At 60.5% G+C, this 42,362-nt stretch carries 40 protein-coding genes and 2 tRNA genes; 20 read left to right on the top strand and 22 right to left on the bottom strand.

The window, feature by feature from the left end; genetic code table 11:
• The coding region (locus SYN63AY4M2_RS07960; protein WP_143597433.1) for a helix-turn-helix domain-containing protein at window positions 1-186 on the bottom strand (186 nt) is incomplete at its 3' end.
• Between the two features lie 69 nt (window positions 187-255).
• On the opposite strand from SYN63AY4M2_RS07960, the gene SYN63AY4M2_RS07955 reads away from it, so the two are divergent.
• From SYN63AY4M2_RS07955 to SYN63AY4M2_RS07935, 5 genes are all read left to right on the top strand, one after another.
• Complete coding sequence (locus SYN63AY4M2_RS07955) at window positions 256-705, top strand: DUF305 domain-containing protein (protein ID WP_240530512.1); 450 nt, start codon at window positions 256-258, stop codon at window positions 703-705.
• Window positions 706-817: 112 nt separating this feature from the next.
• Window positions 818-2,434 (top strand): apolipoprotein N-acyltransferase, encoded by a 1,617-nt coding sequence (locus SYN63AY4M2_RS07950; RefSeq protein ID WP_011431519.1) that lies wholly within the window; start codon window positions 818-820, stop codon window positions 2,432-2,434.
• Between the two features lie 82 nt (window positions 2,435-2,516).
• Window positions 2,517-2,589 (top strand) — tRNA-Thr (locus SYN63AY4M2_RS07945).
• 158 nt (window positions 2,590-2,747) lie between these two features.
• On the top strand, window positions 2,748-3,353 hold the full coding sequence (gene cbiT / locus SYN63AY4M2_RS07940) for a precorrin-6Y C5,15-methyltransferase subunit CbiT (protein ID WP_011431520.1): 606 nt from the start codon (window positions 2,748-2,750) through the stop codon (window positions 3,351-3,353).
• A 189-nt stretch (window positions 3,354-3,542) separates the two neighbouring features.
• Window positions 3,543-3,755: a hypothetical protein gene (locus SYN63AY4M2_RS07935; RefSeq protein WP_049749797.1), complete on the top strand. Its 213-nt coding sequence runs from the start codon at window positions 3,543-3,545 to the stop codon at window positions 3,753-3,755.
• 59 nt (window positions 3,756-3,814) lie between these two features.
• On the opposite strand, the gene SYN63AY4M2_RS13610 is transcribed toward SYN63AY4M2_RS07935, so the two are convergent.
• Window positions 3,815-4,018: a hypothetical protein gene (locus tag SYN63AY4M2_RS13610; RefSeq protein ID WP_143597410.1), complete on the bottom strand. Its 204-nt coding sequence runs from the start codon at window positions 4,016-4,018 to the stop codon at window positions 3,815-3,817.
• A 778-nt stretch (window positions 4,019-4,796) separates the two neighbouring features.
• Here SYN63AY4M2_RS13610 and SYN63AY4M2_RS07925 point away from each other — a divergent pair.
• On the top strand, window positions 4,797-5,048 hold the full coding sequence (locus SYN63AY4M2_RS07925; protein WP_011431523.1) for a ferredoxin-thioredoxin reductase variable chain: 252 nt from the start codon (window positions 4,797-4,799) through the stop codon (window positions 5,046-5,048).
• On the opposite strand, the gene SYN63AY4M2_RS07920 is transcribed toward SYN63AY4M2_RS07925, so the two are convergent.
• Window positions 5,045-5,518 (bottom strand): hypothetical protein, encoded by a 474-nt coding sequence (locus tag SYN63AY4M2_RS07920; protein WP_011431524.1) that lies wholly within the window; start codon window positions 5,516-5,518, stop codon window positions 5,045-5,047. The genes SYN63AY4M2_RS07925 and SYN63AY4M2_RS07920 overlap by 4 nt on opposite strands.
• 229 nt (window positions 5,519-5,747) lie before the next feature.
• Between SYN63AY4M2_RS07920 and ftsH the strand changes: the two genes are divergently transcribed.
• Window positions 5,748-7,664 carry an ATP-dependent zinc metalloprotease FtsH gene (gene ftsH, locus SYN63AY4M2_RS07915; RefSeq protein WP_011431525.1) on the top strand — a complete coding sequence of 639 codons (1,917 nt, stop codon included), beginning with the start codon at window positions 5,748-5,750 and terminating at the stop codon, window positions 7,662-7,664.
• Between the two features lie 172 nt (window positions 7,665-7,836).
• On the opposite strand, the gene glgP is transcribed toward ftsH, so the two are convergent.
• From glgP to SYN63AY4M2_RS07900, 3 genes are all read right to left on the bottom strand, one after another.
• Complete coding sequence (glgP, locus tag SYN63AY4M2_RS07910) at window positions 7,837-10,038, bottom strand: alpha-glucan family phosphorylase (RefSeq protein WP_041438652.1); 2,202 nt, start codon at window positions 10,036-10,038, stop codon at window positions 7,837-7,839.
• 410 nt (window positions 10,039-10,448) lie between these two features.
• Window positions 10,449-11,645, bottom strand: a complete 1,197-nt coding sequence (locus SYN63AY4M2_RS07905) for a SpoIID/LytB domain-containing protein (protein WP_041438653.1) — start codon at window positions 11,643-11,645, stop codon at window positions 10,449-10,451.
• A gap of 300 nt (window positions 11,646-11,945) precedes the next feature.
• Window positions 11,946-12,470, bottom strand: a complete 525-nt coding sequence (locus tag SYN63AY4M2_RS07900; RefSeq protein WP_011431528.1) for a nucleoside deaminase — start codon at window positions 12,468-12,470, stop codon at window positions 11,946-11,948.
• A gap of 187 nt (window positions 12,471-12,657) precedes the next feature.
• Between SYN63AY4M2_RS07900 and SYN63AY4M2_RS07895 the strand changes: the two genes are divergently transcribed.
• The gene (locus SYN63AY4M2_RS07895) at window positions 12,658-13,890 is read left to right on the top strand and encodes an HhoA/HhoB/HtrA family serine endopeptidase (protein WP_099812713.1); all 1,233 of its coding nucleotides are present in this window, start codon (window positions 12,658-12,660) and stop codon (window positions 13,888-13,890) included.
• A gap of 318 nt (window positions 13,891-14,208) precedes the next feature.
• Window positions 14,209-15,792 (top strand): serine/threonine-protein kinase, encoded by a 1,584-nt coding sequence (locus SYN63AY4M2_RS07890; protein WP_099812712.1) that lies wholly within the window; start codon window positions 14,209-14,211, stop codon window positions 15,790-15,792.
• 67 nt (window positions 15,793-15,859) lie between these two features.
• Here the strand turns inward: SYN63AY4M2_RS07890 and SYN63AY4M2_RS07885 are convergent, their stop codons facing one another.
• From SYN63AY4M2_RS07885 to SYN63AY4M2_RS07875, 3 genes are all read right to left on the bottom strand, one after another.
• Complete coding sequence (locus SYN63AY4M2_RS07885) at window positions 15,860-16,222, bottom strand: hypothetical protein (protein ID WP_011431531.1); 363 nt, start codon at window positions 16,220-16,222, stop codon at window positions 15,860-15,862.
• On the bottom strand, window positions 16,200-17,006 hold the full coding sequence (locus SYN63AY4M2_RS07880; RefSeq protein WP_099812710.1) for a hypothetical protein: 807 nt from the start codon (window positions 17,004-17,006) through the stop codon (window positions 16,200-16,202). The genes SYN63AY4M2_RS07885 and SYN63AY4M2_RS07880 overlap by 23 nt, the downstream gene beginning before the upstream one ends.
• Window positions 17,007-17,238: 232 nt before the next feature.
• A complete protein-coding gene (locus SYN63AY4M2_RS07875; RefSeq protein ID WP_346426053.1) occupies window positions 17,239-18,588 on the bottom strand; it encodes an FAD/NAD(P)-binding oxidoreductase in 1,350 nt (449 codons plus the stop codon).
• A gap of 387 nt (window positions 18,589-18,975) precedes the next feature.
• Here SYN63AY4M2_RS07875 and SYN63AY4M2_RS07870 point away from each other — a divergent pair, with 387 nt between their 5' ends.
• Window positions 18,976-21,765, top strand: a complete 2,790-nt coding sequence (locus tag SYN63AY4M2_RS07870) for a cation-transporting P-type ATPase (RefSeq protein WP_099812709.1) — start codon at window positions 18,976-18,978, stop codon at window positions 21,763-21,765.
• 204 nt (window positions 21,766-21,969) lie between these two features.
• On the opposite strand, the gene SYN63AY4M2_RS07865 is transcribed toward SYN63AY4M2_RS07870, so the two are convergent.
• Window positions 21,970-22,899, bottom strand: a complete 930-nt coding sequence (locus SYN63AY4M2_RS07865) for a TIGR01777 family oxidoreductase (protein WP_099812708.1) — start codon at window positions 22,897-22,899, stop codon at window positions 21,970-21,972.
• A gap of 96 nt (window positions 22,900-22,995) precedes the next feature.
• Window positions 22,996-23,175, bottom strand: coding sequence for a hypothetical protein (locus tag SYN63AY4M2_RS13605; protein WP_143596988.1), 180 nt, complete (start codon window positions 23,173-23,175; stop codon window positions 22,996-22,998).
• A gap of 105 nt (window positions 23,176-23,280) precedes the next feature.
• Here SYN63AY4M2_RS13605 and SYN63AY4M2_RS07860 point away from each other — a divergent pair, with 105 nt between their 5' ends.
• On the top strand, window positions 23,281-23,841 hold the full coding sequence (locus tag SYN63AY4M2_RS07860) for a hypothetical protein (protein ID WP_228375367.1): 561 nt from the start codon (window positions 23,281-23,283) through the stop codon (window positions 23,839-23,841).
• Here the strand turns inward: SYN63AY4M2_RS07860 and hemB are convergent, their stop codons facing one another.
• Both hemB and SYN63AY4M2_RS07850 read right to left on the bottom strand, forming a co-directional pair.
• Window positions 23,842-24,828, bottom strand: a complete 987-nt coding sequence (gene hemB, locus SYN63AY4M2_RS07855; RefSeq protein ID WP_099887307.1) for a porphobilinogen synthase — start codon at window positions 24,826-24,828, stop codon at window positions 23,842-23,844. It lies immediately after the preceding gene.
• Between the two features lie 55 nt (window positions 24,829-24,883).
• A complete protein-coding gene (locus SYN63AY4M2_RS07850; RefSeq protein WP_168173327.1) occupies window positions 24,884-25,510 on the bottom strand; it encodes an alpha/beta hydrolase in 627 nt (208 codons plus the stop codon).
• A gap of 661 nt (window positions 25,511-26,171) precedes the next feature.
• Between SYN63AY4M2_RS07850 and SYN63AY4M2_RS07840 the strand changes: the two genes are divergently transcribed.
• Window positions 26,172-26,288 (top strand): photosystem II reaction center protein I, encoded by a 117-nt coding sequence (locus SYN63AY4M2_RS07840; protein ID WP_011431538.1) that lies wholly within the window; start codon window positions 26,172-26,174, stop codon window positions 26,286-26,288.
• 111 nt (window positions 26,289-26,399) lie between these two features.
• Here the strand turns inward: SYN63AY4M2_RS07840 and SYN63AY4M2_RS07835 are convergent, their stop codons facing one another.
• On the bottom strand, window positions 26,400-26,840 hold the full coding sequence (locus SYN63AY4M2_RS07835) for a hypothetical protein (protein WP_011431539.1): 441 nt from the start codon (window positions 26,838-26,840) through the stop codon (window positions 26,400-26,402).
• A 152-nt stretch (window positions 26,841-26,992) separates the two neighbouring features.
• Window positions 26,993-27,625: a biotin transporter BioY gene (locus SYN63AY4M2_RS07830; protein WP_011431541.1), complete on the bottom strand. Its 633-nt coding sequence runs from the start codon at window positions 27,623-27,625 to the stop codon at window positions 26,993-26,995.
• A 56-nt stretch (window positions 27,626-27,681) separates the two neighbouring features.
• On the opposite strand from SYN63AY4M2_RS07830, the gene hisN reads away from it, so the two are divergent.
• A complete protein-coding gene (gene hisN / locus SYN63AY4M2_RS07825) occupies window positions 27,682-28,476 on the top strand; it encodes a histidinol-phosphatase (RefSeq protein WP_011431542.1) in 795 nt (264 codons plus the stop codon).
• A gap of 261 nt (window positions 28,477-28,737) precedes the next feature.
• Here the strand turns inward: hisN and SYN63AY4M2_RS07820 are convergent.
• Together SYN63AY4M2_RS07820 and SYN63AY4M2_RS07815 are read right to left on the bottom strand one after the other, a co-directional pair.
• Window positions 28,738-28,808, bottom strand: a tRNA-Gly gene (locus SYN63AY4M2_RS07820).
• Between the two features lie 94 nt (window positions 28,809-28,902).
• Window positions 28,903-29,346 carry a 2TM domain-containing protein gene (locus SYN63AY4M2_RS07815; protein WP_041438662.1) on the bottom strand — a complete coding sequence of 148 codons (444 nt, stop codon included), beginning with the start codon at window positions 29,344-29,346 and terminating at the stop codon, window positions 28,903-28,905.
• Window positions 29,347-29,515: 169 nt separating this feature from the next.
• Between SYN63AY4M2_RS07815 and SYN63AY4M2_RS07810 the strand changes: the two genes are divergently transcribed.
• On the top strand, window positions 29,516-31,480 hold the full coding sequence (locus tag SYN63AY4M2_RS07810) for a DICT sensory domain-containing protein (RefSeq protein WP_011431544.1): 1,965 nt from the start codon (window positions 29,516-29,518) through the stop codon (window positions 31,478-31,480).
• A gap of 140 nt (window positions 31,481-31,620) precedes the next feature.
• Here SYN63AY4M2_RS07810 and SYN63AY4M2_RS07805 read toward each other — a convergent pair whose 3' ends face one another.
• Window positions 31,621-32,178, bottom strand: a complete 558-nt coding sequence (locus SYN63AY4M2_RS07805; RefSeq protein ID WP_041439263.1) for an SRPBCC family protein — start codon at window positions 32,176-32,178, stop codon at window positions 31,621-31,623.
• Window positions 32,179-32,283: 105 nt separating this feature from the next.
• Window positions 32,284-32,529: a hypothetical protein gene (locus SYN63AY4M2_RS07800; RefSeq protein ID WP_011431547.1), complete on the bottom strand. Its 246-nt coding sequence runs from the start codon at window positions 32,527-32,529 to the stop codon at window positions 32,284-32,286.
• Between the two features lie 106 nt (window positions 32,530-32,635).
• Between SYN63AY4M2_RS07800 and SYN63AY4M2_RS07795 the strand changes: the two genes are divergently transcribed.
• Both SYN63AY4M2_RS07795 and SYN63AY4M2_RS13600 read left to right on the top strand, forming a co-directional pair.
• Entirely contained in the window at window positions 32,636-32,752 is a 117-nt protein-coding gene (locus SYN63AY4M2_RS07795) for a cytochrome b6-f complex subunit PetN (protein WP_240527309.1), read from the top strand.
• A gap of 15 nt (window positions 32,753-32,767) precedes the next feature.
• On the top strand, window positions 32,768-32,956 hold the full coding sequence (locus tag SYN63AY4M2_RS13600) for a hypothetical protein (protein ID WP_011431549.1): 189 nt from the start codon (window positions 32,768-32,770) through the stop codon (window positions 32,954-32,956).
• 40 nt (window positions 32,957-32,996) lie between these two features.
• On the opposite strand, the gene SYN63AY4M2_RS07790 is transcribed toward SYN63AY4M2_RS13600, so the two are convergent.
• From SYN63AY4M2_RS07790 to SYN63AY4M2_RS07780, 3 genes are all read right to left on the bottom strand, one after another.
• The gene (locus SYN63AY4M2_RS07790; protein WP_041438668.1) at window positions 32,997-33,377 is read right to left on the bottom strand and encodes a DUF309 domain-containing protein; all 381 of its coding nucleotides are present in this window, start codon (window positions 33,375-33,377) and stop codon (window positions 32,997-32,999) included.
• Window positions 33,377-35,884 (bottom strand): GAF domain-containing protein, encoded by a 2,508-nt coding sequence (locus tag SYN63AY4M2_RS07785; protein ID WP_099887306.1) that lies wholly within the window; start codon window positions 35,882-35,884, stop codon window positions 33,377-33,379. Before SYN63AY4M2_RS07785 ends, SYN63AY4M2_RS07790 begins: the two co-directional genes overlap by 1 nt.
• A 124-nt stretch (window positions 35,885-36,008) precedes the next feature.
• A complete protein-coding gene (locus tag SYN63AY4M2_RS07780) occupies window positions 36,009-36,827 on the bottom strand; it encodes a TatD family hydrolase (RefSeq protein ID WP_228375368.1) in 819 nt (272 codons plus the stop codon).
• A gap of 137 nt (window positions 36,828-36,964) precedes the next feature.
• On the opposite strand from SYN63AY4M2_RS07780, the gene SYN63AY4M2_RS07775 reads away from it, so the two are divergent.
• The 4 genes from SYN63AY4M2_RS07775 (at window position 36,965) to SYN63AY4M2_RS07760 (ending at window position 42,292) form a co-directional block, all read left to right on the top strand.
• Complete coding sequence (locus tag SYN63AY4M2_RS07775; protein WP_011431553.1) at window positions 36,965-37,555, top strand: thioredoxin family protein; 591 nt, start codon at window positions 36,965-36,967, stop codon at window positions 37,553-37,555.
• A 517-nt stretch (window positions 37,556-38,072) separates the two neighbouring features.
• Window positions 38,073-39,077: an ABC transporter substrate-binding protein gene (locus tag SYN63AY4M2_RS07770; protein WP_011431554.1), complete on the top strand. Its 1,005-nt coding sequence runs from the start codon at window positions 38,073-38,075 to the stop codon at window positions 39,075-39,077.
• A gap of 54 nt (window positions 39,078-39,131) precedes the next feature.
• Entirely contained in the window at window positions 39,132-40,784 is a 1,653-nt protein-coding gene (locus SYN63AY4M2_RS07765) for an iron ABC transporter permease (protein ID WP_240527786.1), read from the top strand.
• Between the two features lie 155 nt (window positions 40,785-40,939).
• The gene (locus SYN63AY4M2_RS07760) at window positions 40,940-42,292 is read left to right on the top strand and encodes an ABC transporter substrate-binding protein (protein WP_011431557.1); all 1,353 of its coding nucleotides are present in this window, start codon (window positions 40,940-40,942) and stop codon (window positions 42,290-42,292) included.
• The last annotated feature ends 70 nt before the right edge of the window (window positions 42,293-42,362 follow it).

Here is a 42,362-nt window from a genome sequence, read left to right as displayed (position 1 = left end):
GGCGTACAAAACGACTCGTTTATCCTTCTTGGGTGCTCTGATGTAACTGTCGAGGTCGTACCTTCTTGCCCTACCGGATGGTGTACGTACTGCATGGATCCAGCCCTTCTGTTCCCATCGCCTCAAGGTGTGGAGGCACACCCCAAAATAATCCGCCGCTTCTCTCGGTTTTACATACCTAGCCATACCAAGCAGCCATACTGAACATACTGGGCATTATTTTCAGTATAGTCCAGCATATCATTGACTAGAGTCATGCTCCACCACGAGGGAGCGGTGAGCATGGCCGCGGAGGCCCTGCAAAAATCCCGGCGGCGGGAAATTCGTCAGTTGGCCAGGGCCATTGGGGTCGCCCAAAGCCAAGAAATCAAGCAGATGCAAGGCTGGCGGCTGAGCTGGTACCCGCTAGCTCCCCAGGAGCCCGTCATGTGGCATGAAGAGATGGGCCACCAGATGGCCATGACTCCAGAAATGATCTCGGCTATGCGCATGGATACCGACCTGGGAGCCGCTGACCCTGAGTTCGATCTGCGCTTCCTGCAAGCAATGATCCAGCACCACGAAGGAGCCCTGGTCATGGCTAGAGAGGCTCTGGAAAAATCCAAGTGCCCCGAGATTCGGCAACTGGCAACAGCCATTGTCACTACCCAGCAAGCGGAGATTGAGCAAATGCGGGCCTGGCAAAAGCGGTGGTATCTGCGCTAGGGCCGCTGGGATCGTTTGCAGGCCTCAGCAGGCTCTGTAAAGATGATGGGATGCGAGCAAGGCCGGCTCTTGCGGCTGCCCGCAGCACTCAGAGGATTCCCCTGCATTGCCAATGGCCCTAGAGCTGCCCTCCTTCCCTCAACACCCGGCTTTGCTCCCACCGCTTCGCCCAGAGTGGAGATCCCGCTGGCTGGCGGGGCTGGCCGTTTTGCTGCTGTGTTTGGGATCCCCCAACCGCTGGCTGCACTGGTTTCCGGGAGCGCTGCTGGGCCTAGCGCCTCTGTTTTACCTTTGCGAACAGCAACAGGGTTGGAGGCAGTGGCGTTTGGCCTATGGCCTCTGGTTTTGCGTGTGCCTGTACGCCTTCTGGGTGGATCCCTTCTCGCTTCAAGTGCTCAGCGCCTGGGAGATCCTGGGAGGAGCAGTGGTGGCTCCCCTGATCCCTCTGTTTTTCACAACAGCCACGGTCTTGAGCTTGGCGCTGAGCCGGCCCCTCCCCCCCTGGGCACGTCCCCTGGGCCTGGCCACGGTCTGGACAGGCCTGGATGGGCTGCTGGGCCTGCTCTGGTGGCCGATCCCCTTTCATTGGGGATCCCTGCTCTTTGACTGGCCCCTGGGGATCCAAATTGCCGATCTCACCGGGATCTGGGGAGTGACCTTTTTTGCCGTGTTCGTCAATGGCGTGGTTTGGCAGTTGGCCGAGCAGCTCCGCTGCCAATGGAGGGCAGAGGGATCCTGCTCGGGGGCCGAGAACCCGGATATCCGGCGCACGCTGGCCTGCGGCTTAGGTCTGGGGGGGCTGGTCTTGGCCTATGGCAGCCTGCGGCTGGCCTACTTTGATGTTTTAGCGGCGGCGGAAGGGGATCCCAGCTTTCGCGTGGGGACGGTGCAGCAGGTGGCCTGGTTGGAAGCCGATCGCAGTTGGGAGTACCGCAGCCAGCGCTACCGGGAGTTGCACCAGCTTTCGGCCCAAGCGGTGGCCGAGGGGGCGCAGTTGGTGATCTGGCCGGAAGGAGCCTTGCGGGCCCGGTTGCTGAACACCCCCCTGCAACCCCATGTGATCGAGCCAATGCGAGCCATCCTCCCCCCAGAAGGGGCTTTGATTACGGGGGCCACGGAGCCGGATCCCCGCACAGCCCACCTGCCGGAGGAGGAGCAGCGATTTTTCAACACCGCCCTCTTCTTCAACGCCCAAGGCCAAGTGCTGGATTGGTTTGGCAAGCAGTGGATCTTCCCCTATTTTGAGTCGGGGCGCTACGCGCCCTCCCCAGATGGCTATCGGCCGCTGGCGGGAGGGGAGCTGTTTGGGCCTTTGGGGGTGATGATCTGCTTGGAGAGTGTATTGCCCGCCCCCAGCCGAACTCTGACCCGCAATGGAGCAGAGTCGTTGATCGTGATCTCCGACGATAGCTGGTTTGGCAACAGCCACTGGCCCATGCTCCACGGCCGGCTTTCGGTTTTCCGGGCGGTCGAAAACCGGCGCAGCGTGGTCTTTGTCAACAACACCGGCGGCAACCTGGTGGTGGATCCCTCAGGTCGACTCCAGCAGGTGGGCCCGATTTTTCAGCGCGGAGTGGTGACCGGAGAGGTCAGGCGGCAATCCCAGGTAACCTTCTACACGCGCACAGGCGACTGGCTGGCCTGGTTAACCTTAGGTCTTTCTCTAGGATTGACGGCCTGGGGATCCCGAGCAGGGCAAGGATGCGCTAAGATTGGTGAGCATCAATAGTCTAAGTCAGCTTTCCCGTCCCGCGTTCCCAGTTTGCGCTGCTGAACTGGCTGAACAAAGGGATGCGGAATTGCTTACCCTTGCTGATGTAGCTCAGTCGGTAGAGCAGCTCACTCGTAATGAGCAGGTCATCGGTTCGAGTCCGATCATCAGCTTTGGAGCCTTGTCCGGCCCTCACGGGGCTACTGACCTAGGCTGGCCTAGCGCGGGGATCCCCTCTCCCAGGAGGGGGACATGAAGAGCGTAGCCAGTTGGTCGGGGCTTCGCCTTATGCTGAGAAGTATGGCCATTTCCCCGGCAGCGGTCTTTGGCAATGGCAACCCCCTTCTCTTGGCCCTATCGCACCCCAGGGATCCCGGACTCCGCCTTTGAGCGGATCCCGGGGATCCCGATGAGCCCCCGCGAGGTACGCGTGCTGGTGCTGAGCCAGTTGCGCCTGGGAGAAGACCACTGCCTATGGGATATCGGCGCCGGGACAGGCACCATCGCCATCGAAGCGGCCATTCTCTGCCCCCGCGCTCGCGTGATTGCCATCGAGCGCGATGCCGAGGTGGTCAGCTTGATCGAGAGCAACTGCGAGAAATTCGGCCTCAACAACGTGCAAGTAATCCAGGGCACCGCCCCCGATTGCTTGCATCAGCTCTCTCCGCCCCCCGATCGCATCTGTATCGAAGGTGGCCATCCCCTACGGGAGATCCTGGAGGCCTCCTGGAACCATCTCAAACCCAACGGCAGGATTGTGGCGACCACCAACTCTCTGGAGGGGCTCTACGGCCTCTCTGCCGGGCTGGCTGCCGTGCGAGCTCATCATGTGGAGGTGATCCAATCAGCCGTGAACCGCCTGGAACACCGCGGTCGCAGCCAACTGTTGCTGCCTCTGGATCCCACCTTTGTGTTAAGCGGGGAAAAATCCAGCTAAATCTTGTAAGAAATCCGTTTATATTTTTTGCAAATCCCTTCGCAAAGTAATGGGCTCAAGAAAATTGGGCTAGCCCAAGCCCTCTTTGGAGATCGGCAAAGCACAAACCTTAAGCTATGCCGATATTTCTAGATTGCAGACTTTCATTTGCCCTTATACCAGAGACAGAGAGCTGCGGATCCCAGGGCCATGGATGAATTGCAACACCCCTTTCCCGAATCACGAGAAGTGAGGCTGCGACAACTGCTAATTCGAGAGCGCTGGCCGGAAATGCTGAAGGGCTGCCGGGCCTGCATCCATTGGGACGACTTCAAGCGACCCGAATGCTGCGGCGACTGCGGCATTGGCGATCGCCGCAGACAAGAAGCAGAAAACCAGCCCAGCAAATCTTCAGGCATTTAGCCTGGGCAGATTCTCCCCATCGGGAGCCGATTCTAGTAGTTATTTTTGCCCAGCAATTTCTACCTTAGGCTCATCAAAACGCCGGAGAGAGGAACTTCTTGGGGAGGCAGCAGAGGCACCTCTACTTTCGCCACTTCCTGCTCGTAAATGCCCAGCTGGCGAGCGGCAGCCGTCGCAATATCCAGATCTCGACCGCGAACAAAAGGGCCCCGAGCCAGAACACCCACCACCACTCTAGGCCTGGGATCCTCAGAATTGGTCAAAGTCTCCCAAAAACGTGTCCGGGAATACACTGATGAGCCCCACGGATCCCAGGTTCCGCAGAGGGATCTTTCGGCTGAAGTCAGTGGGCTTGGGTTGGGGCAATGCTCCCAGAAGCCGGCGCGGCTCCTCAAGGGCGAGGGGATCCCGGAGAAATGCAAACCACTGTATCAATTTCTACATAGTTCTCTACATTCCGCAGTCTTCGTTAGGGGCTGAGCTAGAGTGTTTCCAGCAGGCTCCTGGGGTGGGCTGCCTTTTCAGGAGGCCAAGTGCCGCGACTGATCGCATCAGCGGGCTGGAGGCACTTGGTTAGCAATTGGCAGGAGTAGCGATGCCAGCATCGCAACGGCAAGCTAGGCGCGAGAACAGCCTGGCCAAGCTTCGCAAGGAACGCCGGAGGGCAAGCAGAGGATCTAGGCCCAGCGGCCCAAAACATGTTACAGGTTCTCCCCCAGCCTGAAACCTCCGTAGGGGCGAGGGGGCGTACACAGAAGAGCTTACAGCCGTGTTGGTACCTATGTTTGCCGTGGATGGGAAAACCCCCCTGATGTTAATCAAACCCAGCCCCGCCAGACGGTGGGTAGCAAGCGGCGAAGCCACACTCCCCTGGCAGCGAGGTGAGCGGGGCGTGCGGCTGAAAGCAACCAATCGAGTGAGTTTGCAGGAGGTCGCTCCTGGCAAGCAGCTATGGCAAAATGCCAACCTAGGGTATTGCAAGTTTTTAACGTTCAACGGTTGGAGGGCACGGCTCCTAACAGCGCCGTGTAATGGTGTGTGATGAAAGTCGGAGATCGAGTGCGGGTGCGTACCAGCGTGATCGTCTATCACCACCCGGAACATCGCAATCAACCTTTTGACCTCAAAGGTATGGAGGGAGAAGTGACGGCTGTGATCCAAGACTGGAACGGCCGCCCGATCAGCGCTAATTTTCCCTTTCAGGTGCAGTTTGGGAATAAGTTCCGCGCCCACCTCCAGGCCGACGAGCTGGAGGTGATCGAGGCGAGCCCTTCCTCCGAGCCTGCGGCCTAGGTGAGACCCAGCAGGGTACGGTTGGTTTCCAGAATCGGCTGGATCAAAGCAAACTCCGCGGGGGTGAGGTACTTGGCTATCACCTCTTGCAAGAAGCGGTAGGTAGCCTCACAACTGCGCTGGGTGCGGAAGGCCCGCATCAAGGTCTGAAACCAGTAGAGAAATCGCTCCTTGTAGCGCTGCTCATCGTCTAGGAGCATGGCCAAAGCCGAGAGGCGCAAAACCCGCACGGTGTCGGCTCTCCATTTGTTGCGGAAATCCTCCACCCCTCGCATGAGCAAGTAGGGATCCAGAGCGCGCAGCTTCGCCTCCACCTCGCCGACAATCTGGGCTTCCGCCGCTTGGATTTTGCGATAGGCGCCCAGGCGCAGCTCAAAGGAGGCCAGGTAGCTCTCCATGAACTGCATCTCCTCATCTCTGAGGTAGCGTCCGTCGGCAGCCAGGCTCAGTTGGCGCAGTTGAGTCAGCATGGAGATTCCCTAGAAAACCAAGGAGAGAGGGGGAGTGCGGCCCTTTCGCCCCCGATCCTAGCCGCAAGCCCGTTGACAAAAGTGCGCGATCCTGCGGATCTTCGGCTATTCTCCCCGGCCTCTCAGCCGGGTTAATATTAATTAATAGTCTATCGTTGCAAGAATCCACTCGACCCCAGATGCCATCTGTGAGTTCGATAAAAAGCACCCTTTGGGAGGAAACGCTTCCGTGAGTCAGAAAGGTAAAAACAAAAAATGGAGAAGCGCCGGATTGTACGCGTTGCTGGCCATTGTCTTGATCTCGCTGGCCACAACCTTCTTCGGCACCCGTCCGGCTGAGCGTCTGGAGATCAGCTACTCCGACCTGATGAGCCGCATAGAACGGGGCGAGGTCAGCAAAGTCTTGGTCGAGATCGCCCCCGATGGTCGCCAAATTGCCATTGCCGAGGCGGAAATCAACAACCGCGCCACCCAAGTGCTGGTCAACCTGCCTCCCCTCACCCCCGAGTTTGAGAACACCTTGCTTGCGCAAGGGGTGGAGCTGGCGGTGCGCCCGGTTCAGGAGGAGGGTCTGCTGGGGCGCATCCTCAGCACCTTCTTCCTGCCCGTCTTGCTGCTGCTTGGCCTGTTTTTCCTGTTGCGCCGAGCCCAAAACGGCCCTGGCAGCCAGGCGCTCAACTTTGGCAAGTCGAGGGCAAGGGTGCAGATGGAGCCGAAAACTCAGGTTACCTTCAACGATGTGGCTGGTGTTGACCAGGCCAAGTTGGAGCTGGCCGAGGTGGTGGACTTTTTGAAAAACCCCGAGCGGTACAACGCTCTGGGCGCCAGGATCCCGCGCGGGGTGTTGCTGGTCGGCCCCCCAGGTACAGGTAAAACCCTGTTGGCCCGCGCTGTGGCCGGAGAGGCGGGTGTGCCCTTCTTCTCCATTTCTGGCTCTGAGTTTGTGGAGATGTTTGTTGGAGTGGGGGCCTCGCGGGTGCGGGATCTGTTCGAGCAGGCCAAGCAAAATGCCCCCTGTATTGTCTTCATCGACGAAATCGATGCCGTGGGTCGGCAGCGGGGAGCCGGCCTAGGAGGTGGCAACGACGAGCGGGAGCAAACCCTGAACCAGTTGCTGACCGAGATGGACGGCTTTGAGGGCAACTCCGGCATCATCGTTATCGCCGCCACCAACCGCCCCGATGTGTTGGATGCAGCGCTGCTGCGGCCCGGTCGCTTTGACCGCCAAGTGACGGTGGATCGCCCCGACTTCCAGGGCCGCCTGGAGATCCTCAAGGTGCATGCCCGCGGCAAAACCTTGGCCGCCGATGTGGATCTGGAGAAATTGGCCCGCCGCACCCCTGGGTTTACCGGCGCAGACCTGGCCAACCTACTCAACGAAGCGGCCATCTTGGCGGCCCGCCGCAACCTCACCGAGATCTCGATGGACGAGATCAACGACGCCGTGGATCGGGTGTTGGCTGGCCCAGAGAAGAAGGATCGCCTCATGAGCGAGCGGCGCAAGGAGCTGGTGGCCTACCACGAGGCAGGACACGCCCTGGTGGGATCCCTCTTGCCCAACTACGATCCCATTCAAAAGGTCAGCATCATTCCCCGCGGCCAGGCGGGCGGCCTCACCTGGTTCATGCCCAGCGATGATGACATGGGCCTGACCACCCGTGCCCACTTGAAAAACATGATGACCGTCGCCCTGGGGGGTCGGGTGGCAGAGGAGGTGGTCTATGGCGAGGCGGAGGTGACCACGGGGGCAGCCAGCGACCTACAGCAGGTGGCCCGCATTGCCCGCAACATGGTCACCCGCTTTGGCATGAGCGACCGCCTGGGCAACGTGGCCCTGGGACGCCAGTATGCCAATATCTTCCTAGGCCGTGAGATCGCTGCAGAGCGGGATTTCTCCGAGGAGACGGCGGCCCTCATCGACGAAGAGGTGCGACGTCTGGTGAATGAGGCCTACCAACGGGCCACTTACCTGATCCGGGAAAACCGCGCCCTCTTGGATCGCATCGCCCGCCGCTTGGTGGAGGCCGAAACCATTGATGGGGAAGAGCTGCAAGCGATCATCGACAGCTCGGAGGTGGTGATGCTACCGCCTGAGGAGGAGCCGGAGCCGCTGACCTTCCCGATAACCCTCAACGCTAGTGCCTAGTCTCCATGGACACAGGCCAGGGATCCCTGCCTTTTCGCCTGAGGAGGGCGGGGATCCCGATTTTTGCATGATGATTCCCCTCTCCCAGAGAGAGGTTGGGGGTGGTCGCGTCGGCGGCGCGGCGCGCTTGGGCCATCCCTCAGGGAGAAGGGCTGGGTTGAGGGAGGCTAACTTAGCTAACGACGGCCGAGCCCGACAAGATGCGACTCACCTCCGTTTCGATAGGCTGGGGCTCATACATTTTCAGGACGTACTCAGCCACCATGCGGTCGGTGTTGAAGACCGGGTTGAGGGTGCGGATTGCTTCTTTCATGCGAGCAATCCAGCGGCGCGGGATCCCTTTTTCATCCCGGTCGTAGAACATAGGGATAATCTCGTATTCCAACACATCGTAGAGGGAGCTGGCGTCCAGATCGTCTTGGGCGGCTGGATCCAGACCTTCGATTTCTTGGCCGATGGCCCAGCCATTGCGACCGTTGTAGCCTTCGGGCCACCAGCCGTCCAAAACGGAGAGGTTGAGCCCCCCGTTGAAGCCCACTTTTTGGCCGGAGGTGCCTGAGGCCTCCAGAGGACGCCGCGGGTTGTTCAGCCAAAGATCCACCCCTTGGACCAAATTGCGGCTGACGTAGGCATCGTAATTCTCAATAAAGGCGACCCGGTGAGCCACCTCAGGCCGATTCGACCATTCCACCACCCGTTGGATCAGGCGCTTGCCTTCTTCATCTCGCGGGTGAGCCTTGCCGGCAAAGATAATCTGCACAGGGTACTCTTTGTTGGTGAAGATGCGGGTCACTCGCTCGAGATCGCGCAAGATTAGATCTCCTCGCTTGTAGGTGCTGAAGCGGCGGGCAAACCCAATCGTCAGGATCTTGGGATCCAACAACTGGTTGACGGCCTGGAGACGTTCGTTGCTTTCGCCGCGGTTGCGCCGCGCCCGCAACACCCGGTGGCGGGTAAAAGACACCAACCGCTCCCGCAGGGCTTCCTTGCGCCGCCACAGCTCCTCATCGGGAATTTCTTCCACCTTGGCCCACAGCTCCGGATCCGACACCCGCTCCGGCCAGTCGGGACCCAGGTATTGGTCGTAGAGGTTCCAGAAGAGGGGGGCAACCCAGGTGCGGGCGTGAACCCCGTTGGTAATGGAGCCGATGGGCACCTCCTCCACCGACCGCTCTGGGTAGAGCACATGCCACATTTGGCGAGAGACGCGCCCATGTAACTTGCTCACCCCGTTGGCTGCACGTGCGTAGCGCAAAGCCAGCACCGTCATATTGAAGCGCTCCCAGGGATCCCCGCCGCGCCGCGCCCCCAGAGCCAAAAATTGCTCCCGCGTCAAGCCCAGTTGCGGCCAGAAAGAGGCAAAGAACGCATCCATCTCGTTGGGGCTGAAAGCATCGTGCCCAGCCGGCACCGGCGTGTGAGTGGTGAAGACACACTTTTCCCGCACCTTGGCCTCTGCCGCCTCAAAGGGCGTACCCCGTGCCACCTCCTCCCGCAGCAGCTCCAAAGTCAAGAAGGCAGCATGCCCCTCGTTCATGTGATAGACCATGGGATCCAGGCCCAACTGGCGCAGCAGGCGCACCCCCCCAATGCCGAGGATACACTCCTGGGCAATGCGCGTATCGGTGCTGCCGCCGTAGAGATGGGCAGTAATCCAGCGGTCGATGGGATCATTCTCCGGCAGGTTGGTATCCAGCAGGAAGAGGGGCACCCGCCCCACGTCCACCCGCCAGGCGCGTGCCTTCACCAGCCGCTGCCGCATTGCCACTTCCACCAACAGAGGGCTGCCATCTGGCTGCCGCACCAACGTCAGAGGCAGCGCGTCAAACTCGCAATCTTCGTACAGCTCCCCTTGCCAGCCGCTGAGATCCAGGCGCTGCTGGAAATAGCCTTGGCGGTAGAGCAATCCCACGCCCACCAGCGGCACCCCCAGATCGGAGGCGGATTTGAGGTGATCGGCAGCCAGCATGCCCAGGCCCCCGGAGTAGATGGGCAAAGACTCGTGCAGGCCGTACTCAGCGCAGAAATAGGCAATAGGACGCTGCCAGTCGTAGGTCTTCATGGTGCGCTTGGCCCAGGTATCCTCAGCCGCCATGTACTGCCGATAGGCCTGCACCATGCGATTGAGGGTGTTGAGGTAGTTGACGTCAGTAGCCAAGGCCGCCAAGCGCAAGTAAGAAACCTCCTCCAGCATGCGCACCGGGTTGTGAGAGGTTTTTTCCCACAGGGCGGGATCCATTTCCCGGAAAATGGTGAGGTGATCGGGGTTCCACGTCCACCAATAGTTACGGGCGATCTCGCACAGGGGCGTGAGCGCCTCCGGCAGCACCGGGCAACGTTCGGGAAAAGCGGGGGCTAAAGTGGCAAGGGACATAGGACAGATACCTGGGGTTGAAGCTATAGGCCGGAAAAAGAAGCGGCAGAGGTTAATCGTGCCTGGTAAACGTTTCTAATTTTTTATTATTGAGCCAACTTTGAGAATTCTGGCAGGAGGATTCAGGATCTCTACAAAATCTGCAGCAGCTCCAAGCCAGATTTCCTCAGTCTTTTCCCAGATCTTGCAACAACAATGGCCACCGGCAGTTCGGTTTTCAATCTCAGAGAAGGCTGCTGATCGATCTGCGGCCTGTCTGAAGAGACGGTGCTGCATCGGAGTTAACAGAGTTTCCAGAATTGCCACTGACTCCTGATCCCGGCAGGGCAATCTAAACTGCCACAAGCTCGGCAAAGCTTTAGCTGCCTTCGCTACCAAATGGCCTTTTTCGATAGGAGCTCCGACTGAGCCTAGCGTCCCTCCACCACGGCCAAGCTGGTGTTGCGGTAGTAGTGGCTGAGGATCTGTTGGTAGGAATAGTTTTGGCTGGCCAGGGCGGCAGCTCCCCATTGGCTCATGCCCACCCCGTGCCCGTAGCCGCGCCCTTGGATTTGGAAGAAAGCGGGAAAGTTTGCCCCAGCAGGGGTCAGGCTGGCGGTGGTGGCCGCCTCCCCTCGTGGGCTGATGGCGATCATCGTGCTGCGCAACCCCAGAGCCCGCCGGAATTCGCTGCCGCTGACGTCTTTGCTGCCTTGGGATCCCACTAGGCGCAGGGTGATGGCCCGTCCCCAGGGAGAGCTGCGCAGGATCTCAATGGAGCGGATGGCCCCGATCCCGCCGGCCAACTGCTGGAGCTGTTGGGCAGGAATGGTAGCCGTCCAGCTAAACACCGGCGAGTGGTGATCGAAATCGGGCACCCCCTGCAAGTAGGGCCGCGACTCCAGCCAAACATTGCCGGCATCGTCTGTGTGGCCGCCGCCGGAGGAGTGGAAAACGGCGTTGATCAACTGCCCCTGGTGGACGAGAACCTGGCCGGCAGTCTCGCGGGCTGCTGCCTGGGTGCGGTTGGATTCGGCAGCCACCCCTTTGTAAACCTGCCAATCAATCCCACTCCCCAAGTCAAAAGGCTGCTGGGAGCGACGACTGCGATGGTAGAGGGCATAGGTGCGGGAGGCCACGGCTTGGGCTTTGAGGGCCTCCATCGGGAAGCGGTGCCCCATCTCGCTGCCCACCACGCTGGAAACGTAGTCCTCCAAACCAACTTGATTGATGGCGATCACTCCACTTTCGCCGGGGATCAGCTCCACCCAGCCGCGGTACCAGTTCTGGTCGATGAACACCAACCCATCGGGGGTGGTGGGCTGTAGGTAAAGGCGTTCTCCCTGCTGGCCGGCCAAACTGACCGCCGAGCCTATCCGGCTGGCCTGCAGCGGCTGCATGGCCGGAACTTCGGCCAGCGGTTGTCCCTGGGCATCCAGCAGGCGGGCCGGGGCAGAGCTGCCGAGCCTGACCTGCGGCTTGTTGACGGCAATCCCCACCCGCAGCAGCACCCGCGCCTGCACCGGAAAGGCCAAGCAGAGCCAAGCCCAAACCAGAAGGCCGATCCCCCTAAGCCAAGCCGAGGGCAGCGGGGACACAACCGGAGAAGAAAAGAGAGCTACACTCACACGTCACTCCTCTGGGAAAGACCACCCAAGAGCAACGGATCCCTGTCCGCCGATAAACCACTTCGGAGGAGGGATCCAGAAGGAAACTGCGATCCTGCGGTGAGGATTGCCCAACCAACCCCTCAAGCGACCGACCAACCAAAGCGCTCCCGCCTTCAAAGAGCTTTGCCTTCGAGGCCGCGGCCGGATCCCAGCCAGCTGCTCGCGCTGGCAGGCCGGGGGCCTTCCGATATGACAGTATCAAAAACCGCTTGCCGATGCACGACCTCAACCCGGCCTTTTTGTCGCCCAAGTTCCCCGTCAGGTTGCCAGAGGGATCCCCCGCCGGCGGCTAAACCACTGCTGCAACAGGCGACGACACTCGGCCTCGCAAACTCCGCCGATGACCTCTGGGCAATGGAAGCTGGCGGCAGAAGCGGGCAGGTTGAGCACGCTGCGCAGCGCGCCGGCCTTGGGATCGTCGGCGCCGTAGATCACCTGGGCCAGCCGCGATTGGCTGATCGCCCCCGCGCACATGGGGCAGGGCTCCAGGGTCACGTACAGCCGACAGCCCTGCAACTGCCAGTCGCCCAGGCGCTGCCCCGCCTGCCGTAGGGCCAAAATCTCCGCGTGGGCCGTAGGATCCCGATCCCGTTCCCGCCGGTTGCTGCTTAGGGCCAACAGCTCTTCCCCCGGCCCCACCACCAGAGCCGCCACCGGCACCTCGCCCGCTTCTCCCGCCCGCTCGGCTTCTTGCAGGGCCAACTGCATCCAGGCGCGGTGGCGTTGCCATGGATCCCGCTCCGGCGGTGCTGAGGAAGGGAGGTGAGCTAGATTCCCGGTCATCGCTAGGCTCTTGAGCCCTGTCTTTGCCCGCAAGATTTGCTAAGTTAAGCACATATCCCCTAAACAGCTAAAAGAAGAATAGGCCAAAGTAAACCGGGTCTGCTTGCGCAGGTGGGTAGCGCCGGTCTGCCTGAGCTTCCTCAGTGCAGTGTTTTTGGGGCAATACGGCTGAGCTCTGGGAGGGATCATGACACGGCTTCTACGGCAAACATTTCTGGCGATGGCTTTGTTTGGCGGAGGCATTGCCTATGGGGTCTGGTTGTCCTCGCCAAGGGGGCAAGCATGGCTGCAGCAAACTCCCCTTGCCACTTGGTCGCAGCGGGCTGGAGAGGGGGTGGGATCCCTTCTGCCTTGGTCTGAGTCCCCTCCTGAGTCTGCCTCTCCTGCCGATGCCGTGCGGCCTTCCAATTTCATTGCCGCCGTTGCCCAAAAGGTGGGACCGGCGGTGGTGCGCATCGACGCCACCCGCACCGTGGCCAGCCCTATTGATCCCGAGCTGTTCAACCAGCCCCTGTTCCGCCGCTTCTTTGGGGGCCAAATCCCCCAACTGCCGCAAGAGTTTCAGCAGGAGGGCACCGGATCCGGATTCATCATCGATCCCAATGGCCTCATTCTCACCAATGCCCACGTGGTGGAAGGCAGCGAGCGGGTGAGGGTGCATCTGCTGGATGGGCGCACCTTCGAAGGCAAAGTCAAAGGCTCAGACCCGGTAACCGACATCGCCGTGATCCAGATCGAGGGCGAAAATCTGCCCACGGTTACCTTGGGCAACTCCGACCAGGTGCGGCCAGGAGATTGGGCCATCGCCATCGGCAACCCGCTGGGCCTGGACAACACGGTAACGGCGGGGATCATCAGCGCCGTCGGGCGTTCCTCCGGGCAGATTGGGGCCACCAACAAGCGGGTGACGTTCCTGCAAACGGATGCGGCCATCAATCCCGGCAACTCGGGCGGCCCGCTGCTGGACGCAGAAGGTCGCGTCATTGGGGTGAATACGGCCATTTTCCAGCGAGCCCAGAGCGTCGGCTTTTCCATCCCCATCAACCGCGCCATGGAAATTGCCGAGCAACTGATCCGCAATGGCCGGGTGGAGCATGCCTTCTTGGGCATCCGCATGATTACCCTCAACCCCGATTTGGTGGAGCGCCTCAACCGGGACCCGGGCCGATCCACCACGCTGACAGTGCAAGAGGGGGTGTTGATCGGGCAGGTAATTCCGGGATCGCCGGCTGAGCAAGCTGGCCTGCGGGAAGGGGACGTCATTGTTGAGATTGACGGCCAACCTATTCGCGATGCCGAGCAGGTGCAGCAGTTGGTGGATGCCGCCGGTGTGGGCAAGACGCTGACGCTGCGGGTCATCCGCGACGGCCAGGCGCGCACCTTCCAGGTGAAGACGGGGGTGCTGCCGGTGGGCTCTTGAGCAGGCAGGCTGGGATCCCGATCCCTACCTTATTCTCAGCAAGCTCCCCTCCAAAGACTTGGAGTCGTTTTAAACTAGGTGAAAACACTCTGCCGCCATCCAAGCGCTCCGCGCCGCTGGCGCGTTTGCGACAGCCCTGCCTACCAATAACGACGTAGAGAAACGTTTCGTTGCTATTTGAAATGACCACAATCCCTGGGGCGATAGAGCCACCGCTGTGCCCGCCAGGGGGTCTGCCCGGCAACGAGTAGTTTTACGTGCCGTCCGTTGTTGATCCCCGTGACAGAATAGCCCTAGAGGCGGGGAGCGAGATCGCGTATGGCTTGGGCAGTTGGCGAAGAATTGCAGGGGGGGCGCTACCGCATCGAGGCCGTTTTGGGGGAAGGGGGCTTCGGCATTACCTACCGCGCCTGGGACAGCGTCCGTGCTGAGGATGTGGTTATCAAGGTCTTAAAGGACAGCATCCGCGAGGATCCCGACTATCCTCGCTTCCAGCAAAACTTCATGAACGAGGCGCTGCAACTGGCCCGCTGCCGCCACCCCCACGTGGTGAAGGTGGAAGAGGTGATCTGGGAGCAGGAGCGTTGGTGCATTGTGATGGAGTACATCCGTGGCCAGACGCTGCACCAGCTTTTGCGGCAAAAGGGGCCGCTGCCCCTGCCGGAGGCCCTGCGCCTGACGCGAGAGGTGGGATCCGCCCTCATGGCCCTGCACGAACAGGGGATCCTGCACCGCGATGTGAAGCCGGCCAACATCCTGGTGCGGGAGGGATCCGGGCAAGCGGTGTTGATCGACTTTGGCCTGGCGCGGGCCTACGCCCAAGGTTTGATCCAGCGCCATACCTCCTACGGCACCGATGGCTACGCCCCCCTGGAGCAGTACGACAGCCTGCGCCGCCGCGGCGCCTTCACCGATGTCTATGCCTTGGCCGCCACCCTCTACACCCTGCTGACGGGGATAGTGCCCTTGTGCGCGCCGGTGCGGGCCACAGGCCGGCAGTTGGATCCCCCCCGCAGCCTTAACCCCAGCATTCCTGAAGAGGTGGAGGCCGCCATCCTCAAAGGGATGGCTCTCCACCCCGAAGAGCGCCCACAAACCATGGCCGAGTGGCTGGCCCTGCTGCCGGGAGCGGCCTCTCAAGAAGAGAAGAAGCCGCTGACCTTTGAGCCCGCCATCCGCACTCAAGATCTGCGGCAACTGGAGCGGCTTCTGGCCCCGCAACCCCAAGATGAGCTGGAACAGCTCCTGGCCCAGCACTCGGCAGAAGAGCTGGAGCAAATGGTGGCGCCCCCTACCCCTGCCACGACAAAGAAAAAAGAGGGGGCATCCGGATCCCTGGTTTCTCCCGAAGTTTGTCTAGAGGGACAGGGATCCCTGCCCGCTACTCTCCCCTGGCCAGACTGGGTGGGAGAAGCGGCTCCTGCCCTACAAGGGCTGTGGGATCGGCTGCGGGCTGGCCAGTGGGGGGAAGCCGATCGCTGGACGACGGCTCTAATGTTAAAGCTGGGCGGGCGATCCCAGGTGGGCTTTTTCGATCCCAAGGATGTTGAAGCTTTCCCCTGCCCGATGCTGCGGCTAATCGACCAACTTTGGACGCAGGCCAGCCATGGACGCTTTGGCTTTACCGTCCAGAAGCAGCTCTGGCAGGAGTGTGACTCGGAGAAAAGGGGAGGGCTCAGCTCGAGATCCTTCTCGGCCTTACCCCGCGAAGAGTGTATGGGAGAGAAAGTGGGCTGGCAGATCCAGGGCCGCTGGCTGGAGTACGGGGAGCTCAAAACCAACTTGGAAGCGCCCAAGGGCCATCTGCCGGTGGGCTTTTTCTGGGGATACTCGGGGGGGTTACGCGCAGCCCTGCTGATGCTGGATCGGGCGGTATTGAAAAAGTTCAAAGCCTGCCTGTAAAAAACTTCCCCCTCCTGGGGATACAAAGCCAGAACGGCGAAAAAAGGGAGAGTGGACGCCTATCCCCTCAAGAAATCGAGGAGGATTGCCGGGCACTCTTCTCCAAAAGGGAGGTTGCCTGAGGGCTTTCGCGAACGGCCAGTCCCAAGTGAATCAGCGCTGTCTCAACAGTATTGACCTGCTCTGCCAAAGCTTTCCACCCTCTTGCTTTTATGCCGTAGCGCTTACTAAAGTAAGCTCGAGCGGCTGCAAAGGAAGCAAAAGCTTTTTTTAGGGTCGCTGCTGTCCAGGGCTTGGCATTCAGCCGTAGCCAATTCCTTTGACCTTGCTGCTGTCGCTCGGCAACAAGCTGTCCTGTCAACTGAAGGAGCTCAATATAGTTGCGACGCGAGGCCGCGATTGCCGTTTCAAGGCTCTCGATGAGACCCATGGTTATCCTCCAAATTCGCTTGATAAATATCCTGCTCGTTCTTCTGAAGCAACTTTCTAGAACCCGTAGAAGGCAGGTTAGCCTTAAAAATAGCCATGATCCTGTTCAGGTAACTTTGCAGTGAGCTCCTAATCTCTGGAATGGGAATGTAGTTTACCGCGTTCTGAAGCTGGTCAAAGATATGTTTAAGTTCCTTCAGAGCTAAAATGGCACGGCTGACGATCTCCTGGACTTGCAGCTGCTCTTCTGCAAGCTCTCTTATTCTATTGGCCAGCTTCTGATTTTCGTGTTCTTTCTCGACGAGCAAATCTAAAGCTACTTCCTCGCTCTCTTCTATTCTACGCTTAAGTTTTAGGTTTTGCTCTTCCAGAAATTCAATCTGCTCGATTAATAAACCTAACTCGCGCAAAGAACTAAATTCAATACCTCTGCCCACGAGAAAGTTAACAATTTGGTCGCTGCACTCTTGTCTTTGAAGCTGTAGTTCTGTGAGTTTAGGCTCTGCCAATTCCTTTAAGACTCTATGAGCTATTCCTACCCCCAGGAAATCGCCGTCGCCATGTCCAGGAATACTAACCCTCAAATGCCCGCGAACAGCTTGCGTGGGATGTCTGGCACGACGACGGACAATCTCCCAGCCCCACTTTCTTGCCTGAGACAAAATGTCTCGTTTCCGCCAATTTCTTGAAGACTGAATAGTGGTTTGAATCTCTCTCTGCTCCTCTATAACTTCTTCCCGCCTCTTAAGGAGATAGCCAAGCTCGTCTTCTCTGAGACAATCCATAGAACAGAACCTTAAGTGAAACTTCCTTACCTAGTCTACTCGGTTTTCACGGAGACCTGGGCTGATTGTACGGCAAAACCTCACCTCTCAGAAGCTATTGACGTTAAGAAATACTTAGTAGTTTTTCTAACAAGGTTTCTAAGTAACAACACAGCGGCAGAGCGAGCCAGCTCTGTAAAAAAACTCCCCTCTCCCCTTGGGAGAGGGGCTGGGGGTGAGAGGGTGGAGAGCCTTAGTAGCGATGCACCAGCTTATTGATGGGCTTGAAGATGTCGGCCTCAAACCTCTTGCCCTTGAGCATGCGGTTCCAGTACAGCCAGGGCAACAGGTGCACCTTGGCCAAGTACATGGAGTAGCGCTCCCGCGTTGGATCCAGGGGGAAAGAGGGAGCTAGCTTCCCGTCGTAGGCAAACTCTGCCATGATCAGGGAGTTGTAGCCGGTGATCAGGGGGCAGCAGGTGTAGCCGTCGTAGCGGGCCGGCAGCGGCTTGGACTGCATGGCCGCCAAGAGGTTTTCCGCCAGCACCGGCGCCTGCTTGCGGGCCGCGGCTGCCGTCTTGGAAGTTGGCAGGGAAGAGGCATCCCCCAAAGCAAACACGTTGGGGTAGCGGGGATGCTGCAGCGTCCATTTGTCCACCTCCACCCAGCCGCCGGGCCCTGCCAGAGGGCTGCGCTTGACAAAGTCCGGGGCGCTCATGGGCGGAGCCACGTGGATCATGTCGTAGTGCAGGCTCACCTCCTCTTTGCCGCCGTCGGTGGTGACTTCAAAGATGGCCTCCCGGGTCTCGGGCCGGATGGCCTTGAGGTTGTGCCTGAACTTCACCTGGATCCCGCGGCGCTCCACCACCTTCTCCAGGGCGGCGCTGTATTCGGGCACCGCGAAGAGGGTAGGGGTGGCGGTGCAGAAGATAACTTTGGTGTTGACGCCAACGCCGCTTTTGCTCTTGAAAACGTCGTCGGCCATGTACATGATTTTTTGGGGCGCGCCGCCGCACTTGATGGGAGTGGCAGGGTAGGTGAAGATGGCCGTGCCCCCCTGGAAGTTGCGGATGGTCTCCCAGGTGTAGGGGGCGTAGTCTTTGGAGTAGTTGCTGGTCACGCCGCCCTTGCCCAGCGCCTCCGGCAAGCCCTCGATCAGGTGCCAGTCAATTTGGATGCCGGGGGCCATGATGAGGTAGTCGTATTCGATAACTTGGCCATCCTCGGTGATGACGCGGTTGTGATCCGGATCCAGCTCGGTTACTCGCGCCTGGATCCACTTGGCTCCCCTGGGGATCACGGTTTTTTCATCGCGCACAAACTTGGCCAGCGGCGCAATACCCCCACCCACCAACGTCCAGCCGGGCTGGTAGTAATGCTTGTCGGATGGCTCGATGATGGCAATGTCAAGGTTGCGCTGGCGCTCCAGCAACTGGGCTGCTGCGCTGATGCCGGCTGCCCCTCCCCCGACGACGACAATCTGATGGCGGAGAACCGCCGCGGACCCCTTCGATCCGATCCCTTGCACCTCAGAGCGCGCGCCGTTTTGCGGCACTGCTGCTGACTGCGCCTGGAATTCCCTTGGCTTTGTAGTCGGTACCACGATAACTCCCTCTAAAACTCAAAACGGAAACAAAAAAAAAAGAGACCGATAGACCCGTCGGCCATATTAAAAACAGCAAGAGAGCCAACCAACCCATCCAAGAGCCCGGACAGATCAGCTAGCATGGAAGGCCGAAGCACTTCGGCTCCCCACAAGCTCTAGCTAATCATACTACCTAATAAGAATATATTCATCCTTTCTATCTATCTGTCGAGAATTTTCAGCAAATCTTAGCCGCCTCCTTAAACGTTGTTGACGCTTGCCTTAGCAAGAGCTGCTCGGGGAGCGTTTTACTGGGAAGGGCAGGCGGCATCCGCTAGGCTGTCAGATGGAGGAAGGTCGGCAGCTCGTCCTGCCGTTGTGTTGTTGTAACTCAAGATTCCGAACATGGCCAAACCTTCATCCCCTGAGCTGCTCCCGGCCCTTGCCTGGCATGCCCTGCCGGAGGAGCAAGCCATCCAGCAGCTCCTCGGAGAGGAGCTCTCTTTGCCGACGCTGTTGGAAAAAGGCCTCTCCCAGGCGGAAGTGGAGCGGCGGCAGAAGCAGTATGGCCCCAATGAGCTGAAGGCCAAGGCAGCTACCCCCGCATGGGTCAAGTTTCTGCAGCAGTTTAACCAGTCGCTGCTCTACATCCTGATGGTGGCCGGGGCGATCAAGGCGTTCCTAGGCTCCTGGCGCAACGCCATCGTAATCTGGGCGGTGGTGGTGATCAACGCTCTCATCAGCTACATCCAAGAGTCCAAGGCGGAGGAGGCGATTGCCGCCCTGGCCAAGTCGGTGGTGACGGAAGTAACGGTGATGCGGGAGGGGCAGAAAGTGCGGGTGCCCTCGCGGGAGCTGGTGCCGGGGGATGTGGTGCTCTTGAGCTCGGGAGACAGGGTGCCTGCCGACCTGCGCCTGGTAAGCGTGCGCAACTTGCAGGTGGACGAATCGGCCCTCACGGGAGAGTCGGTGCCGGTGGAAAAACGGCTGGGATCCCTCCCCGAAGACACGCCGTTGGCCGAGCGCCAGAACATGGCCTACGCCGGCAGCTTCGTGACCTTTGGCCAAGGGGCGGGGGTGGTGGTGGCCATCGGTAACCAGACCCAAACAGGCCGCATCTCCAAGCTGATCGAGGAAGGGGGATCCCTGCAAACTCCCCTGACACGTAAGTTTGAGGCGTTCAGCCTGACTTTGCTGAAAATTATCCTCACCTTGGCTGCGCTTACTTTCCTGGTGGGGCTGGTGCAGGGCCAGGCGGCAGCGAGTGTCTTTGAGGCGGCGGTGGCGCTGGCGGTGAGTGCTATCCCCGAAGGGTTGCCGGCAGTAGTTACCGTAACCCTGGCCATTGGGGTTTCCCGTATGGCCCGACGCCATGCGATTATCCGCAAGTTGCCGGCGGTAGAAACCCTGGGCAGCGCCACGGTGATTTGCTCGGACAAAACCGGCACCCTCACGGAAAACCAGATGACGGTGCAGGCCATCTACGCCGGATCCCGGCTCTACCGGGTTAGCGGCAGCGGCTACAGCCCCCAGGGCCAGATCCTACCTCAGGAAGACGATTCCCCCGTCGAAATCCGCCAATCGCCTGCCCTAGAGGCTTGCCTGGTGGCCGGCTGCCTCTGCAACGACACCCGCCTCCAAGCCAAGGACAACGGCCAGTGGGAAGTGGTAGGGGATCCGACTGAGGCGGCTCTGCTTGTGGCGGCTCAGAAAGGGGGCTTGGATCGAGAAGATCTGCAGCGCCGCCGCCCTCGCCTGGACAGCATCCCCTTTGAATCCGAGTTTCAGTACATGGCCACCCTGCACCGGTTGGGGCCGGAGGAGCACTGCATCTACGTCAAGGGATCTGTAGAAGCTCTCTTGCCCCGCTGCGGCAGCCAGATGGGATCCCAGGGGGAGATCCAGCCCTTGGAAGCGGAGCGGATTCGGCAGCAGGTGGAGGCCTTGGCGCGGCAGGGGCTGCGGGTTCTGGCCTTTGCCCAAAAAACCGTCCCCAGCAGCCAAACGCAAGTGGATCACCCAGATTTGCAAGAGGGTTTGATCTTCCTCGGTTTGCAGGGAATGATCGACCCGCCGCGCCCAGAGGCCATTGCCGCCGTGCGCTCCTGCCAAACCGCCGGGATCCAAGTCAAGATGATTACCGGCGACCATGTGCTCACCGCCCAAGCCATTGCCGAGCAGATGGGCCTGGGCGGCGGCAAACCGGTAAAAGCCTACAGCGGCCGGGATCTGGAGCAGCTCGGCCCAGAGGAGTTTGTCACTGCCGCCAACGAGGGATCCGTCTTTGCGCGGGTGGTGCCGGAGCAAAAGCTGCGCCTGGTGAAGGCCTTGCAGTCGCAGGGTCAGGTCGTGGCCATGACCGGCGATGGGGTCAACGACGCCCCGGCCTTGAAGCAGGCAGATGTGGGCATTGCCATGGGGAGGGGCGGCACGGAAGTGGCCAAAGCCGCCGCCGACATGATCTTGACCGACGACAACTTCGCCTCCATCAAGGCCGCCGTCGAGGAGGGGCGCACTGTCTACAACAACTTGCTCAAGGCCATCGCCTTCATCCTGCCGGTGAACGGGGGGGAGTCGATGACCATTCTCCTCAGCGTCCTCCTCAACCGCGAGCTGCCCATTTTGGCCATTCAAGTGCTGTGGCTGAACATGATCAACTCCATCACCATGACGGTGCCCCTCTCCTTCGAGCCCAGCACGGGGCGGGAGATGGCCCAGCCGCCGCGGGATCCCGATGCCAACTTGCTCTCTCCTCGGCTGCTGCAGCGCATCCTGCTGGTGTCGGTGTTCAACTGGATCTTGATTTTCGGGGTTTTCGAGTACATCGAGCAAACCACCGGCAACCTCAGCCTGGCCCGCAGCATGGCCATTCAGGCGCTGGTGATTGGGCGTATTTTCTATTTGCTCAGCCTCAGCCAGGCTATTCCTACCCTGTTGGGCCGCGGGCGGGCCAGCCAGTTGGATCGCCGCGAACGCCTGATGGATACGGCGGCTATCGCCATCGGCGTTGGGGCGGCCATCCTGCTGCAGATCCTCTTCAGCCAGTGGGGCGTGATGAACATCATTTTCGACACGGCACCTTTGTCTTGGGATCAGTGGGGCTTTTGTCTGTTGGTGAGCCTGCCCATGATTGGGGTTGCGGTTCTGGCCAACCGGCTGGATCCGGGAGGGGTCTCGCTGGCTCGCTCCCGCTAGCTGCCTAGGCCAAGGGGGCGTCTTCGGCGGGCTTGACCGGACCCGGGTGGAGAAGAGCCGAGCGCCACTGCTGTGCCGAAGAGGCCTTTTGGAGGGTGCAGCGGCGCCTGAATTCTTGTCCACAGGGATCATCCAGCCTCCTCCAGTCTCTGGGAGGGGCGGCAAGGGCTTGCCGCCAGTTGCGTTTTGGCTGAATGGCTGCCCTCAGCGGTTGACCTGAGGGATGAGCAGTTGCCGCAGGGCTTCTTTGAGGTGGGGATATTGGAAGGGGAAACCTAGCTGCAGCGCGGCCTGAGGGATCACTTTCTGCCCTGTTAGAACCACCTGAGCTGCTTCGCCCAGCAGCAGTTCTAGGGCTGGGGCTGGTACCGGCAGCCACGAGGGGCGGGCCAAAACTTGTCCCAAAGTGCGGCAGAACTCTTCCATCTGCACCGGGTTGGGGGCAGTGGCGTTGAAGACGCCGGATCCCTGCTGCAGCAGGAAGCAGGCTAGGCTCACCCAGTCGTCGCGGTGGATCCAGGAGACCCACTGCTTGCCAGAGCCAATGGGGCCGCCGAGGAAGAACTGAAAGGGGGCAAGCATTTGGGCCAGCGCTCCCCCATCGGGCCCCAACACGATCCCGGTGCGCAGGATGGCCAGGCGGATCCCCAGCTCCTCTGCCGGGCGGGCGGCAGCTTCCCAAGCTTGACAGACTTCTGCCAAAAAGCCTTGGCCCGGGGGATCCGCCTCCGTCAGGGGATCCCCTTCGGGATGGGATCCGTAGTAGCCCACCGCCGAGCTGCTGAGGAGCACCCGGGGCTTTTGCTGCAGGGAAGCAAGAGCCTGGACAAGAGCCTGGGTAGTTTCCACGCGGCTGCGGCGGATCTCTCTTTTCTTAGCTTCTGTCCAGCGGGAAGAGGCCAGGGGCTCTCCGGCCAAGTTGACAATGGCCTCGTAGCCTTCCAGAGCTGAGGCCCAGGCTTGCGGTTGGTAGGGATCGTACTCCAGCAGCTTGAGGTTGGGGGATGCTCCCAGAACGCGGCGGGCCTGCTCAGGGCGGCGGCTCAAAACCAACACCTCATCTCCTCGCTCCAGCAGGCGGGCCACCAAGCGGCGCCCGATAAAACCACTCCCACCCGTGATGGCAATGCGCATAGGCGGATCCCGATAAGCACCCTACAAGCCCCTGGGCTCTCTGTTGCCTTCGTCCTTTGGACGGCGTAGAGCTTGCCCAAGGTAGGAACCTCTAGCCTAGCGCGTTTCCGGGTTTGGCCATAGCCGGTTTTTCTCTGGGCTGTCCGGCAGTTCCTGCTTGGCGTTGACCGAAGACCCGGAAAAAGAGCCGAAATCCGCCTCCGCCGTACCGGAGTAGAGCTGAAAAGAAAAATGTTTTGGACCACCGCCTGACACGTTCGGAAAAATCGGCTTCAATAAGCCCTAGCTGCGCTTCCCAGTAGCAGAGGTGGTCTTTCATCCCCCGATTGCTTCCCTTCACCCGTGACACCCAAGTCTACTTCGCGTACCTCGGCTCGCCCCATGTCTGTCAATGAGGGGCAGGTTCCTCGGCCTGAGCTGGGCGTCTCTATTGCTCCGCGGCTGCGTCGTTTGCAGGGGCAGGGATCCCTGGTTCGGGCCGGAGCGCCCCCTTCTCTCCCGGTTCCCGGCCCGCGGACGATCCCCGTCCGGCCTTCCTGTTCAAGAAATCTGTCTCGCCTGCGGGAACGACGAGCCCCAGAGCCGGAGCCCCAAGCTTGGGAACTGCTCTGTCGCATCGGGGTGAACCTCGTGTTTACGGCGGCTGCCCTCGGCGGCCTGTATCGCCTTTTACCGGTGCAGTTGGCCCAGCACCACCGCCTGCAGGTTTTGGAGCAGAACCTCGAAGTCCTCTCAGCCCGAGTCTCACGGTTGCGGGAGGGAGTGGATCGCGGCATGGATCCCTTGCAGCAGCAAGCCCTCATCAAGGAACGCCTCAACCGCGTGCCGCCCGATCAAATCCAGGTGCGCCTGGTGGATCCCAGCGACCTAGTAGCCGACGCGGAGAAAAAGGCACCCCCCACCTGGATTGGACAATCTCCCCAGTTGTCCAGAAGGCCCTAGCTAGGACTGTTGCAGCAGCAGGGCCGCCTCTTTGGCAAAGTAGGTGAGGATCATGTCAGCGCCGGCCCGCTTCATGGCCAAGAGGGATTCCATCATCACCTTCTTGCCGTCGATCCAGCCCTTTTGCTCGGCAGCCTTGATCATGGCGTATTCGCCGCTCACGTTGTAGGCGGCCACGGGCAGATCTGTCACTTCCTTGACCCGATAGATAATGTCCAGGTAGGCCAAGGCCGGCTTCACCATCACAATGTCCGCCCCTTCCGCCTCGTCCAGCTCCACTTCTCTAAGGGCCTCGCGGGCGTTGGCGGGATCCATCTGATAGGTTTTTTTATCCCCCCACTTGGGCGCGGATCCCAGGGCATCGCGAAAAGGGCCATAGAAAGCGGAGGCATACTTGGCGGAGTAGGCCAGAATCGCCACGTCGGTATAGCCTTGCTCATCCAGGGCCTCGCGAATGGCGCCGACGCGACCGTCCATCATGTCGGAGGGGGCCACGATGTCGGTTCCCGCTTCCGCCTGGGAGAGGGCCTGCTTAACCAACACCTCCACTGTCTCGTCGTTGAGGATCACCCCGTCCCGCACAATGCCGTCGTGGCCGTCGCTGTTGTAAGGATCCAAGGCCACATCCGTGATCACCAGGATCTCGGGGATCTCCTGCTTGATCCGACGCACCGCCCGCTGGATGAGGCCCTCCGGGTTGAAGGATTCTCGCCCCGTGGGGTCTTTCTTTTCTTCGGGCACCACCGGGAAGAGGGCCACCGCCGGGATCCCCAAGTTGGCCGCCTCCTCCACCTCCTTGAGGAGCAGATCCAGGGTGTAGCGGTAGCAGCCGGGCATCGACTCCACCTCTTGCCGCTGGTTCTCCCCTTCCATGACAAACAGGGGGTAGATGAGATCCTGCACCCGCAGGTGGGTCTCCTGAACCAGCTGGCGAAGGGCCTCGGTGCGCCGCAGCCGGCGGGGACGGTAGATCAGGTCTTGGCTCATAGGAGCAGGAGAAAGAGGGCCTCTCTATTTTGCCATGAGGGCCCCAGGAGCTCAGTCAAAGCGGAGGGGGAAAATGCCGCTCCAACCAGCAGCCAATTGCTTGCTGAACAGCTGCAGCCTCGCAGTCGTGCAAAAGGTCGTGGCGCGACTGGGGAAAATCGTAGACTTCACCCTTGGGAAGCCGACAGGCAAACTCCACAGCGCCAGCAGGATTGACAACAATATCGGCAGAGGTGTAGAGCACCAAAACTGGCAGCTCCAGCCGGTGGGCTTGTTCAAGGCAGCGCCGGCCGCTGCGCACCAGCTCCGCCGTAAACCGGGCCCGGGTAACACCACACACGTAAGGATCTGCAGCCAAGGCTGCCTGCTGCTCCGCTAGGGAGGTCACCCGCCCGGGTTCGTAGAGGCCGGTCAGGGCCAACTGGGGCAAAACCTTGTCCAAGACCTGTAAAAGACCCCAGGTAAAGTGGTTGAAATAGTGGTCGATACGAAAGGCCGGGGAGATAAGGATCAAACCTTGCACCTGGTCGGGGTGAGCAAGCGCACATTCCGTAACCCAATTGGCCCCTGCACTGTACCCACACCAGATCTGCGGGAGCTCTCGCTGGGGCCAAACTTGCTTGACGATTGCCTCTAGATCCGCTTGGTACTGGCCGAAGCGGTCGATCCAGCAGCGAACCAAATCCCCGCATGTCGGGCGCCAAAGCTTCCCACCCCTGAGCCGCCAACTCCGCCGCCAAGGGGCCAAACCCGCCGCCGTGATCCCCTTTGCCGTGCAACAGCAACACCCGGCCCCGCGGGGATCCCTGTAGCCAGTGGCGCAGAAAAACCGCGGTGCCGTCTGAAAGCTGTAGTTCCCGGGAGCAATAGATCTCTTGAGACGACGGAGGTCTTGCCTGACTGGGCAACCGCTCCTCTGAAGCATCCCAGTGGTTTAACTGATGAACTGGATTACCGGACAAGTCAAAAGGCATAGATAGGTACCCAGCCAGCAAAGCCGCAGATCCCATCCTCCCATTCCCCAGCCTTCTCCAACACTGCTGCCGCTGAGCGAGCGCAATGTTGCTTTTCGCTTTAAAACATTTCTTAACAATTTTGCCCCTTGCCAGGGATCCCTATCTGGCCGAGCTTTGCGGCTCTTTTCCGGCAAGTGTCCGAGGCGTTTTGGGGACAAATTGGGGCCAACGGCGGGAATGAGGAGCTGTTGGGAGGTATGATCTTGTGAAGAACTTTTGCCGAGCCTCAGGTCTGACGGGATCCCGTCTCCGTGGCTCTCGGTCTTTGCTCTACCATTGCTTTGTTGCTTGTTCGCTTCATCCACTTGGAAACGGGTCGCTGAAACTATGCTGTTACTGAAAATCTCTGTTTACGCGGTGGTAATCTTTTTTGTGGGGCTGTTTGTTTTTGGTTTCTTGAGCAATGACCCTGCCCGCAACCCCAACCGTCGGGACATGGAATGAGGGATCCCGCATTTGGGCGTTCCTGGTGAGAAGGGCTTACGCCTTAAGGGGGTGCTTGACGCATCCCCTGCTTTCGCTTAGCTCTCAATCCAAAGCAACGGCTCGGCTTGCCTACTGAAAGACTGTAATCAGAAGAGTCTGGGATCCAGAGCGGTTTTGCTGGTCAAAGGCAGTGATTCGAAACTGCCAAACGCCGGCAGGATCGCCAGGAGCAACCCGGAAGTCGGTGTTGAAGCTACAGAAAGTGGCACCTGGGCTGCAGCCAACCTGCTGGGGGCTAAAGACTTCCCTTTGCACGCGCGTGCCAAGCGGGTTGAAGGTTTCCAGTTCCACAAACTGGGTTGAGCGGGCGCCGCCCGGCACACTGACCTGCACCGTGAAAGCCGGTGTGGAGGTGCCTACGCGCCCAGAGGTAGGCGGATTGATAAAGGAAACGGTTGGGCTTTGGGGTGGAATGACAATCGATCCGCCAGAGTTGCCGCTGTTGCCGCAGGCGGTCAGAGTGGTGGCTAGAAAGCCCGTTGCCAAGAGAGTTAGCGCAGCGCGTCGCATTCTTGCCTTTTCTCACGAAACTTTGCAGAAACCTGGTGAAACCTTGGAAACCCCTTGTCCCTTCTCTGGGGCAAGTTTGCCTCTAGGCTAATCTTTGCTGCTCCAGCCCAAGAGCAAATGCGCAATCGCGCAAAGATAGAAGGTCTTTTGCGCTAAAGCAGCAGCAAGCGCCGCAGGATCAGGGCTAGGAGGGCAGCGAAGCTGACCACGATGAGCTGTCCTGGCAGGGTATAGCCAGAGTAGAGCCGAAGCAACTGCAGCAACTCTCCATTCCAGGGCTGAGTAGCTAAGAGATAGGTGATCCCGGTCAGGTGAACCAGGGTCAGGGCCACCAAACCGGCGGCGGCCAAGTCTTGCAGACGCACCGGCGCAGAGAGGCTGGGCTGCACGTAGGGGTTGCGGCGAGGGGGAAAGGAGGCGCGCGGTAAATGAGGATCCGTTTGTCGAAAGGCCATTGTCCCGCAGGCCCAGGCTGCAGGCAGAAACCCGAGCAAATAGCCGAAGGCGGGCTGGTACAGGTATTGCCATCCGCCTCCTTGGGCAAACACCTGCAGCCCCGCCAACCCCAATCCCAGATAGACGATCTGAGCGCACACTGCCGCCACCGGCCCCGCCAGACAGGCCGTCAGCAGCACGCCGCCGATTTGCAGGGAAAAGCTATATCCGCCCACCCCTGGCCACTGAGGCGGCAAGCTCACCTGGGTTAGGGTGCCCAAAATGGTCAAGATCACCCCAATCGCGATCCAGAGCCATTCCAGAGGGGTTAACAGTCGGCCAGAGCGCATAGCCGAGGGGAAGTCTTTTTCTATGCTAGAAGAGGACAAAGTACAGAGAGAGTAAGGTGGTCAAGCCAGAATGGATTGAATTGGCGCAGGCCCTGGCCGAGGCTGCCGGAGCGGTGATCCGACCTTTGTTTCGCGGGGAGCTGAAAGCCGAATACAAGGAGGCCCGCTCGCCAATTGTAACGATAGCCGACCGGGAGGCGGAACGGGCGATGCGGGCGCTGCTGGCCGCCCACGTGCCGGAGCACAACATCCTCGGCGAGGAGTTTGGCTTCCACCAGACCGGATCCCCCTACACCTGGGTTTTGGATCCCTTGGATGGCACCATCGCCTTTTCCACCGGCAAGCCCACCTTTGCCACTTTGATCGCCCTGTTGGCGGAGGATCGCCCCATCTTGGGCCTCATCGATCAGCCGGTGCTGCGCGAGCGCTGGCTGGGGGTGCAGGGACAACCAACCCGCTGGATAACCCCCTCCACCCAACAGCTCACGCGCACCAAAGCCACCACTGAACTCAGCCGCGCCTACCTAAGCTGCACCACCCCCGATTTGTTCGCCCAGCCTGACCAGCGGCAGCGCTTTCAGCAGCTCAGCCGCTCGGTTCACATCACCTCTTACGGCGGCGACGGCTACCAGTACGGCTTGTTGGCCAGCGGCTACATCGATCTGGTGATGGAGTGTGGGCTTGCCCTCTACGACTTTGCTGCTCTCGTGCCTGTTATCGAGGGATCCGGCGGCCTGATTACCGATTGGTCGGGGGATCCCTTGACCCGCACGTCTAGGGGGGAAGTGCTGGCGGCGGCCAACCCCGACTTGCATCGCCAGGCCTTGGCTGCAATAAGCTCCGAGAGGTAGTCCCTAGCCCGAAGGTAAGCGCTGGGGAGCGATTGTTAGAAATTGTTGCTGACAAGATAAGGCTCTAGCCAAGTTCTTCGTCCGGCGCCCCCGTCGACAACCGGTACCGCCACCCCCGGCAGTGCCAGTTCAGACCAAAAGCGTACCAAGCTTTCCCTTTTCTCCATAGCCGTTTCCTGACACTTTCTGACCCCAAACTCAACTGCAGTTTAAGGCTGGAAGTGCTTATCTGGAGCGGGTTTATGGCTTTGGGTGGCTGGAAGCGGGCGAACGGAATCGAACCGTCAACAGCAGTTTGGAAGACTGCGGTTTTACCATTAAACTACGCCCGCACAGGCATTTGCCTCTGCAGCTACCTATACTAGCATCTGCCGGCAGTCTCCTTCTAAGACCATCGCCGCTCAAAGCAGAGAGACGAGATGCTACTCATCGACGCTGAAGCTTCTTCTGGCGTTTCTTTTGCCACTGCTGAAACTCCTTTTCGTAGCGTTCACCCTCCGTTTGATAGGCGTTCCAGCCTTTGAGGGAAACTGTCAAGCCCCAGCCCATGAGTATAAACAGCGACCAGGATAGCCCTCCGCCGGAAAGCCAGTCCAAGCCCAGCAGAAAGCTGTTGACAATTGCATATCGCCCCAGCAACTGGTAAAACTGCCGGCGGCGGTAGCGCTGGAATTCGCGATGTTGGCTGTTCAGCTCTTGCCAAGCCTTCCATTCCTGTTCGGCCAGATCCAGCTCTTGGGAGGAGATCCCCAGTTCGGCGGCCATCTCCTGCAGTTGGGCGCGGGTAAACTCGCCCAGACGCGGCTGGCGGGCCATGGCCCGCTGGAGAATTTGTTGCACGTCCTCTTGGCTGTACCGGGATCCCGACATTGGGTCTACACACAACCTTACAATTCTTAGCCCAAGTTAGCCAGATCTTGCAGCTCGTTAAGTTCGCCTTGCTGCAGAACCCAACCGCTAGACTAAACCTAGGCCAGCCCGCCAGGCGCTTTCTCCACGGCTAAGTTACTCCTTGCCAACCGAACTTGCCAATAGGGCTATGACTTCTACCCGCCCTAGATCCCGCCAGAGCCGTCAGAGTCGGACTTCCCTATTGAGCGATCTGCTGGAGGCTTTGCCCCATCTGCGCCCGCAACTTTATTTCAAGTCTTCTCTGGTTGCCCTTAGCCACGCCATCGAGGATCAGGTGTTGCAAGGTCAGGGATCCCCGTGGGTGTTCGCCAATTTTCAAAAGGAGCGCTACTACCGCCAGGAGGCGCGGCGCTACCGTCGCATCGGCGCGGTTGCCCAAGATGTGTTTGTGTTGGCTGCTCCCGATGGGGCTCAGGCCGACCTGCCCCCTGACTTTATCCCCCTGGATCCGGAGGATCCGCTGGCGCAGGAGTGGCATTTGATCGTTATCGACGCCCACTATGCCACCTGCTTGGTGTGTCGGGAGCGGCCCTGGCAGGGCAGCGACATGGATGCGGCCCGCCAATTCGATGGCATCTGGTCATTTGATCGCTCCGTCACTGCCCAGGCGGCTTTGGCTCTGTTGCCGAAGATCCTTGGCTACCGTCCGGATCTGGCCCCTCGCCTGGAGCCGGTTCGCCAGTACCTCGAAGGAGCTCCCCAGGATGCTGACAGCCAACTGAACCCCGGCCCTTTTACGGAGCGGCTGATCACCTATCTCCAGGTAGGGCAATACAAGCTGCAGCGGGCCTATCGCACCATTCAAGCTCAAGAGCGCAAAGAACACCTGATCAACCGCATCAGCAGCGCCATTCGCCAGTCTTTGCATCCCGGCGATATCCTGACCATTGCCGTTCAGGAATTGGGTCAGGCAGCGAAGGTGGGGCGCTGTTTGATCTACCGCTACGACGGTCAGGTTCCTGCTGTCCAGATCGATCACGAGTATCACACCCTGACGATGGGCAGCCTCAAGGGATCCCTCTGGCCCGTGCCAAGCAACCCTTTTTTGCAGGAGGCGATGGCCTCGGCCCAACTGGTGTGTTGCGAGGACACCCAAAAGGATCCGCGCTTGCAGCAAGTGCCGGAGCTGTGGCAGGCGGCGCAAATTCGCGCTTGGGTGGCCATGCCGATTCTCTATCAGGGGCGGTTGCTGGGCCTATTGGAGCTGCACCACCAACACCCCCGCCGCTGGCAGCTGGCCACCCTGGAGCTGGCGGAAGCCATTGCCAACCAGGTAGGAGTAGCCCTCCTGCAGGCAGAAGCCTATCAGCACCTGGAAGAGCTGAATCGCCAGTTGCAGGCTCTGGATCGGGCCAAGTCGGAGCTGATTGCCGTGATCGGGCACGAGCTGCGCACTCCTTTGTCCACCATTCAAGTGTGTCTGGAGTCTTTGGCCGGCGACCCCGACATGCCCTTGGAGAGGCGCCAGGAGATGTTGAATGCGGCCCTGCAGGATGCCGGTCGGCTGCGGGAGCTGGTGCAGGATTTTCTCACCCTCTCCAAGCTGGAAAGTGGTCGCGTTCGCTGGCATATTGAGCCGCTGTCTGCCCAAGAATGCGTGGAGCTGGCCCTGAGCAACGTGAAAGCGCGACGACGGCACGAGGAGTTACCCACCATCGAGCAGGCGCTGCCCAAACGGCTGCCGATGGTCAGGGCAGATGGCGAGTGGCTGGTGGAAGTGTTGCGCAAGCTGTTGGACAATGCCTGCAAGTTTACTCCTCCCAGCGGGCGGATCTGGATCCGGGCAGAGGTGGAGCCACCAGCCGGCGAACCTGGAGAAGCGATGGTGAGATTTACTGTGGCCGACAGCGGGCGAGGCATTGAGCCGGAGCGGTTGCAAGCCATCTTCGAGCGGTTTTACCAGGCAGAGGGATCCCTGCGCCGTTCCGTGGGCGGGACGGGTTTGGGGCTGGCCATCTGCCGGCTGATCGTTGAGGCGATGGGGGGGCGCATCTGGGCCGAATCGCCGGGGATCAACCAGGGCAGTGCCTTCCACTTCACCCTGCCGATAGCAAACCCACGAACCCAGACTCAGCCCTCGATGGCCGCCTGAAAAGTGGGGGGCTGCCAGGCTGCTACGATGAGCTGGGATCCCAGCCGGCAAATGCAAACCGCGAATGTCCAACAAATCAGGTTGCCGCATAGCTCCCCTCTCCCAAAGGGAGAGGGGCTGGGGGTGAGGGATGGCACGCCCTATTGGGAGTATAAACTCAGGCAGCGCTCCCGAATGGCCTGGAGATTGAAGGCCAAGTCTCGGCAGATGCGCCGTTCCACCAGGCCGACCGGCATGCGGCGCGGCGGCTTCACCTGCAGGTGGTAGGTGAGCAAAGTTTGCTGGTTTAGCCACTCGGCCAGCTCCCAAAACCCCTCGAAAAGGAGAAAGTCCCCCTCTATTTCTTGGAAGCGAAGCTGGTGGGGAAAGATTTCCTCAATGGCCAGCACCACTGCCGCCGAAAAGCGGGCAAAGAGAACCTTTTGGGATCCCACCTGGCGTACCAGCTTGCGGCCGTTCTCGCTGCCGAGGAAGCGGCTTTCCACCAAGTTGGGCACAAACTCCGCCAGATGGTCGTAATCGGTTAAAACCTGCCAAACCCGCTGCCGCTCCACCGGGATCAAGACGCAACCTCGCACTTGGCGGCGGCGATCCCCCAAGTCCTCCACCTCCACTTGGATGTCTTCGGGAACTGGGATCCCGTCTTGCGGGGCAGGGTCTGGGAGGCTTTGGGGATCCTGTGCGGAGTCGGAAGGCATGGCCAGCAATCGAAGCGCGTCAGGGTTGCAGAACAAAGGGGAAGGGCCGGCAGCCCCAACCCAAGCCCAGTCCATTGTACGAGGAATTGTATAGGGGACAACGCGCTAGGGGAAAAAGGCCCGGAACCAGGCGACGATCACCTGCCACACCTGCTCCAAAAAGGCGAAGGGATCCCGCAGCTCCTGCAACACCTGCCGCGGGCCAATTCTAAAGACCACGTACAGCACGGCCAGGAGGACCACGATCCCCACCGCCGTCCAGATGGCCTCCCGAACCACCCGCACCCAGAAAACCAGCACAAAAATGGCGATGGCCACCGCGGCCACCAGCGGCAGGGTCTCCAGTACCATCGCGTCCTCCCTTTGGCTTGGGTTTTGGCCTCTGACCTTAATCTACCCAGTCGAGCCCTGTTGTAGATGCGCCGGGGATCCCATCCCGTAAAATGGGATCACCCCGATGAGCCTTCTTTGCTTGGCTAGACCTATGGACATCATCACCTTTGGCTGGGTTGCCGTTGCGGCTTTCTTCGCCCTTTCCATTGCCTTCGTGGTTTGGGGCCGTAACGGCATGTAGCCCCAAGCATCCCCCTTGTCCTTCGCTACCTCTGGCTCTATGGAAACCGACTTGCCCTGGGTGGCCCGCCTTGCGTATGGGAGCATCTTTTTGCTCTTGACGGCTGTAACGGTGGGCGTTGGCTACATCACCTTTATCGACTGGCGGGATCGGCGGCGGCGCAACGAGGCAGAACGGCAGGCTCGCCGCTCCAAGCGTCGCTAGCTCCTGGGGTTCTGGGAGAGGGGCCAAGAAGTTTCTCATCTCAATCCGGCTTACCGCCAACAACCCTCAGAGTAGGAGAGGCTACCGGGGGCAAGGGATCCTCAGGCTGGAGGCAAGAGAGCTCTTGCAGGAGGCTCTGGTTGGCTTCCCAGAGAGCTTGCAGGTTGTAGCCAGCGTAGGTGGGCAGAAAGTCGGCCAGCTTGCGGTTGGCCTCCCCCAGCAGGATCATGCAGCCGCGGCGGTTGCCGTTTTGCAGGTGGTAGTAGGCCACGGCGGTTTGCAACAGCCCCTGGTAGAAGCGCCGCTCCGGATCCACCGCTTCCATCCACAGGGCCTCCAGGGTGTCGTGGCAGGCGTAGAATTCCCCCCGGTTGAATTGCTCAACCGCCCGTTGCAGCGCTTCCAAATCGCAATCGCCCATCACGCGGTGCAAGAGGTCTGCCCAGGCAGGGATCCTTGCGGCAACACCAGGGTAAAGCACGTCTTGCCCTGGCCGCTTTCTATAGAGACGCAGCCCCCCAGCCGCTGCATCCACTGCTTAACCAAAGCCAGCCCCAGGCCGGTGCCGCCCCGCTTCCAGGGATCCCCGCTGGGGATGCGGTAGAACTTCTCGAAGATGCGCTCCCACTCGCTGCGGGGAATCTCCACCCCCTCGTTGACCACCCGAATTTGCACTTGTTCAGGGCTGAGGCGGCGCGCCGTCACCGTGATGCGGTGCTGAGGCGGGGTGTACTTGCAGGCGTTGTTGACCAGCTCCTGTACCACCCGCGTCAAGGCGGCCTGATCCGTCACCACCTTGCCCACCTTCGGGTCAATCTGCCACTGCAACTGTTGCTGATTGGCCTCGGCCCGCTGCACAAAGGGCTGCAGCACAGTGGGCAGCCAGGCGGCCAGGGACACTTCTTCAAGATGAAGGGGTTTGGATCCCTGCTCCAACCGCTGCAGATCCAGCAGATCGTTGATCAATTCCGCCTCGCGCTCGCACTCCTGCTCTAGGATTTGCAGATATTGCTCCCGTTTTTGGGGGGTGCGGGCCATTTTCAGCAGTTGGATGGCCATTTTCATGTTGGTGATGGGGGTGCGCAGCTCGTGGGAGACGGTGCTTAAAAAATCATCTTTGAGGCGGTTGAGGCGCTCCAGCTCGCTGATTTGTTGCACCGAGGCCTGGTAGAGGCGAGCCTGGCGGATGGCGATGGCACAGTGATCCGCTACCTGCTGTACCACCTGCATCTCCAGGGTATCAAAGCACTCGGCTGCCGCCTTGGCCAACCACAGATCGCCCAACGCCCCCTGGTCATCCCGCAGCGGGCAAACCAAAAGCGTCAGCCCTTCCCGCCGTGGGATCCAGCTTTGCCCCGGCAGATGGCACAGTTGCGCCGCCTGCCCCCTTTGCAGTTGTCGGTAGAGATCTGGGTAGTCGGCCAGGGTTAGGGTGATCCCGCCGGCGGGCGGCAGGGCGGCGGTGTATTCATAGCGCACGGTGGCCTGGCCGGCTGCTCCCTCGTAGAGGCAGAGATCGCAGCCTTGGATGGGCAGCCCCAGCGCCAACTCCTGCACCACCGCCCGCAGGATCTGGGCTTCGTCTAGGCTGCTGCGCACCTGGTCGGTAACCCGCTGCAAGAGGGCATCCATGGCCAAAGAGCGCTGCAGGGCCGCCGTCCGCTCCTCTACCTCGTGCTCCAGACGGGCGTTGAGATCTTGCAACTGCCGGTAGAGCTGGTTTTGCGCAATCGACAGGGCCAGGTGCACCGCAGCGCGGCCGACTAGCTCCAGCTCCGCGGCCGACCAGGCCTTGGGCTCGTCAACTTTCAGCTCCCGCCAAGCGGCAAAGGAGATCAACGGCAGTTCTTGACGGGGATCCTCCCCACCTTCCCCTTGGGCGGGCCAGCGGTAGCCGGCCCAGTGGGTCTCTTGGCAGAGGGCGCCGCGAAAGACGCTCAGCCAGCCCACCAGCTGCTCGTTCCAAACCAGCGGCACCGCCAGCAGCCCGCGAATGGGCGTCTGCTGCAGCTGGGCCTGCAGTTCTGGCCACTTCTCCAACTGGGAAAGCGACCACGTCTTCACCCCGTTTCCTGCTGTCTTGGGCCTTCCCACCTGCTCCTGCAGCCAGGCGTCGTAGCCTGCCGGCGGCTGGATCCCATGGTGGCAGAGGGTGTCCAGGCCCAGGAACCGGATGCGCAGCCGCGCCCCGATCCCTTGGAGGCCGGCGGTAAGCTGCTCCAGCACAGTGGTCAAGGTGGTCTCGGGGTGGAGCGGCGAGTACACCAGCGCCGCAATTTGGTTAATCAAACGTTCCTGCTGCGCCTTTTGCCGCGCCTGCTCCAGCAATTCCGCCTGGGCAATGGCAATCGACACCTGATCCGCCACCAACTGCACCACCTGCAGCTCTTCGGCAGAGTAGGAGCGGGGCTCGGCGTGGTGGGAGACCAAGAGCCCCCACAACTGCTGGTGATGCAGGAGGGGTACCACCAGGGAGGAGGCCACCCCCATGCACTTGAGGTAGTGGGCATGGCAGGGATCCACCAGCCGCTGCGGCACCTCGCCCAGGGGCAAAGGCCGGGCCTGGGCAAAGTGGCCCAGCGACTCCGGCTGGCTGAGGAAGCGGGTCTGGGCCTCCACATCCACGATCACCCGCACCTGGGCCAGGCGAAACAGCTGCCGCGCCTCTTCTGGGATATCCCCCGCCGGAAACGATAGGCCCAAGAGGGAGGGCAACCGCTCGGCTTGTCGGGCTTCCGCCACCACCGTCCCATGGCCTTCCGGGTCGAAGCGGTATACCTTGACCCGATCCGTGCCCAAAAAGGCGCGCACCTCCTCCACCGTTGCCCTCAGGATCTGATCCAGCTCCAGGGATTGCCGGATCTGGTGGGTAATGCGGTTGATGAGGACATCCCGGCTGGCGCAGGCTGCAGGGGCTAAGGTTTCCATAGCTATAGGGGAGTGCAAAAGTATTGGAAGCTACACCTCCTCTTTCACGATAGCGCCCCCTGCCGGGAAGTTAGAGAGCCCCAAGTAAAAAGCTTAAAAAATGCCAAAAGTTCTCCACCCTTCTTCACAAGGGGGGCTGAGGCAGGCGGAAGAGGCGGGCGGCATTTTGGCTGGTCTGTCGGGCCAGGTCTTGCAAGGGGATCTGCAACAGCTCCGCCAGGGTTTGGGCCACCCGCTGCACATGGGCCGGCTCGTTGCGCTTGCCGCGGAAGGGGGTGGGGGCCAGGAAAGGGCAATCGGTTTCCACCAGAAGCTGGGACAGAGGCACCTCCTGGGCCGAGCGGCGCACCGTCTCAGCGTTCTTAAAGGTGACGATGCCGCTAAAGCTGATGAAGCAGCCCAGCTCCACAAACAGTCGCGTCTCCTCCGGGGATCCGCTCCAGCAGTGCATCACCGCCCGCAGCGGCCCCCTGGCAGCCATGGCCTCCCTCAAAATCTCGTAGGTGGCTGCTGCCGCCTCGCGGCAATGGACGATCAGGGCCAAATCCTGCTCCTGGGCAAGGGCAATGTGGGCGCGGAAGGATTCTGTTTGCCGCTCCACATCGGCCGGGTCGGACTTGTAGAAATCTAGGCCTGTCTCCCCAATGGCCACCACTCGGGGGTCGCCGGCGGCCAACTGGGCGATCTTTTCGGCCAGATCCGGCTGCCACTGGCGCGCCTCCAGAGGGTGCAGCCCCACCGACAAAAACACCTCCGGATACTGGTCGGCAATGGCCTGCAATTGGGGAAACTCCGCCGGCGTTACGCAGGAGTGCACCAGTTGCTGGATCCCGGCCTGGCGCCAGCGCTCGGCCACCTGCGGCAGATCTTCGGCAAAATCGGGATAGTTCAAGTGGACGTGGGTATCCACGAGGGGGGCAGCGGGCAAGACGGCGGTGCTCAAGGCTCAGCTCCCGAACCAAATGTTGCGGACTCTATCCAATTGTAAAAGCGGTTCCCGGCCTGCTTGGGGTGGGGGCTGCTGCGGGAGGAGCAGGATGATCCATGATGATTGAGGAAACCTTACGCTGGAGGTTTGCTATGGCCCGTACTCCCTCGACCATGTTGCCTCTGGGCACCCCTGCCCCTGACTTCAGCCTGCCCGATGTGGTGAGCGGCCAAACCATTTCCCTCTCCACCTTTGCCGACAAGCCGGCCCTGTTGGTAATGTTTATTTGCCAGCACTGCCCCTATGTGAAGCATGTGCAAGAGGAGCTGGCCCGCATTGGCAGAGATTATAAGGATCGCGGCGTCGGCATTGTAGCCATCAGCGCCAACGACGTGGAGAAATACCCCGACGACAGCCCCGAGAACCTGAAGAAGATGGCCGAGACCTTGGGCTTCACCTTCCCGTTTTGCTACGACGAAAGCCAAGAGGTGGCCAAGGCCTTCACGGCGGCCTGCACCCCCGACTTTTTCTTGTTCGACGCGGAGCGCAAGCTGGTGTACCGCGGCCAACTGGACGACAGCCGCCCCAGCCTGCCGGATGTGCCGGTGACGGGCAAAGATTTGCGGGCGGCGCTGGATAACCTGCTGGCGGGCAAGCCCATCGATCCCGACCAAAAGCCCAGCCTCGGCTGCAACATCAAGTGGAAACCCGGCAATGAGCCCGACTATTTCAAGCAAGCCTAAATTCGCCAGCAACCCTTGGGAAAGCCTGAGCCGACCGGCCAGCCAAGCCCGCCGGGCGCCTCTAGTAGGGGTGGGCTTGGGGGAATCTGCGGAAAAAGTAGCCAGGGCAGTTCCGGGTTCCTTTGTGCCAGCAGGCTGCAGGCCTTGAAGCTAGGGTTTTTGCCTGCGGCGGCGCCCAGGGTTTTCCCCTCTCCCAGGGGGCTGCGGCATCAGCCGCAAGTTCTGGGTAGCCCAGGGCGCAGAACTAACTCTGACAAACCGGAAAGGACTCCAAAGGCAAGCTGTAGCCGCGGGGAGAATCTCAACATCCTCGATGAATCCAGAGATAACCTCGGGTTAATCTTCCTGGGGTAGTTTAGCGATGGCTGACTCTTGCCAAAGGCAAAAATTGCAGGGGGCGAAGGTCGAAGTGGATTTTCACTGTCGCGATCTGGACGCGATCTGAAATCCGAAAATGCCTTTGCCTTTGGCAAGTTGGTAGCGGAGTCCAGGTCAAGCTTTCAAGCGAGGGAAAACGATGAAGCGTCCTCTACCTTTGTTGGCGGTACTCTGGAGCCTGGTTTTTGCCCAGCCCCTTGGGTGGGGATCCCTGAACCCAGCCTGGGCCAAGCCGTCCGGCACCTTGCGTTTGTACACTTCCCAACCCGATGCAGATGCTCAGAAAACCGTGGCTGCGTTTCGGGAAGTTTATCCAGAGGTTTCGGTGGAGATCTTTCGCTCCGGCACCGAGGAGGTGATCAGCCGCTTTTTGCTGGAAGCCGAAAAGGGTAGTCCCCAGGCTGATGTGTTGCTGGTGGCCGATGCGCCTACTTTTGAGTTGCTGAAATCCCGCAATTTGCTGGAGCCCTACTGCAGCCCTGAAGCCAAGGCCATCGCCGCCACCTACTACGATCCAGACTGCCACTATTTCGGCACCAAGATCCTGGCCACGGTGATCGTTTACAACACGGCCAAAGCCCAGCCCGTGGATAGCTGGGCGGCCCTAGCCCAGGTTCCGGAAGGCCAACTGGTGATGCCCAGCCCCACCTATTCGGGTGCTGCCGCCTACAATTTGGGGGTGATCACACGCACCCCCGGCCTGGGCTGGGAGTGGTACGAAGCCCTGAAAAAGAACAAAACGGTGCTGGTGCAGGGCAATGGCGCTGTCGCCCGCAACGTCGCCAGTGGCGAACAGAGCTACGGCATGGTGGTGGACTTTCTTGCCATTCGCAGCCGCAACGAGGGATCCCCAGTGGAGGTGGTCTATCCCAAGGAGGGCGTGCCGGTGATTACCGAGCCGGTGGGAATTGTCAAAGGAACGTCTAACCTGGAAGCTGCCCAGGCTTTTGTGGACTTCTTGCTGTCTCAGAAGGGGCAGGAGGTCGCTGCTGAGATGGGCTACATGCCGCTGCGGCAGGGTGTGACGCCGCCAAAAGGGTTCCCCGCTTTGAGCGAGCTGAAGATCTTGAGCGCCCCGGCAGCAGAGTTGGCCCAAAGCCGCGAGGCCGACAAGGCCCGCTTTGCCAAGTTGTTTGAGGAATAGGTGGGATCCCTTGGGCGTCGGCAAAGGCGTGGTCTAACGTTTCTGGGGGAGGGTTTGAGTAAAGGGTTAAGGCACCCCATCATTCCCTGGCTGGTGGCTGTACCGGGCCTTTTGGTTTTGACCCATGCCTATCCCCTCTGGCGGCTGCTGCAGCGAGCTTTGAGCGGGGAAGGTGAGAACATCCGCTGGTTGCTGGAAACGCCCCGTGTCCATCTGGCGCTGGTTCACAGCCTTTGGGTGTCGGCGGTCTCAGCCACATTGGCGCTGGTCGGCGGCCTGGTGCTGGCGGTACTCACCACCCAGACAGATTTGCCGGGCCGCAGCATCCTGCGGGTGCTCTTTTTATCTCCCCTTGTGGTTCCGCCCCAGGTTTTGGCCTTGGCCTGGATCCAATGGGCCGGGCCGGTGGGCTATTTGCAGCAGGGGCTGCGCTGGATTTTGGGGGGTCAGGGATCCCTGTGGAGCCTCTACACGCCGGGGGGGATCATCCTGCTGCTGGCTCTTTTTGTGCTGCCAATTGCCTACCTGACGCTGGTGGCGGGCTTGAGCCGGCTCTCCAAGCAAGCTCAGGAGGCGGCCCAACTGGATGGGGCCAACCTGCTGCAGGTTTGGCTCTTCATCACGCTGCCCCTGTTGCGGCCCTCTGTGGCGGCAGCAGCGGCGCTGGCCTTCTTGGGGGCCTGGGGCAATTTCGGGATCCCGGCCTTGCTGGGGATCCCAGGACGCTACCTGACTTTGCCCACCCTGCTGTACCAAGAGGTGATCAACTTCGGCGGGGATGGGTTTGGGCGCAGCGCGGCGCTGGCGTTGCTCTTTGGCCTGCCGGCCCTCTTCTTTTTGGCCTGGTCACAGCAGCCTCAGGCGGGGCTGGATCCGGGCGAGGCCCCTCCGGATCCCTATCGCTTGGGCTGGCTGGGTTGGCTGCTCAGCGGGATCCTCTTTGCCGCAGCCTTGCTGGTCATCCTTGGGCCTTTGCTGGCCATGGCTGCAACTGCCCTGCTGCGGGCCTATGGCCTGCCCTTGGTCTGGTCTAACCTGACGCTGGAGCATTTCCGGCTGGTTCTGTTTGAGCTGGAGCGGGCCCGCCGCGCCACGCTGCACAGTTTGGGTTTGGCGGGAGGAGCAGCGCTGCTCTGCAGCGGGATGGCGACGATCTTGGGCTACGCCCTGACCCGGCTGAAAGCACGGCTGCTGGCGCTGCTCAGCTTCATTGTGGACTTGCCCTATGCCCTGCCGGGCCTGATTTTTGCGTTGTCCCTCATTTTGGTGTGGTTGCCCCCTCCCCTGCCGGGGCTGAGCCTCTACGGCACCCTGTGGCTGATCCTGATGGCCTACTTGGGGCGGTTCTTGGCCCTGGCGCTGCAACCGATGCAAGCTGCTTGGCGCAGCCTGGACACCAGCCTGGAGGAGGCGGCCAGCATCGACGGGGCCTCCCTGCTGCAAACTTTTCGCTACATCCTGCTGCCCCTGCTGGCACCGGCCTTGACAGCAGCGGTGTTGCTGGTGTTTTTGCAATCTTTTGCCGAGCTGACCCTCTCCGCCCTCTTGGTCACCTCCCGCTCAGAAACCTTTGGGTGGCTCATCTTTGGCTTGCAACAGGGGGGCTACACCCACCAGGCAGCAGCTCTGAGCACCCTGCTGGTACTCGTTCTCTTTGGCTTGGCTGCCGGGATCCAGGCGCTGCGGCGGCAGGTTGGGCAGCCTTAAGCAGGGGATCCCACCAGATCCTTCACGGATGGGGGTCGATGGTGGTGGTGCGACGGATGGGTTGCCCCTTCAGGATCCCCGGTTTATAACCTGCTCTTAATGTCGCTGCGCTAGTATCAGTCCTGCCCTTAGTGGATGCGACTGCATTTTATTTTATGAATACCCGTCGGACTTTCCTGGCTGCTCTGGCCGGCCTGGCGGCTGCCGCTGGTGCTGCCTTCCTGGCTGCTGACAGCTTTGCCCAGTCTCCTGCCAACGTCAAAGTTTGGATTGCCTTTACCGATAACCGTCTCGATTGGGCCCGTCAAAAGGCGGCAGAGTTCAACAAGCAATTTCCTCAATACAATGTAACTGTTGAGGGCTACGGCAACTACGAAGAAATTCAACAGGCCACCGACCTCGCTATTCAACAAAAAGCCGCTCCGGCAGTGGTGCAGTGGTTTGAGGTGGGCACCCAACGGGCACGGGATTTCGGCTACTTCAAGTCCATCGCCGAGGCGCTGGGCAACCGCACCGAAGTGAACGGGATCCCGGTGAACTTCGAGGATTTTATCGAGCCGGTGGTGAGCTACTACACCCTGGATGGCAAGTTCACCTCCATGCCCTGGAACAGCTCCAGCCCCATCCTCTACTCCAACACCGCCATTTTGAAGAAGGCCGGGATCGAGAAGCCGCCGGCCACCTGGCAGGAGCTAGAAGCCGCCTGTGAGAAGATCATGGCGCTTCCCGACGCTCCCCAGGGCTGCGTCACCTGGCCCAACCACGGCTGGTTTTACGAGCAGTGGATGGCGCAGCAAGATGCTCTCTTGGCCAACAACGAAAATGGCCGTGCCGCCCGGGCCACCCAGGTCTTTTTGGACTCGCAGCCCTCGGTGGCTATCGCCACCTGGTGGAAAGGGATGTATGACAAAGGCTACTACATCTACAGCGGCAAGCAGCGCGATTGGGCGGCCACGGAGCAAGCCATCCAAACCGGCACCGTCGCCATGGCCATCACCAGCAGCGCCGACGCGGCCAACATCACCAACGCCGCCAAGCAGAACAACATCGAGCTGGTCACCACCCGCATGCCCTACAACGCCGACAAGGGTTGGACGGGGAACTTGATCGGGGGCGCCAGCCTTTGGTTGGTGAAGGATCTGCCCAAAGAGGTGGAAGAGGGGGCGCTGACCTTCATGTTGTGGCTCAATAACACCGAAAATGCTGCCGAATGGCACCAAGTGACCGGCTATCTGCCCATTCGCAAAAGCTCGGTAGCCTTGCTGGAGTCGCAGGGCTGGTTCAAGGAAAACCCCAACTTCTTCACTGCTATCGACCAAATCAACAACTCCAAGGTCACTCCTGCCACCCGTGGGGCGTTGCTGGGAGCCTTTCCTGAGATTCGCAATGTGGTAACCCAGACCATGGAAGATCTCATGCTCAAGGGCGGGGATCCGGCCCAAGCCATGGCCAGGGCCAACGAGACTGCCAACCGGCTTCTGGCCGAGTACAACTCCCTCTATCAGTAATTGGTCAGGAGCTGGGCTACAGCAAAGCAAAATCTGAGGATGGGGGGTGGGCGGCGGCCTGCCCCTTTTT

Source organism: Synechococcus sp. 63AY4M2 (assembly GCF_002760475.1).
In the GTDB taxonomy this organism is placed as follows: domain Bacteria; phylum Cyanobacteriota; class Cyanobacteriia; order Thermostichales; family Thermostichaceae; genus Thermostichus.
The sequence above is the reverse complement of the archived record's forward strand: the minus strand, read 5'-3'. Positions and strand labels throughout refer to the sequence as shown.

Excerpts from the sequence above, each read along its gene's own strand:
- SYN63AY4M2_RS07955 (WP_240530512.1), top strand. The coding sequence starts at position 256 with ATGCTCCACCACGAGGGAGCGGTGAGCATGGCCGCGGAGGCCCTGCAA.
- SYN63AY4M2_RS07950 (WP_011431519.1), top strand. The coding sequence starts at position 818 with ATGGCCCTAGAGCTGCCCTCCTTCCCTCAACACCCGGCTTTGCTCCCA.
- cbiT (WP_011431520.1), top strand. The coding sequence starts at position 2,748 with ATGGCAACCCCCTTCTCTTGGCCCTATCGCACCCCAGGGATCCCGGAC.
- SYN63AY4M2_RS07935 (WP_049749797.1), top strand. The coding sequence starts at position 3,543 with ATGGATGAATTGCAACACCCCTTTCCCGAATCACGAGAAGTGAGGCTG.
- SYN63AY4M2_RS07925 (WP_011431523.1), top strand. The coding sequence starts at position 4,797 with ATGAAAGTCGGAGATCGAGTGCGGGTGCGTACCAGCGTGATCGTCTAT.
- SYN63AY4M2_RS07920 (WP_011431524.1), bottom strand. The coding sequence starts at position 5,518 with ATGCTGACTCAACTGCGCCAACTGAGCCTGGCTGCCGACGGACGCTAC.
- glgP (WP_041438652.1), bottom strand. The coding sequence starts at position 10,038 with ATGTCCCTTGCCACTTTAGCCCCCGCTTTTCCCGAACGTTGCCCGGTG.
- SYN63AY4M2_RS07900 (WP_011431528.1), bottom strand. The coding sequence starts at position 12,470 with ATGACCGGGAATCTAGCTCACCTCCCTTCCTCAGCACCGCCGGAGCGG.
- SYN63AY4M2_RS07895 (WP_099812713.1), top strand. The coding sequence starts at position 12,658 with ATGACACGGCTTCTACGGCAAACATTTCTGGCGATGGCTTTGTTTGGC.
- SYN63AY4M2_RS07890 (WP_099812712.1), top strand. The coding sequence starts at position 14,209 with ATGGCTTGGGCAGTTGGCGAAGAATTGCAGGGGGGGCGCTACCGCATC.
- SYN63AY4M2_RS07885 (WP_011431531.1), bottom strand. The coding sequence starts at position 16,222 with ATGGGTCTCATCGAGAGCCTTGAAACGGCAATCGCGGCCTCGCGTCGC.
- SYN63AY4M2_RS07880 (WP_099812710.1), bottom strand. The coding sequence starts at position 17,006 with ATGGATTGTCTCAGAGAAGACGAGCTTGGCTATCTCCTTAAGAGGCGG.
- SYN63AY4M2_RS07870 (WP_099812709.1), top strand. The coding sequence starts at position 18,976 with ATGGCCAAACCTTCATCCCCTGAGCTGCTCCCGGCCCTTGCCTGGCAT.
- SYN63AY4M2_RS07865 (WP_099812708.1), bottom strand. The coding sequence starts at position 22,899 with ATGCGCATTGCCATCACGGGTGGGAGTGGTTTTATCGGGCGCCGCTTG.
- SYN63AY4M2_RS07860 (WP_228375367.1), top strand. The coding sequence starts at position 23,281 with ATGTCTGTCAATGAGGGGCAGGTTCCTCGGCCTGAGCTGGGCGTCTCT.
- hemB (WP_099887307.1), bottom strand. The coding sequence starts at position 24,828 with ATGAGCCAAGACCTGATCTACCGTCCCCGCCGGCTGCGGCGCACCGAG.
- SYN63AY4M2_RS07840 (WP_011431538.1), top strand. The coding sequence starts at position 26,172 with ATGCTGTTACTGAAAATCTCTGTTTACGCGGTGGTAATCTTTTTTGTG.
- SYN63AY4M2_RS07835 (WP_011431539.1), bottom strand. The coding sequence starts at position 26,840 with ATGCGACGCGCTGCGCTAACTCTCTTGGCAACGGGCTTTCTAGCCACC.
- SYN63AY4M2_RS07830 (WP_011431541.1), bottom strand. The coding sequence starts at position 27,625 with ATGCGCTCTGGCCGACTGTTAACCCCTCTGGAATGGCTCTGGATCGCG.
- SYN63AY4M2_RS07815 (WP_041438662.1), bottom strand. The coding sequence starts at position 29,346 with ATGTCGGGATCCCGGTACAGCCAAGAGGACGTGCAACAAATTCTCCAG.
- SYN63AY4M2_RS07810 (WP_011431544.1), top strand. The coding sequence starts at position 29,516 with ATGACTTCTACCCGCCCTAGATCCCGCCAGAGCCGTCAGAGTCGGACT.
- SYN63AY4M2_RS07805 (WP_041439263.1), bottom strand. The coding sequence starts at position 32,178 with ATGCCTTCCGACTCCGCACAGGATCCCCAAAGCCTCCCAGACCCTGCC.
- SYN63AY4M2_RS07800 (WP_011431547.1), bottom strand. The coding sequence starts at position 32,529 with ATGGTACTGGAGACCCTGCCGCTGGTGGCCGCGGTGGCCATCGCCATT.
- SYN63AY4M2_RS07795 (WP_240527309.1), top strand. The coding sequence starts at position 32,636 with ATGAGCCTTCTTTGCTTGGCTAGACCTATGGACATCATCACCTTTGGC.
- SYN63AY4M2_RS07790 (WP_041438668.1), bottom strand. The coding sequence starts at position 33,377 with ATGGGCGATTGCGATTTGGAAGCGCTGCAACGGGCGGTTGAGCAATTC.
- SYN63AY4M2_RS07785 (WP_099887306.1), bottom strand. The coding sequence starts at position 35,884 with ATGGAAACCTTAGCCCCTGCAGCCTGCGCCAGCCGGGATGTCCTCATC.
- SYN63AY4M2_RS07775 (WP_011431553.1), top strand. The coding sequence starts at position 36,965 with ATGGCCCGTACTCCCTCGACCATGTTGCCTCTGGGCACCCCTGCCCCT.
- SYN63AY4M2_RS07770 (WP_011431554.1), top strand. The coding sequence starts at position 38,073 with ATGAAGCGTCCTCTACCTTTGTTGGCGGTACTCTGGAGCCTGGTTTTT.
- SYN63AY4M2_RS07760 (WP_011431557.1), top strand. The coding sequence starts at position 40,940 with ATGAATACCCGTCGGACTTTCCTGGCTGCTCTGGCCGGCCTGGCGGCT.